This window comes from Flavobacterium lacus (assembly GCF_003268815.1).
Lineage (GTDB): Bacteria > Bacteroidota > Bacteroidia > Flavobacteriales > Flavobacteriaceae > Flavobacterium > Flavobacterium lacus.
Genome location: NZ_QLSV01000001.1, coordinates 173,014 through 230,684, shown reverse-complemented (window position 1 = coordinate 230,684; position 57,671 = coordinate 173,014). Strand labels below are relative to the sequence as shown.

54 protein-coding genes (2 of these 54 only partly in view) are annotated in these 57,671 nt (G+C 34.0%); 26 read left to right on the top strand and 28 right to left on the bottom strand.

The window, feature by feature from the left end; all coding sequences use genetic code 11:
* The 6 genes from B0I10_RS01060 to murA form a co-directional block, all read left to right on the top strand.
* On the top strand, positions 1 to 303 hold the 3' portion of the coding sequence (locus tag B0I10_RS01060; protein ID WP_146740285.1) for an imm11 family protein. Its footprint begins 411 nt before the window's first position; the window shows 303 of its 714 coding nt (coding positions 412-714); the start codon falls outside the window, past its left edge; it ends in the stop codon at positions 301 to 303.
* Positions 290 to 778 carry a hypothetical protein gene (locus B0I10_RS01055; RefSeq protein ID WP_112084630.1) on the top strand — a complete coding sequence of 163 codons (489 nt, stop codon included), beginning with the start codon at positions 290 to 292 and terminating at the stop codon, positions 776 to 778. Before B0I10_RS01060 ends, B0I10_RS01055 begins: the two co-directional genes overlap by 14 nt.
* Before the next feature lie 555 nt (positions 779 to 1,333).
* Complete coding sequence (locus B0I10_RS01050) at positions 1,334 to 1,555, top strand: hypothetical protein (protein WP_112084629.1); 222 nt, start codon at positions 1,334 to 1,336, stop codon at positions 1,553 to 1,555.
* Between the two features lie 281 nt (positions 1,556 to 1,836).
* Positions 1,837 to 2,121, top strand: a complete 285-nt coding sequence (locus tag B0I10_RS01045; RefSeq protein WP_112084628.1) for a DUF493 family protein — start codon at positions 1,837 to 1,839, stop codon at positions 2,119 to 2,121.
* A gap of 11 nt (positions 2,122 to 2,132) precedes the next feature.
* Positions 2,133 to 2,840, top strand: a complete 708-nt coding sequence (locus tag B0I10_RS01040; RefSeq protein WP_112084627.1) for a DUF4290 domain-containing protein — start codon at positions 2,133 to 2,135, stop codon at positions 2,838 to 2,840.
* A 15-nt stretch (positions 2,841 to 2,855) separates the two neighbouring features.
* Positions 2,856 to 4,166, top strand: coding sequence for a UDP-N-acetylglucosamine 1-carboxyvinyltransferase (gene murA, locus B0I10_RS01035; RefSeq protein ID WP_112084626.1), 1,311 nt, complete (start codon positions 2,856 to 2,858; stop codon positions 4,164 to 4,166).
* 56 nt (positions 4,167 to 4,222) lie between these two features.
* Here the strand turns inward: murA and B0I10_RS01030 are convergent, their stop codons facing one another.
* Both B0I10_RS01030 and aroQ read right to left on the bottom strand, forming a co-directional pair.
* Complete coding sequence (locus B0I10_RS01030; RefSeq protein WP_112084625.1) at positions 4,223 to 6,700, bottom strand: DUF5686 and carboxypeptidase regulatory-like domain-containing protein; 2,478 nt, start codon at positions 6,698 to 6,700, stop codon at positions 4,223 to 4,225.
* 48 nt (positions 6,701 to 6,748) lie between these two features.
* The gene (gene aroQ / locus B0I10_RS01025) at positions 6,749 to 7,165 is read right to left on the bottom strand and encodes a type II 3-dehydroquinate dehydratase (protein ID WP_112084624.1); all 417 of its coding nucleotides are present in this window, start codon (positions 7,163 to 7,165) and stop codon (positions 6,749 to 6,751) included.
* A 133-nt stretch (positions 7,166 to 7,298) separates the two neighbouring features.
* Here aroQ and B0I10_RS01020 point away from each other — a divergent pair, with 133 nt between their 5' ends.
* Positions 7,299 to 8,942: a M14 family metallopeptidase gene (locus B0I10_RS01020; protein WP_112084623.1), complete on the top strand. Its 1,644-nt coding sequence runs from the start codon at positions 7,299 to 7,301 to the stop codon at positions 8,940 to 8,942.
* Between the two features lie 7 nt (positions 8,943 to 8,949).
* Complete coding sequence (locus B0I10_RS01015) at positions 8,950 to 10,707, top strand: M14 family metallopeptidase (protein ID WP_112084622.1); 1,758 nt, start codon at positions 8,950 to 8,952, stop codon at positions 10,705 to 10,707.
* A gap of 153 nt (positions 10,708 to 10,860) precedes the next feature.
* Here B0I10_RS01015 and B0I10_RS01010 read toward each other — a convergent pair whose 3' ends face one another.
* Positions 10,861 to 11,403 (bottom strand): porin family protein, encoded by a 543-nt coding sequence (locus B0I10_RS01010; protein ID WP_112084621.1) that lies wholly within the window; start codon positions 11,401 to 11,403, stop codon positions 10,861 to 10,863.
* A gap of 400 nt (positions 11,404 to 11,803) precedes the next feature.
* Here B0I10_RS01010 and B0I10_RS01005 point away from each other — a divergent pair, with 400 nt between their 5' ends.
* From B0I10_RS01005 to xerD, 5 genes are all read left to right on the top strand, one after another.
* Complete coding sequence (locus B0I10_RS01005) at positions 11,804 to 12,076, top strand: TRL-like family protein (RefSeq protein ID WP_112084620.1); 273 nt, start codon at positions 11,804 to 11,806, stop codon at positions 12,074 to 12,076.
* Positions 12,077 to 12,141: 65 nt separating this feature from the next.
* On the top strand, positions 12,142 to 12,630 hold the full coding sequence (locus B0I10_RS01000; RefSeq protein ID WP_112084619.1) for a hypothetical protein: 489 nt from the start codon (positions 12,142 to 12,144) through the stop codon (positions 12,628 to 12,630).
* Entirely contained in the window at positions 12,596 to 13,141 is a 546-nt protein-coding gene (locus tag B0I10_RS00995) for a hypothetical protein (protein WP_112084618.1), read from the top strand. The genes B0I10_RS01000 and B0I10_RS00995 overlap by 35 nt, the downstream gene beginning before the upstream one ends.
* A gap of 152 nt (positions 13,142 to 13,293) precedes the next feature.
* Entirely contained in the window at positions 13,294 to 13,896 is a 603-nt protein-coding gene (locus B0I10_RS00990; RefSeq protein ID WP_112084617.1) for an outer membrane beta-barrel protein, read from the top strand.
* A gap of 74 nt (positions 13,897 to 13,970) precedes the next feature.
* Positions 13,971 to 14,867, top strand: a complete 897-nt coding sequence (xerD, locus tag B0I10_RS00985; protein WP_112084616.1) for a site-specific tyrosine recombinase XerD — start codon at positions 13,971 to 13,973, stop codon at positions 14,865 to 14,867.
* A gap of 131 nt (positions 14,868 to 14,998) precedes the next feature.
* On the opposite strand, the gene rny is transcribed toward xerD, so the two are convergent.
* From rny to B0I10_RS00965, 3 genes are all read right to left on the bottom strand, one after another.
* Positions 14,999 to 16,564 (bottom strand): ribonuclease Y, encoded by a 1,566-nt coding sequence (rny, locus tag B0I10_RS00980; RefSeq protein WP_112084615.1) that lies wholly within the window; start codon positions 16,562 to 16,564, stop codon positions 14,999 to 15,001.
* A 214-nt stretch (positions 16,565 to 16,778) separates the two neighbouring features.
* Complete coding sequence (locus B0I10_RS00970; RefSeq protein ID WP_112084614.1) at positions 16,779 to 17,072, bottom strand: cell division protein ZapA; 294 nt, start codon at positions 17,070 to 17,072, stop codon at positions 16,779 to 16,781.
* Between the two features lie 6 nt (positions 17,073 to 17,078).
* Positions 17,079 to 17,369 carry a hypothetical protein gene (locus tag B0I10_RS00965; protein ID WP_112084613.1) on the bottom strand — a complete coding sequence of 97 codons (291 nt, stop codon included), beginning with the start codon at positions 17,367 to 17,369 and terminating at the stop codon, positions 17,079 to 17,081.
* Between the two features lie 189 nt (positions 17,370 to 17,558).
* Here B0I10_RS00965 and B0I10_RS00960 point away from each other — a divergent pair, with 189 nt between their 5' ends.
* The 3 genes from B0I10_RS00960 to B0I10_RS00950 are packed head-to-tail and all read left to right on the top strand — an operon-like array spanning position 17,559 to position 22,495.
* Positions 17,559 to 19,259 (top strand): M23 family metallopeptidase, encoded by a 1,701-nt coding sequence (locus tag B0I10_RS00960; protein ID WP_112084612.1) that lies wholly within the window; start codon positions 17,559 to 17,561, stop codon positions 19,257 to 19,259.
* Positions 19,260 to 19,268: 9 nt separating this feature from the next.
* A complete protein-coding gene (locus B0I10_RS00955; protein ID WP_112084611.1) occupies positions 19,269 to 21,734 on the top strand; it encodes a TonB-dependent receptor in 2,466 nt (821 codons plus the stop codon).
* Between the two features lie 41 nt (positions 21,735 to 21,775).
* Positions 21,776 to 22,495: a hypothetical protein gene (locus tag B0I10_RS00950; RefSeq protein ID WP_112084610.1), complete on the top strand. Its 720-nt coding sequence runs from the start codon at positions 21,776 to 21,778 to the stop codon at positions 22,493 to 22,495.
* On the opposite strand, the gene B0I10_RS00945 is transcribed toward B0I10_RS00950, so the two are convergent.
* The 7 genes from B0I10_RS00945 to B0I10_RS00920 form a co-directional block, all read right to left on the bottom strand.
* The gene (locus B0I10_RS00945) at positions 22,492 to 23,193 is read right to left on the bottom strand and encodes a DUF2971 domain-containing protein (RefSeq protein ID WP_112084609.1); all 702 of its coding nucleotides are present in this window, start codon (positions 23,191 to 23,193) and stop codon (positions 22,492 to 22,494) included. The two genes, B0I10_RS00950 and B0I10_RS00945, sit on opposite strands and share 4 nt — an antisense overlap.
* A 9-nt stretch (positions 23,194 to 23,202) precedes the next feature.
* Entirely contained in the window at positions 23,203 to 23,394 is a 192-nt protein-coding gene (locus B0I10_RS15555) for a hypothetical protein (protein ID WP_146740284.1), read from the bottom strand.
* Between the two features lie 70 nt (positions 23,395 to 23,464).
* Positions 23,465 to 25,294: an ABC transporter ATP-binding protein gene (locus B0I10_RS00940; protein WP_112084608.1), complete on the bottom strand. Its 1,830-nt coding sequence runs from the start codon at positions 25,292 to 25,294 to the stop codon at positions 23,465 to 23,467.
* On the bottom strand, positions 25,294 to 27,021 hold the full coding sequence (locus B0I10_RS00935; protein WP_112084607.1) for a phospho-sugar mutase: 1,728 nt from the start codon (positions 27,019 to 27,021) through the stop codon (positions 25,294 to 25,296). Before B0I10_RS00935 ends, B0I10_RS00940 begins: the two co-directional genes overlap by 1 nt.
* Positions 27,022 to 27,025: 4 nt before the next feature.
* Entirely contained in the window at positions 27,026 to 27,514 is a 489-nt protein-coding gene (locus B0I10_RS00930; RefSeq protein ID WP_112084606.1) for an ORF6N domain-containing protein, read from the bottom strand.
* A 40-nt stretch (positions 27,515 to 27,554) separates the two neighbouring features.
* Positions 27,555 to 28,514 carry a glycosyltransferase family 2 protein gene (locus tag B0I10_RS00925; RefSeq protein ID WP_112084605.1) on the bottom strand — a complete coding sequence of 320 codons (960 nt, stop codon included), beginning with the start codon at positions 28,512 to 28,514 and terminating at the stop codon, positions 27,555 to 27,557.
* A gap of 46 nt (positions 28,515 to 28,560) precedes the next feature.
* Complete coding sequence (locus tag B0I10_RS00920) at positions 28,561 to 29,073, bottom strand: DUF4199 domain-containing protein (RefSeq protein WP_112084604.1); 513 nt, start codon at positions 29,071 to 29,073, stop codon at positions 28,561 to 28,563.
* A 236-nt stretch (positions 29,074 to 29,309) separates the two neighbouring features.
* On the opposite strand from B0I10_RS00920, the gene B0I10_RS00915 reads away from it, so the two are divergent.
* The gene (locus tag B0I10_RS00915; protein WP_112084757.1) at positions 29,310 to 29,561 is read left to right on the top strand and encodes a type B 50S ribosomal protein L31; all 252 of its coding nucleotides are present in this window, start codon (positions 29,310 to 29,312) and stop codon (positions 29,559 to 29,561) included.
* 70 nt (positions 29,562 to 29,631) lie between these two features.
* Here the strand turns inward: B0I10_RS00915 and B0I10_RS00910 are convergent, their stop codons facing one another.
* The 12 genes from B0I10_RS00910 to nudK form a co-directional block, all read right to left on the bottom strand.
* Positions 29,632 to 31,422: an SPOR domain-containing protein gene (locus B0I10_RS00910; protein WP_112084603.1), complete on the bottom strand. Its 1,791-nt coding sequence runs from the start codon at positions 31,420 to 31,422 to the stop codon at positions 29,632 to 29,634.
* Between the two features lie 137 nt (positions 31,423 to 31,559).
* Positions 31,560 to 32,477 (bottom strand): alpha/beta hydrolase, encoded by a 918-nt coding sequence (locus B0I10_RS00905; RefSeq protein ID WP_112084602.1) that lies wholly within the window; start codon positions 32,475 to 32,477, stop codon positions 31,560 to 31,562.
* A gap of 2 nt (positions 32,478 to 32,479) precedes the next feature.
* Positions 32,480 to 37,546 (bottom strand): T9SS type B sorting domain-containing protein, encoded by a 5,067-nt coding sequence (locus tag B0I10_RS00900; RefSeq protein WP_112084601.1) that lies wholly within the window; start codon positions 37,544 to 37,546, stop codon positions 32,480 to 32,482.
* 33 nt (positions 37,547 to 37,579) lie between these two features.
* Positions 37,580 to 39,871, bottom strand: coding sequence for a choice-of-anchor L domain-containing protein (locus B0I10_RS00895; RefSeq protein ID WP_112084600.1), 2,292 nt, complete (start codon positions 39,869 to 39,871; stop codon positions 37,580 to 37,582).
* Positions 39,872 to 39,887: 16 nt separating this feature from the next.
* Entirely contained in the window at positions 39,888 to 40,727 is an 840-nt protein-coding gene (locus B0I10_RS00890) for an ABC transporter permease (protein ID WP_112084599.1), read from the bottom strand.
* A gap of 63 nt (positions 40,728 to 40,790) precedes the next feature.
* Entirely contained in the window at positions 40,791 to 41,687 is an 897-nt protein-coding gene (locus B0I10_RS00885) for an ABC transporter ATP-binding protein (protein ID WP_112084598.1), read from the bottom strand.
* A 94-nt stretch (positions 41,688 to 41,781) separates the two neighbouring features.
* Positions 41,782 to 42,021 (bottom strand): hypothetical protein, encoded by a 240-nt coding sequence (locus B0I10_RS00880; RefSeq protein WP_112084597.1) that lies wholly within the window; start codon positions 42,019 to 42,021, stop codon positions 41,782 to 41,784.
* A 165-nt stretch (positions 42,022 to 42,186) separates the two neighbouring features.
* Positions 42,187 to 43,245, bottom strand: a complete 1,059-nt coding sequence (locus B0I10_RS00875; RefSeq protein ID WP_112084596.1) for a nucleoid-associated protein — start codon at positions 43,243 to 43,245, stop codon at positions 42,187 to 42,189.
* A gap of 30 nt (positions 43,246 to 43,275) precedes the next feature.
* Positions 43,276 to 43,641, bottom strand: a complete 366-nt coding sequence (locus B0I10_RS00870) for a four helix bundle protein (protein ID WP_112084595.1) — start codon at positions 43,639 to 43,641, stop codon at positions 43,276 to 43,278.
* A 96-nt stretch (positions 43,642 to 43,737) separates the two neighbouring features.
* Positions 43,738 to 44,277 (bottom strand): IS1096 element passenger TnpR family protein, encoded by a 540-nt coding sequence (locus B0I10_RS00865; RefSeq protein ID WP_112084594.1) that lies wholly within the window; start codon positions 44,275 to 44,277, stop codon positions 43,738 to 43,740.
* 369 nt (positions 44,278 to 44,646) lie between these two features.
* A complete protein-coding gene (locus B0I10_RS00860) occupies positions 44,647 to 45,045 on the bottom strand; it encodes a DUF2452 domain-containing protein (protein ID WP_112084756.1) in 399 nt (132 codons plus the stop codon).
* A gap of 205 nt (positions 45,046 to 45,250) precedes the next feature.
* Entirely contained in the window at positions 45,251 to 45,829 is a 579-nt protein-coding gene (gene nudK / locus B0I10_RS00855; RefSeq protein ID WP_112084593.1) for a GDP-mannose pyrophosphatase NudK, read from the bottom strand.
* A 291-nt stretch (positions 45,830 to 46,120) separates the two neighbouring features.
* Between nudK and B0I10_RS00850 the strand changes: the two genes are divergently transcribed.
* The 7 genes from B0I10_RS00850 to B0I10_RS00820 all read left to right on the top strand — a co-directional run bounded on the left by B0I10_RS00850 (position 46,121) and on the right by B0I10_RS00820 (position 52,331).
* Positions 46,121 to 48,274, top strand: a complete 2,154-nt coding sequence (locus B0I10_RS00850) for a TonB-dependent receptor (RefSeq protein WP_112084592.1) — start codon at positions 46,121 to 46,123, stop codon at positions 48,272 to 48,274.
* Positions 48,275 to 48,473: 199 nt separating this feature from the next.
* The gene (locus B0I10_RS00845) at positions 48,474 to 48,878 is read left to right on the top strand and encodes a DUF2141 domain-containing protein (protein WP_181456865.1); all 405 of its coding nucleotides are present in this window, start codon (positions 48,474 to 48,476) and stop codon (positions 48,876 to 48,878) included.
* 4 nt (positions 48,879 to 48,882) lie between these two features.
* On the top strand, positions 48,883 to 49,506 hold the full coding sequence (locus B0I10_RS00840; RefSeq protein ID WP_112084591.1) for a hypothetical protein: 624 nt from the start codon (positions 48,883 to 48,885) through the stop codon (positions 49,504 to 49,506).
* A gap of 5 nt (positions 49,507 to 49,511) precedes the next feature.
* The gene (locus B0I10_RS00835; RefSeq protein ID WP_112084590.1) at positions 49,512 to 50,849 is read left to right on the top strand and encodes a 2TM domain-containing protein; all 1,338 of its coding nucleotides are present in this window, start codon (positions 49,512 to 49,514) and stop codon (positions 50,847 to 50,849) included.
* The gene (locus tag B0I10_RS00830) at positions 50,840 to 51,154 is read left to right on the top strand and encodes a 2TM domain-containing protein (protein WP_245942923.1); all 315 of its coding nucleotides are present in this window, start codon (positions 50,840 to 50,842) and stop codon (positions 51,152 to 51,154) included. Before B0I10_RS00835 ends, B0I10_RS00830 begins: the two co-directional genes overlap by 10 nt.
* Before the next feature lie 20 nt (positions 51,155 to 51,174).
* Positions 51,175 to 51,483 (top strand): 2TM domain-containing protein, encoded by a 309-nt coding sequence (locus tag B0I10_RS00825; RefSeq protein WP_112084589.1) that lies wholly within the window; start codon positions 51,175 to 51,177, stop codon positions 51,481 to 51,483.
* A gap of 92 nt (positions 51,484 to 51,575) precedes the next feature.
* Positions 51,576 to 52,331: a LytR/AlgR family response regulator transcription factor gene (locus tag B0I10_RS00820; RefSeq protein WP_112084588.1), complete on the top strand. Its 756-nt coding sequence runs from the start codon at positions 51,576 to 51,578 to the stop codon at positions 52,329 to 52,331.
* 47 nt (positions 52,332 to 52,378) lie between these two features.
* On the opposite strand, the gene B0I10_RS00815 is transcribed toward B0I10_RS00820, so the two are convergent.
* From B0I10_RS00815 to B0I10_RS00805, 3 genes are all read right to left on the bottom strand, one after another.
* The gene (locus tag B0I10_RS00815) at positions 52,379 to 53,431 is read right to left on the bottom strand and encodes an Omp28-related outer membrane protein (RefSeq protein ID WP_112084587.1); all 1,053 of its coding nucleotides are present in this window, start codon (positions 53,429 to 53,431) and stop codon (positions 52,379 to 52,381) included.
* 4 nt (positions 53,432 to 53,435) lie between these two features.
* Entirely contained in the window at positions 53,436 to 54,143 is a 708-nt protein-coding gene (locus tag B0I10_RS00810; RefSeq protein WP_112084586.1) for a T9SS type A sorting domain-containing protein, read from the bottom strand.
* 90 nt (positions 54,144 to 54,233) lie between these two features.
* Positions 54,234 to 55,949, bottom strand: coding sequence for a T9SS type A sorting domain-containing protein (locus B0I10_RS00805; RefSeq protein WP_112084585.1), 1,716 nt, complete (start codon positions 55,947 to 55,949; stop codon positions 54,234 to 54,236).
* A 233-nt stretch (positions 55,950 to 56,182) separates the two neighbouring features.
* On the opposite strand from B0I10_RS00805, the gene B0I10_RS00800 reads away from it, so the two are divergent.
* Both B0I10_RS00800 and B0I10_RS00795 read left to right on the top strand, forming a co-directional pair.
* Complete coding sequence (locus B0I10_RS00800; protein ID WP_112084584.1) at positions 56,183 to 56,662, top strand: TlpA family protein disulfide reductase; 480 nt, start codon at positions 56,183 to 56,185, stop codon at positions 56,660 to 56,662.
* A 1-nt stretch (position 56,663) separates the two neighbouring features.
* On the top strand, positions 56,664 to 57,671 hold the 5' portion of the coding sequence (locus B0I10_RS00795; protein ID WP_220086184.1) for a DUF6029 family protein. The gene runs 702 nt beyond the window's last position; the window shows 1,008 of its 1,710 coding nt (coding positions 1-1,008); the start codon lies at positions 56,664 to 56,666; its stop codon lies off the right edge, out of view.

Below are 57,671 nucleotides of genomic sequence, written 5' to 3'. Positions count from 1 at the left end.
AAGGAAGGAGGAACAGAGTTAATAACGATTGGAGTAAATACATTAGATGATTTTTTGACTACTGTAAATTATCACAGAGAAAAAATGGAAGTGGTAACCATTAATAGTATTTTTTTAAACGAGAGAGTAAATGAAGATTTTTTTCTCTTAAAAAATGGAGTAAAATATATAGTTTCAGAAAAACTCAAACAAGAAATAGAAGATGCCGGTTGTACCGGCATCGAATTTCAACCTGTAGAATTAAGTTATAACGAATGGACAGCTCCTGGAGGGGAAAGGGAAAAAGTGTATGGAAAAATTTAGTAACTCTCCATTAGAAGATTGGATAAATAGTGATTCGGAACTTCTTGAGCTATTGGAGCATATAGATCTTCAGGCAGGGACAGATATTGAAAGAGCAAAAATGGCTTTTCACAAATTAGCAGAAAAATATAGTTTACCAAAGTACCCAGATGATATTAATGATCGAGAAACCCAACAAGTTGCTGATTTTCATCTTTATAATCCTATCTCAATGTATGAAGTATTAGGAAAAATAAAGTTTGCTGATAAAAACCCTGAAAATATAAAGTCTAATGTGCTTCTGGCTGCTTATTTAATAAAAAATAAACATGAACCTTTAATTGACGATGAATTAGATAAATATTTAGGTGATGATGAATTGATTGGATTTGGCTATAAAGGTGAAGATATTTATGTAGAGATGATACCTATAAAACAGGGCGAAAGTTGGTTTGATTTAGGATGTAAAATGTTTATAGAAACTCCGCTAATTTAAATTAAATAAAAAGAATTATGGATAAAAATTCAGAATATATTGCAGAGACAATTATCGATAAGTATTATGTTTTACATACTATATGGGCATTTATAAATATAGCGTTGTTAGTAATATTAATTTATTTTATAGTAAAGTTATACAGTAAAGTTTTAAAGTACTAAGAAGATAAACTGATTATCAATTTTGTATAGCAGATGTAGGAGAAGATTGGAGACACTGCACTGGCAATTAATTAAACTAACTAAATGAAGAAATTACACAAATTTATTATAGTTACCTTGTTGTTGTTATATTTTGTACTTCATTTTTCAATTGTAGAAAAAGATTATTTTCAATACATTCAGTACACAATGTTCATTATTTTGGTAATCTATGCTTTTTTTGATCTAATGAAGACAAAAAAGATTGATGAAAACATAAGTAAGGAAAATACTATGAGCTTTAAGAGTAAATTTTTTTTTAGATTTCTTTTTTTGTTCTAGTTTTTGTGTAATGACATTTTATCATTTAAAAAATTAAAATATTTAAAGAGATTTGTTAAAAAATTAAAACATGCAGAAAAAATATAAATACTTGTTGTTGTCAATCGGATGTTTCTTGAGTGCATCTATTTTACATATAGTGAATGTTTTTATAGGCTTGACAAAAGGAGAAAGCTCTTTAGCTAAATTTATTGTTGTTCTATTGATTGTTTTGTATATAATTTTCTTTGTTTTATTCTTATTAAACATTAAAAATAAGGTTGAAGAAAGTAAAGAAAGTGAAAATACTTAATTTAAAAATCTAATAGACTATTAAAATACAATGTAACCCTAGTGAATTGCTAGGGTTATTTTTTTTTATTATTGTTCTTATTTAAGTTGCAAGGAGTTAGGTTTAGATTTAGATTTATATTTTTTTTACTTATTTTAAAGTGTATCATGTCTTTTCAAATAATGAAATAAACTCTTTAAGTTAAGTGAATGTTTTATGCAAAGCCCTAAATCATTAAAATTCAAATTCAATTTTATAAAATCTAAAATCAATACTGTATATTTGCCTATAATAAAAATGTTATGGACAAAAAGACGGAAGAATTTTATGAAAGACTAAAAGAAGAATTGCGAACTACTTCAGATTGGCCTTCCATTTATCTCTATAAATTTATTGTACCAACCGATAGTTCAAAAATAATTGCGATAGAAGAAGCGTTTAATAACATGGGTGCAGTGATTAACACCGCACAATCAAAAACCGGAAAATTCACCAGTATTTCCATCAATGTTAGTATGGAAAGCCCGGAACATGTAGTTGCAAAGTACCTGGAAGTTTCTATTGTTGAAGGTATAATTTCGCTTTAAAAAAGACAAAAATGACTTACAATGAAAAAGCACATGAGATTGTGCATGTTTTAGAATATAACGCCGAGCGTCCGCATTTGATGATTCCTGAATACGGGCGTCATTTGCAAAAACTAATCGATCAAGCAACCATTATTGAGGATAGGGAAGAGCGAAATAAAGCCGCTCGATATATTATAAAAGTGATGGGAAGTTTGAACCCACATTTGCGTGATGTGCTGGATTTTCAACATAAACTTTGGGATCAATTATTTATCATGTCTGATTTTAAATTGGATGTTGATAGTCCGTATCCAATTCCAACCCGAGAAGTAATTAACCTCAAGCCGGAGCGATTGGGTTATCCTCAAAAATTTCCGAAGTATCGTTTTTACGGAAATAACATCAAATACATGATTGATGTGGCAAACAGTTGGGAAGAGGGCGAGTTAAAATCTGCGCTTGTTAAAGTCATTGCCAATCACATGAAGAAATCCTATTTAAGTTGGAATAAAGATACCGTTGACGATAAGGCCATCTTTGATCATTTATTTGAACTTTCCGGCGGAAGAATTGATTTACATCAAAGTGCAGAAGAGTTATTGAATACCTCCGATTTAATACGAACCAATAAAAAGGTTTCCAATAAAAATATGCCGCTTATTCAAAAAAATCCGCTGATTAAGAAAAACAACAAGATTATAAAGTCAAAACCGTATAAAAATAACAATCAGAAATAATCGCTAGAAACGAATATGGGAACATTCAAAATAGAAGGCGGGCATCGTCTTAAAGGAGAGATTCATCCGCAAGGAGCAAAAAACGAGGCATTACAAATTTTATGTACGGTATTACTAACCTCTGAAAAGGTTACGATTAATAACATTCCGGATATTTTGGATGTCAATAAATTAATTACACTTTTAGGAAACTTAGGTGTGAAAATGCAAAAAAACGGTCCGGGTTCCATTACGTTTCAAGCCGATGAAGTTAATGTAGGTTATCTTGAAACCGAAGCCTTTAAAAAAGAAGGGGGGTCGTTACGTGGCTCTATTATGATTGTTGGACCGCTGTTGGCTCGTTTCGGAAAAGGATATATCCCAAAACCGGGTGGCGATAAAATTGGAAGAAGACGATTAGATACGCACTTTGAAGGATTCATCAATTTAGGAGCGAAATTCCGTTACAACAGAGAAGATCATTTTTATGGTGTGGAAATCGAAGGTCGTTTGCAAGGAGCATACATGCTTTTGGACGAAGCTTCTGTAACCGGAACAGCTAATATTGTCATGGCTTCTGTTTTGGCGGAAGGAACCACAACCATTTATAATGCTGCTTGTGAACCGTATTTGCAGCAATTGTGTGGTATGCTTAATTCGATGGGAGCAAAAATCACCGGCGTTGGTTCAAATTTATTACACATTGAAGGTGTTGAAAGTTTAGGCGGATGCACACACCGCATTCTTCCCGATATGATTGAAATTGGGAGTTGGATTGGTTTAGCCGCCATGACCCGAAGTGAAATTACTATTAAAAATGTAAGTTGGGATAATTTAGGTGTCATTCCATCTGTTTTTAGAAAATTAGGCATCACGATTGAACGTCGTGGTGATGATATTTATATCCCGGAACACAAAGACGGTTATGAAATTAAGAAAGATATTGATGGTTCTATTTTAACCATAGCCGATGCTCCGTGGCCAGGATTTACACCTGATTTATTGAGTATTGTTCTCGTGGTGGCTACACAAGCCAAAGGTGAAGTATTGATTCACCAAAAAATGTTTGAAAGCCGCTTGTTCTTTGTGGATAAATTAATTGACATGGGGGCAAAAATTATTCTTTGTGATCCGCACCGTGCCATTGTAATCGGACACAATTTTCAATCGCAATTGAAAGCTACTACGATGTCTTCACCTGATATTAGAGCCGGAATTTCGTTGTTGATTGCTGCTTTGGCTGCTAAAGGAACGAGTACCATTCAAAATATTGAACAAATTGATCGCGGTTACGAGCGAATAGACGAACGTTTACGAGCTATTGGTGCAAACGTTGTCAGAATGTAGTATTACAAATAAAAAATAAAAAAAGAGAGTAGTTTTTAATTACTCTCTTTTTTGTTTTAGTCGATAATCTTCAATAATTCAATGCCAAGCATAATTCCATCATTTAAGAAAGTAGTTCCGTTATAGGATCGAATATAATCCAATCGTAGCAATTTAAATTTTCCAAAGCCTAATTTATCTAAACCGATACTAAATTCTTGATAAGGTTTATTTTCCGGTGTGGCTAAATGATGGTAGCCAATAATCATTGTAGATTTCAGTTTATTAAGCAATGGTATTTTGTTCATGATAAAACCATCAAAATTATGCTCAACATGCATTTCCGTATAGCTATCATTTGTGCTATACGAATAATACGGAAGCAAATTAAACATATCCAAATACCGATTATTTGGACTGATGATGATTTGATTTCCATTAAAATGTTTGTAGTCTACAAACGAAATTTCATCTGCATTAAAGAATTTCCCTCCTTTTAAATTGATTGCAAAATTTCCTTTGTTTCCAAGAGTTTGTTCATAAAATATGCGTGCTGCAACAAAATCATAATTATATTTTGATTCATTTCCAGCAAAACCTTTTTCATATCCTAAAAAGAGCGTAGGGTATTTTTCATTTGGAATAATGAATTTTCCATCTGGTCTTGAAAGGTATTTTTGTCCAAAATTGATTCGTGCATTTACATTTGCTTTTACTAAATTGTTTCGCTCAAAACCTGCATTTACATAATCATCCTCGTCTAACGGATTATTTGACATAAAATCAATTTTGTTTTTAATTATCACATAGTCAGTGGTATTAAAAAGAGGATTTCTTTCTGCATATTCCAATGAACCCTGCATGTGAAGTCCGTTCAAAACCTCTTGACTATAAGTGATAGAAGCAAAGTTTTTTTCATACACTTTCATATGATTTTCCTTCAAAAATAAAGAAACAACGGTGTTTGCAAGTTTGCCGATGGGTTCGTTTTGATTAAATTGTGTGACTTCGCTACCACCTTTTACACTTAAAAAACTATTTGTCTTTGCATTTAATCGTGACATAAAATAACCCGATGCCCGAAAACGTTCTTCGGCAAAACCATAATTAAATTTTGTTCCAAAGGTGGTGTATTTTCGATCATCTTTACTTCGTTTAGTATACGACAAGGAAGTTGATAAATTCCAACCTTGCACTGTGTTGTACAAAGGAATTTTAAATAATCCCGCATAATTTAACCGCCAATTTTTTTCTGAATTTTGATATGAATAACCTGTGATTATTTTTTGAATCTTAAATTTATTATTTAAACGATCGATAGAATCTAAATATGGTTTTGAATTTCGGACCAATTGAATGCTGTCTTTTCTACTATAATCATCGCTTTCTTCCTCAGTTAATGGAACCGGTCGCATTTGGTTCCAATAAGTAGAATCCTTTTTGTTGGCATTGTCTTCAAAACTTAAAATTTCTCTTGAAAAAGTTTTAGTGTCAAAGGCTTTTTTAAAGTCATAATTGCTGTAAACGTGCGTAAATTTTCCGGTAAATTTTATGCCAAAAGCTCCCGCTTCAAAATCAAGACTTTGCGAGTTTTTAGACCAAATTTGATTGGTTTCGTTGTAACTAAAATTTTGTTTGAGTTTCATTACATCCAAAAACTCTTCTTTCATTCGGTATCCTTTGATGTCTACATCCACGCCATAAATTGCCCAACTGTCTTCAATGATGTAAATATACCCTTCAAAGACCGGTTCAGAATCTCTTCTGGGAATTACTTTGATTTTATTAATGAGGTTATTTCTTTCATCATAAAAAGTACCTTCCAAACTGTATTTGTAATAGCTAAACGCATTCTCACTAATCGGAGAAATCAAACTGATACTCAATTGAATCGTGTTATCATAAAAATCATACATTGTTGATCTCGCTGTGTTGTAGCTAAAACCATTGTCTCTGCCACTAATTTTTGAAGCGATAATTTTTTCATTTAAGTTATCCGGTTTTTCAAACATGATTTTTGAAACAGTTTCCGATAAATATAAAATTCCGGTTCCTGTTGAATCTAACGCACCATCAAAATCACCAATTTCCTGACCTAGAATTTTTTTAGGAGCGTTTTTCAATCTGAAAATTCCACGTGAATAAAAATCAGCTGTAAATCGGGCTGTTTTCATAGCGTTTTTTTTCTTGTTTGCTATTGCATTTCGAATAATGGGATTGGCCGGATTATCTTTTGAACTTACAACGACTTCATTTAAATTATAATTTTCTTCTATCAATGTCACATCAAACTGAAAAGGAAGCTTAGTAATGTGAAGGATCTGTTTTTGCGTTTTATATCCCAGGTATTGAAAAATGACAGCCACTTTTTCTTGATTTTGAATCGTTAGTTCATAAAAGCCATTTTCGTTTGAAGTCGTTCCAATATAGGTGTTTTCTATATAGATATTAACAAATGGCAGCGGGTTTCCTGCTTCATCTGTTACTTTTCCTTTGATTTGGGCGAGTGAAATCAATGATACTAAATTAAGTATAAGAAGGATACGGTATTTCATGAATAGGATTTACGGGACAAATTAGTTGTAAAAAGTTTGTAGTGAATTTTATTTTAAAAAGGATAGGAGTGCAAGTTCATAACTTTTCAATCCAAAGCCAACAATAATTCCGGCAGCATTGGGTGAAATGTAGGAATGATGTCTAAATTCTTCCCGAGCAAATGTATTGGAAATATGCACTTCTATAACAGGGGTTTCAATCGCCTTTACAGCATCACCAATTCCAATAGAGGTATGGGTGTAGGCAGCAGCATTTAGAATAATTCCATCAAAAGAAAATCCTGTTTCTTGAATTTTGTCAATTAATTCTCCTTCGATGTTGCTTTGATAATAAACCAGTTCCAAATTTGCATATTTATCCTCAAGCGATTTGAAAAAATCTTCAAACGATAGATTGCCATAAATGTCCGGTTCTCTTTTACCCAAGAGATTTAAATTTGGACCATTAATTATTATAATTTTCATAACGAGTGATTTCGAGTAAAAATATCAAAAAAATCAAACCATCAAATCGTAAACTTTAAAACATTAGTTTAATATTAACATTTTGGTAGGTTTGAATCCACTATTTTTAACCTCCTAAATTAAATATCACGACATGAGAAAAAAAATACTAGTTTTCTTCCTCTTCCTTTTCGGATTCAGTCAAGCTCAAAATGGCTACCTTACTTACGAAGATTTATCCAAAAAGCTTAATGAATTACAAACTAAAAGTAAATTTTGTTCTGTAAAATCCATTGGTAAAAGTGCTGAAGGTAAAGACTTATGGCTCCTTACACTTTCAACATCTGAAAAAGCCAAACCAGCACTTTTGATTACTGCCGGAATCGATGGGAAACACCAAGCCGGAACTCAGATTGCTGTTAAATTAATTGAACAATTATTGAATGACAGTAATCTTTCAAAATTGTTAGAAGAAAAAACCTTGTATTTTGTTCCTTCCGTCAGTCCGGATGCGATAGCGGCTTATTTTAATAAAGTAAAATATGAAAAAAGTGGAAATGCCACCCAAACTGACGATGATCGCGATGGAAAAATAGGTGAAGATGGTTTTGAAGATTTGAATAACGATGGTTTGATAACGCAAGTTCGAATTGAAGACGTTACCGGAAGTTATATTGAAAGTCCGGATGATGCACGAATTTTAATTAAAGCCGACCCTTCGAAAAACCAAGTTGGAAAATATAGTCTTATTTCTGAAGGTTTTGATAATGATAAAGACGGCAAATTCAACGAAGATGCCTCAGAAGGTGTCAATATCGATAAGAATTTCACCTTTGATCATCCTGTTTTTGAAAAAGGGGCTGGTGTTTATGTTGCTTCTGAACCTGAAACCAGAGCGTTGTTGGATTTTTTATACCTCAATCAAAACATTTATGGCGTGCTAACATTTGGAATGCACAATAACTTATCGGAAGCACCAAAATTTGATAGCAAATCGGCCAACACCAGAATTATTAAAGGTTGGTTGGAAAATGATGTCAAAGCAGCTGAACACGTTTCAAAATTATATACTGAAAAAGCGGCGATTAAAGACGGACCAAAATTACCCATGACAAAAGGTAACTTTGCTCAAACGGCCTATTATCATGCCGGAAAATTCAGTTTTTCCACACCAGGTTGGTGGATGGATAAAGTAGAAGAGAAAAAAGATTCTACCGATACAAAAACTGACAAACCTAAAAAAGGTGAAAAAACAGAGTTAAACGCTGAAATTGAATTTTTAAAATGGGCAGAAAGAAATCAGTTAAACCCTGTTTTTGTGAATTGGACGAGTATCAAACATCCTGATTTTCCCAATCAAAAAGCTGAAGTAGGCGGATTTGTTCCGTATGTGATGAATAATCCTCCGTCAAAATTTTTGGATGAATCGGTTGCAAAACACAAACTTTTTTTGGTAGAATTAGTGAATGCGATGCCAAAAATTGAAACGACAATTCCTGTGGTAGAAAAATTAGATAGCAATTTATTCCGCATAACTATTAAAGTAGTCAACAAAGGAATGTTGCCTACGTATGCTGAAATTGGTGATAAAATCCGTTTTGTTTCTCGTATGAAAACCGAAATTAAATTAAATGGCAATCAGAAAATGGTTTCCGGAAGAAAATATTTTTTGCGAGATGCACTGCAACCGGATGAAACGGAAGCCTATTCATGGTTAGTTTCCGGGTCCGGAACAGCCACGATTTCAACAGGTTGTGCCACTACTGGAATTAAAGAAATTAAGGTTGAATTGAAATAAGCTACACATGAAAAAATATATACTGACTACTATTTTATGTTTGTTGCTCACAAATGTAAATGCTCAAAAAAATGATATTGCTCCGCAGGATTTAAACGGAATGCGTGCCATTGGTTCACCTGCCAATCCAAAAGTGCGCATGTCTTGGGACCGTTACCACGATTATGCTCAAATTACGCAGTTTGGAAAAGATTTGGTGAAAGCTTATCCCAATTTAGTAAAAATGGAATCCATCGGAAAATCTTTTGAAGGAAGAGACATTTGGTTGTTAACGGTTTCCGATTTCAAAACTGATAAAATTGACACTAAACCCGGTTTCTACATCGATGGTGGAATTCATGCCAATGAGTTGCAAGGGGTAGAGGTTGCCATGTATACGGCTTGGTATTTGGCAGAGAGTTTTCAAACGGTAAAATTCATCAATACTTTGTTAAAAGAAAAAGTATTTTATATTGCTTTGACCATTAGTCCGGATTCACGTGAGAATTTTATTTACAAAGAAAATTCAGCCAATTCTTCCCGTTCCGGTATGCGTCCGTTTGACAATGATGGTGATGGATTAGTCAATGAAGATCAATACAACGATTTAGATGGTGACGGAAATATCGTGATGATGCGAAGAAAATCAAAAACCGGTCGTTATAAAGTTGATCCGAAATATCCTTCTCGAATGTATCAAGTACGTGGCGATGAAATGGGTGAATATGAGTTATTGGGTTATGAAGGCATGGACAACGACGGCGATGGTTTAGTAAATGAAGATCAATTGGGCACTTATGATCCCAATCGCGATTGGGGTTGGAACTGGCAACCGGATTATGTGCAACGCGGAGCACTTTTTTATCCCGGAACGTTGCCGGAAACCCGAGCGGTCAAAAATTTTATTGTGAATCATTCCAACATTGCCGGAGCACAAAGTTATCATAATTATGGTGGGATGTTTCTCCGCGGTCCCGGAGCTGCGGAGGATGATGCGTTATTCAGCAGACAGGATATCGAAGTATACGACAACATCGGTAAATTGGGAGAAAAGATGATTCCGGGTTATAATTATTTTGTGTTGCACAAAGATTTATATACGGTTTATGGGGGTGAAATTGATTTTCTTTCCTTGACACGAGGCATTTTTACGTTTAGTAATGAGTTGATGACTTCCTATAAGTTATTCAATCAAAAAAGTTCATGGAGTCGTTGGGACAATGATGAGTTTAATGAATTTGACAAATATTTATTATTTGGTGATGGTTATGTGGAATGGAAACCTTTTACACACCCGCAATTTGGCGAAATTGAAATTGGTGGAGCCAAAAAGAATTATATCCGAAATCATCCGGGTTTTATGTTGCAGGAAGATGCTCATCGGAACATGGCGTTCACGTTGTACCATGCTTATCAAACACCAAAGTTGGAAATTGTGGATATTAAAACAGAAAAGCTTTCCAGCGGGTTGACTGCTGTAACTGCTACTATAATGAATACGCGAATCATTCCAACCCATTCGTCTATTGATGTAAAAAATAAAATTGAGCGACCGGACTATATTACGTTAAAAGGAGCAACGGTTGTGGCCGGAATGACGGTTCAAAACGAAGATTTGAATTTGTTTACGGAGCAGAAACACAGTCCACAAACTATTGAAATTGATAATATCCGTGGCATGGGAAGCGTTAAAGTTCGTTGGATTGTAAGCGGTAATGCAAATGGAGCAACCGTTGAGGTTTCTAGTGCCAAAGGCGGATTTGTTTCTGATAAAGTAGGGAAGTAGAAAAAAGATAGCCACGAATTTCACTAATTTTCACGAATTAATTTGTGCAAATTAGTGCAATTCGTGGCTAAATTGTTTTTTTTTGTTTGCGTCAAAATTTATAAGTATAGCCTTTTAAACTTTTAACCCTTTAAACTTTTAACCTTTTAAACCTTAAAATCGATAACCCAGCGAAACCTGAATCACTCTGTTTTTAACTTCCGCATCTTTGGTTGTATCTGTTAAACCGGCAACATAGCGTGCTTGAGCAAAAAAGTTTTCGGTAAATTGAAAACCCAAACCACCAACTGCTGCAAAATCAAATGATTCCGATTCAAATTGATCTCCAACATTATCATCAATTAAGAAAGAGAATTGTGGTCCGGCTTCAACGCTTAATTTTTCTGAAATAAGATAAAATTTGGCTAAAACAGGAACGGTAATGTAATTAAAATTAATGTCTTTTACATTTTCTTCATTTACTTTTGCACCTTGCGAAGAGTATAATAGCTCGGGTTGAATGGAAAAGTTTTCGAATACTTTTACTTCCAACAACGCTCCAAAGTGAAAACTGGTGTAAGTATCCAGACCTTCCACACCATCTCCCTCTAGACTAGCAAAGTTGGCTCCGGCCTTTACACCAAACTTGAGCATTTGCGCATTTGATTGGGTAACCCCTAGAATCAAGAAAGCAAGAACAATCATTAATTTTTTCATAATTTTAAGTATTTAGTTGATTATTAATCAAAATTCTATCGTAAAATTACTGTATTTTTCAGTAAATTTTCATTTTATTTTAGTTTTTATTTAATGGTTATCCGGTTGGGTGTCATTCAATTTGATAATAATTTAACCGCTAGTTCACTAGTTTTTAAAAAATTATTCGATTTAATTTGAATTTACATAAAAGATGAACAAATTATCACGTTTACTTTTTATAAAATCCGGGCAACTATTGTAAAACAAACCATGATCATCCAGTACTAAATAATTACCCCGAACGGGTCAGTATTTAATGAAAAAAAACCGTAGATTTCTGATTAAAAAAAAATATTTTTTTAAAATAAAATTTGTTTTTGATATATATTTGCGATTATTAACATAAATACATTTTATAATGAAAAAATTATTGTGCACTTTGGCATTGGGAGGTTTATTGGCATCATGTTCAGTTACAGTTCCTGTTAATGCTACTAGTAATCCAGTAGGTTCAAAAGTTGGTTCTGCTAGTACAACTTCAATTTTTGGTTTGTTTTTTGATGGAGGAGATGCTTCTATTCAAACAGCTGCTAAAAAAGGTGGTATTACAAAAATTTCAACTGTAGATTTTAAATCTACCAATTATTTATTCATCGTTGGGATGTTTGAAACAATTGTAACTGGAGAATAATAATCCAAAAGTTTTTAAAAGAGAGGGATTTTTTCCTCTCTTTTTTATTTTTTAAATTTTATGAAATGAAAAATCTATTTTATTTATTGCTATGTGTTTTTTTACTATTAAGTTGTAAAACCGGTGACACAAAAACGGTTGTTTTTGCATTTGAAGAAAAGTATGAACTTTCTAAGGAGGAGATGAACCAGCCACTAATTCAATCAGTAGTGGATGAATATGAACGTTTTTTGGAATTATCCGATTATAATATTCCTTTAAATAAATACATAACATCACCACAGTACAGCGTTTTTATTGGTGTTGCCATTGAAAATTCGCTGATAGAAACGACGAGCTATTTAAGCAAAAAAGAAAAGTTTACTATCCTGGAAACGAAAGACATTGATAAAATCACGGTAAATCATTTTTCAAGTGATAGTGCCGATGGAATTCGGATTTCTTATACGGAGAAAAAAAAGGGAATGCCTATTATTATTCATATCCTTAGTAAAGATAAAGCAATTATAAAAAAACTATATGATCAAGATTACTTTGTTAAAAAAATCAGTTAACTGCGTTCTTGGTTGTGCTGTTATGCTTTTAATTTCCTGCAAGGTTGGTCCAAAAGCAAATAGCAATAAGGGAGTTCCCAGTGGCAATTCTTCAAAATATACAACCTCTTTCTTTTTAGAAGGTGGCGAATCTCAATATTATGTCAAGCCATTAAAGTATACTTCAACTAGTTCTAAAAAAGTTTATTTGGATTTTGTTTACAAAACAAAATCAGATACACTTGAAAGTGGCTTGATTTATTTGTCTTTATTCCAAGATCAAAAGCTAACGAGTACTGATTTGAAAGAAATTAAGATTGGAAACATTTCGTTAAAGAACCGAAATCATTTATACACGGAGTTTAACAAAGGGAAATATGAGTTACGAGTTAGTTTACCGGTTACCTCAGACGAGCTTAAACAAATACAACCGAATTTAACAATTGAATTAGTGGTAGCGGATGAATTGAATTTATTCTTACCCGATAAAAAAACTATAAAAGTGCTGAATGATGTCATAAAAAATTTCTAGGTTTCATCAATTGGCTGGTAGTTAAATAAAATTTTAAGAATTAAAAGTTGAAATTTTCTTGTTCATAAAATTGTTAATAACTGCATTTTGTCCATCATTTACTTACAAAAAGAGTTCATAATTTTGTGTTATAACTTTAAAACAAGTAAAACATGAAAAAAATTATTTTAACAGTTGCTGCCGTATTCGCAATTAGCTTTGTAAATGCTCAAGAAGGCTCTGACAATCAAGGATTTGCAAAAGGAGATCTTTACATGTCTGGTTCAGTTGGAATTAATTCAACTAAAATGGGAGATATTAAATCTGATGGTTACACATTTTCTCCAGGTGTTGGTTATTTTGTAACTGAAAACATTGCATTAGAAGGTTCTATTTCATTAACTAAACAAACTGTTGGTGTAGAAGTTGAAGGTGAAACTTTTGATATTGAATCTACAGGTTTGGCTTTTGCTGTAGGTGGTAAATATTTTTTCACGCCAGCTGACAAATTCTCTTTCTTTGCAGGTTTAGGAGTAGGTTATGGTGTAAACGAAATTGGAGAAGGTGAAGAAACTGTAGATTTAAAAACTTTTTCAGTTGCTTTAGCTCCGGGCGTTAACTATTTCTTCAATTCTCATTTTGCTGCGCAAGCTTCTATTGGAGTATTGGGTTATTCAAGTTCTAAGTTTGATTTTGAAGGAGCAGAGGCAATGAATACTTTTAATTTGTCTTTGGATTTAACAAATGTTAATTTTTCTTTGATTTACAAATTCTAATTCGTAGAAAATACAATTTTAAACCACGCTTCGGCGTGGTTTTTTTATTCCTTTAAATTGTCGAACTTTGGCGGATGAATTGGCAAACCTATATTAAAAGTTTTCAGTCGTATTTAAAAATTGAACGCAGTTTATCAGCTAATACCATTGCTAACTATTCCTTTGATTTGTTGCGATTGACAAACTATTTAGAGGCGCATGGAATTTCTAAAAATCCAATCACTATTGGTGAAGAAGAAATTCAGCTTTTTATTTATGCGGTTTCCAAAGAAGTCAATCCGCGTTCGCAAGCCCGGATTATTTCGGGTTTAAAAAGTTTTTTTTCCTATTTAATTTTTGAAGATTATCGAACCGATAATCCGATGGAATTGATTGAAACACCCAAAATCGGCAGAAAATTACCCGATACACTTTCTGTCCAAGATATTGATGCGTTGATTGCAGCCATTGACTTGTCCAAAGAGGAAGGCGAACGCAACAAAGCCATGCTGGAAACTTTATACGGTTGTGGATTGCGTGTTTCCGAATTGATCACACTTAAAATTTCCGATTTGTTTTTTGACGAGGGTTTTATCAAAATTACGGGAAAAGGCAATAAACAACGTTTTGTGCCGATTGGAACTACCACACAAAAGTTTATTGAATTGTATAAAAATCATGTTCGCACGCATTTACGAATTCAAAAAGGACATGAAGACACCTTATTTCTCAACCGAAGAGGAAAGCAACTTACCCGAGCCATGATTTTTACTATTATTAAAGACTTAGCGGTAAAAATCAATTTAAATAAAGCAATTAGTCCGCATACGTTTCGACATTCGTTTGCCACGCATCTTTTAGAAAATGGTGCTGATTTGCGTTCCATTCAATTGATGTTGGGACATGAATCGATTACTACTACAGAAGTGTATGTGCATTTAGACCGAAAACATTTAACGCAGATTGTGAATCAGTTTCATCCTAGGAGGTGATATAGGTTTTAGGTAGTAGGTAGTAGGTTGTGTATTGAAAAAAAAAAAATGACCTACATTGCTGTAAGTCATTTCTATAAAATTTGTTTTTTTATTTTCGTAAACGAAAAACAGACAACCGATAACGGTTATTACTTCGCAATATTCACCGCTCTCGTTTCACGAATAACTGTAATCTTCACTTGTCCCGGATAAGTCATTTCCGTTTGAATTTTTTGAGAAACTTCAAAGGAAAGTTTAGCGGCTTGATCATCTGATACTTTTTCGCTTTCTACAATCACCCGCAATTCACGTCCGGCTTGAATAGCATACGCACTTTTCACTCCATTAAATCCAAAAGCAATTGCTTCTAAATCTTTCAAACGTTGAATGTATGAATCTAACACTTGACGTCTTGCACCCGGTCTTGCACCTGATATTGCATCACACACTTGGATAATTGGCGAAATCAAATATTTCATTTCAATTTCATCGTGGTGAGCACCAATGGCGTTGCACACTTCTTCTTTTTCACCGTATTTTTCAGCCCATTGCATCCCTAAGATGGCGTGAGGCAATTCGCTTTCAGCATCCGGCACTTTTCCGATGTCATGCAACAGTCCGGCACGTTTGGCTAATTTTACGTTTAAGCCTAATTCGGCGGCCATGATTCCACACAGTTTGGCTACTTCTCTCGAGTGTTGTAATAAGTTTTGTCCGTACGAAGAACGGTATTTCATTCTACCCACCACTTTAATCAATTCCGGATGTAAACCATGAATTCCTAAATCGATAACGGTTCGTTTACCTACTTCAATGATTTCATCATCAATTTGTTTGGTGGTTTTTGCTACTACTTCTTCAATTCTGGCTGGGTGAATACGACCGTCGGTAACTAATTTATGTAGAGCCAAACGGGCAATTTCTCTTCTCACCGGGTCAAAACAGGAGAGAATAATCGCTTCCGGCGTGTCATCCACAATAATTTCGACACCGGTTGCTGCTTCAAGGGCACGGATATTTCTTCCTTCACGACCAATAATTCTTCCTTTTACATCGTCTGATTCAATGTTGAACACTGAAACGCAATTTTCTACTGCTTCTTCTGTTCCGACACGTTGAATGGTATTGATAATTACTTTCTTCGCTTCTTGTTGAGCAGTTAATTTGGCTTCTTCTAAGGTATCTTGAATGTGAGCCATTGCTTTGGTTTTAGCTTCAGCTTTTAGGCTTTCTACCAATTGTTCTTTGGCATCTTCGGCCGATAAACCGGAAATAACTTCTAGTTGCTCAACTTGACTTTTGTGTAATTTTTCAACTTCAATTTGTTTTTTGTCAAGAATTTCGATTCGGTTATTATAATCTATAATTTTCGCATCAAACTCATCAGCTGATTTTTTTGCTTTGGCTAATTCGCTAGAAACTTGTGATTCTTTGTCACGCACTCTTTTTTCAACTTCAGCAATTTTTTTATCTTTTGATAAAATCTCTTTTTCGTGTTCCGATTTTAATTCTAAAAATTTTTCTTTAGCTTGAAGTAATTTGTCTTTTTTAATGTTTTCGGCCTCTACTTTAGCATCTTTTAGGATGGAAGTGGCTTCTTTTTTTGCATTTTTTATAAGGTTGGAAACGTTGCTTTTTTCAATGAATTTTGCAATTGCAAAACCCGCTGCTATGCCAACTATTCCGGCGATAATAAGTAGTAATGTACTGTCCATTTGTTTGTGTAAGGTTTATATATAAAAAAAGCCTACATTAGATGATTGTATAAACTCGATATGACAAGTTTTGAGCTAACTCACTGTTCAAGGATCCCACTACAAGGTGGGCATGCTATAGTAATGAAGATTTGCTCATTCTAAAATGTTAGTGTTGAGTTTATCAAATAGAAACTAATGTAGGCAGTATCTTAATTAATGTGTAAGAACGTATTTATTTTTCCAGATAGTTGGCCAATAAATCATTTATTTTTTTCAGTCTTTCTAACGATTCCTGATTGTCTTCCGTTTTTTCGATTTGTTTTTGCTCTAATTGTGAGGCAAACTGTAAAGCACACATGGCTAACACATCTTGTTTGTCTCGCACAGCATAGTTTTCTTCAAATTGCTTAATCATTACATCAATTTTTTTGGAAGCACTTCGCAGTCCTTCTTCTTGCGTTGGTTCAACCGTTAACGGATAAACGCGGTCTGCAATTGATATTTTAATTTTAAGCTTTTCGTTCATGCTGTATTAATCAGATAACTGTGCAATACAGTAATCAATTTCACGAATTAATGAATTTATTTTAAGCTTCGTATCTCTTTTGTTTTCGTCACTGCCTAATAATGAATTGGCTATTTTGAGTATTTCATACTGTTTTTTCAACCCTTCCATATCGGCGGCTTGTTTTTGTATAGTTGTGGTAGAATTCTTCAATTCTTGCTTTAATTCCTGAACTGTTGTCTCTAAACTTTGCATTTTGCTAATCAGTTTCGAGAGTCTATTTTCAAGAGAATCAACAATTTCTACCATTTCACTCATAGGAGCATGTATTCATTACACGAGTTACAAAGTTAGTATTCCTAAACGATTAACGCAAATAAAAAAAATAAATTTTGTTTTCATTTTTATTTTTGAGATAAAGTCAAGTAAATCAGTAAAATATTGATTTTTTTTGAATTTGGTTTGAATTTTGTACTACTTTTTTTAAATTAGCAAAAATTCTAAGCCATGAAATACATTCTTTACATCTTATTCTTTGCCTCAATTGCGGTTTTTTCTCAAAATCAATATCCAAAAGAGGATTTTATTCCGCCCTTAGAGATTCCACTTTCACTGTCCGGTACGTTTGGCGAATTACGTTCCAATCATTTTCATTCCGGAATCGATTTCAGAACCCAACAAAAAGAGGGTTTAAATGTCATTGCTGTTGCTGATGGTTACGTTTCCCGTATCAAAATATCTACTTTTGGTTACGGTAAAGCGATTTACATTACGCATCCAAATGGTTATACTTCGGTTTACGGACATTTATTGAAGACATCTTCCAAGATTGATGCTTATTTGAAAAAGCAACATTATGCTTTGGAGAGTTTTGAAATTGATATTTTTCCAAGACCCGAAGATTTGGTTGTAAAACAAGGTGAAATTGTTGCTTTGTCCGGAAATACGGGTGGTTCAGGCGGACCTCATTTACATTTTGAATACCGCGACACCAAAACGGAGAAAATTATAAATCCATTCTTTTTCGGGTTAGATACAAAAGTAAAAGATACCCGAATTCCGGTTATTAATGAAATTGTGGTTTATCCGTTGAGCGAAGACGGTTTGGTCAATCAATCGCAAATTCCAATACAAATTCCGATTTCTCAACAAAAAGACGGAAGTTATTTGGCTACAAAAGTTTTGGCTAAAGGTGAAATTGGCATTGGTGTAAATACTTACGATCAATCGGATAACAATTATGGTAAAAATGGCGTATATAAAATCAGTTCAACGTTAGATGGAAAACCATCGTTTGAAATTACATTTGATACATTTAGTTATGATGAAACCCGATACATCAATGCCTATCTGGATTATCCTCGCTTCAAAAAAATGAATCAGCGTGTACAAAAATTATTCTTAGCCAAAAAATATCCGTTGAGTTTAGTTTCTTCTAATCAAAACAATGGCATTATTAAAGTCGGAAATAATCTTTCTCACAATTATAAATTGGAAGTTTCGGATTATCATGGAAATAAGACTACTGTGACAATTCCGATTCAATATTCAAATCAACCGATTAAAATTCCTAAAAAAGAACAAAAGACCAATTATTTTGTAAAATCTTCCAACGATTACAACTTTACAAAAGACAATATTTCTGTTTTCATTCCGGAAAATACATTTTATGAAGACTTTTATTTGAATTTTGATGTAAAGGATAATGTATTGACCTTACAAGATGATGCCACTCCGGTTCATTCTAATTTGAATATTACTTTTCAAAATGATTCAATACCTTTGGAAGAAAGAGAAAAATATTTTATTGCGACTTTAAAAGGAAAGAAAATCATGTATAATTCTACTAAAATAAAAGAAAAAGTTTTTAGTACATGGACCAGAAATTTAGGTCAATTTCAATTGATAAAAGATACGGTAGCTCCGCAAATTAAATCGGTTAACTTTCAAGAAGGCAAATGGTTGAGTAAGGAAAAAGATCTTCAATTTACAATAACGGATGATCTTTCAGGAATTAAATCGTACAACGGTTATTTGAATGGAAGATGGATTTTGTTTGACTATGATTATAAAAGTGATACAATTGTACACGATTTTTCAGATAACATCGTTATAGAGGGACGAAACGAATTAAAGATTGTGGTTGTGGATAATGTCGGAAATTCTACTATATTTGAATCACATTTTTTTAGAAGTCAAAAACCTTAAATTCATCTTTTGAAAACAAAACAATTTATAGTGGCGTTGGTGCTTTTGTGCATCGGATTTGCTGCCAATGCACAAACAGCCAGAATAAAAGGAATCATTTTAGATAAAAATAACAATCCGGTTGAAGGTGTAAATATCAACTACCAAGATAAAGGAACAACTACCAATGTGAATGGTTTTTATGCCTTAACGATTCCTGCCAACCAAAAAGTCACTCTTGTTTTTACACATGTTTCTCTAAAAAAAGCTACGCTTAGATTGGAATTAAAAACCAATGAAGATTATGAATATAATTTTCAAATGAGTGATGCTGAAGATTTATTGGGAGAAGTGATTGTTACCGCCGGAAATCGGAAAAGGGTAGAAGGTATAACGACTATTGAACCGGCTGTTATCAGAACAATTCCGGGAGCAAATGCCGGTGTTGAGAATATATTAAAGTCATTACCAGGTGTGAATTCCAACAACGAATTAAGTACACAATATTCCGTTCGAGGTGGAAATTATGATGAAAATTTAGTCTACGTCAATGAAATAGAAATTTATCGTCCGTTTTTAATTCGTTCCGGTCAGCAAGAAGGGTTGAGTTTTACCAACACCGATATGGTGCAAAATGTTGACTTTTCTGCCGGAGGATTTCAAGCCAAATACGGCGATAAATTGTCTTCGGTTTTAGATATCACGTACCGCATTCCAACTCGCTATGCAGCCGCGTTAGAAGCTAGTTTTTTAGGTGGAAGTTTAACTGTTGAAGGTGTGAGCAAAAACCAGAAATGGGCCAATATTACCGGAGTTCGTTACCGAGATAACAGTTTGTTGGTGAATAGTCAGGAAACGGAATCTAACTTCAGACCCACGTTTACCGATGTGCAAACCTATTTGACTTTTACACCGAATACAAAATGGCAATTTGGATTTTTAGGAAATGCTTCTCAAAACAAATATAATTTTGAACCGCTCACTCGTCAAACTAATTTTGGAACAATAGATGAGCCAATTGCGTTACAAATTTTTTATGACGGACAAGAAAAAGATCAATATCAAACCTTGTTTGGAGCTTTAAAAACGTCTTACAATATTAATGACAACAATACTTTAAAGTTCATTGGGTCGGCTTACCACACACAAGAGCAAGAACATTTTGATATTTTTGCTGCTTATTTTTTAGGAGAAGTAGACAGTAACATTGGTTCAGAAACCTTTGGCGATGTTCGTTTTAACAGAGGTATCGGAACGCAACTGAATCATGGACGAAATGATTTAGACGCACTCATTATAAATACAGAGATAAAAGGTTTTCATAAATTAAACGAAAATACCATCGAATGGGGCATAAAATACACCAAAGAAGATATTCGTGATCGTCTGGTAGAGTGGGAAGTGATTGATTCTGCGGGATTTTCCATTAATCCACCTCGTGATTTTCCGGTAAACGACCAACCTTATAATCCGTATGTTGGACCGTTAGTTCCTTTTCAAAGTGTTCGAGCTACGAATTTCACTACGATTGATCGATTTTCAGGCTATGCTCAATGGAGTAAAAAATCGAATTTAGGTTCCAGTGAAGTTTGGTATAATGCCGGCGTGCGAATGCATCAATGGCAAGTTTCCGGCGATGATTTAGATGGAAAGAGTCAGCTTGTTTTAAGTCCAAGAGCACAATTTGCCATAAAACCAAAGTGGAATAGAGACATGGTGTTCAGGGCTTCAGGCGGATTATATCATCAGCCGCCATTCTATCGAGAACTTCGTGGATTTGACGGACAAGTTCGACCAAATGTAAAAGCACAGCAATCCACTCATTTTGTTTTGGGGAATGATTACAGTTTTAAAATGTGGGACAGACCATTCAAATTGGTGAGTGAGTTGTATTATAAAAGTTTAACGGATGTCAATACGTATACGTTAGACAACGTTCGTATTCGCTATATTGCTGATAACGAAGCGGAGGCTTATGTGCATGGTTTAGACATGCGTTTAAACGGTGAATTTGTTCCCGGAACCGAATCATGGTTTAGTTTTGGTTATTTAAAAACGGAGGAAAATTATCAAGACAGAGGATTTATTGCTCGACCAACCGATCAACGTTTGAAGTTTGGGGTTTTGTTTCAGGATTATGTTCCGAATATTCCAAGTTTAAAAATGTATTTGAATTTGGTTTACAACACCGGTTTGCCCGGTGGTTCGCCTTCCTATGCCGATCCGTATGATTATCAGTTACGTTTGCGTGATTACCGCAGAGCTGATTTAGGATTTCAGTATGTTTTAACCGAAAAGAATGAGCTTAGAGCAGCTAGTCATTGGTTAAAACGATTTAAAGATTTATCAGTAGGTTTAGAGATATTTAATTTATTTAATAATCAAAATGCTATTACAAACACTTGGGTGCGTGATGTTTATACAAAAACGCAATACGGTGTACCCAATTATATGACTACAAGAGTTTTTAATTTGAAGTTAACAGCGAGGTTATAATCTGATTAAATTTTATATCTTTGAAACATAACATATTTGGTATGCGATTTAATTTTAATTATAGTTTTTTGGTAGTTTTGGTTTTATTCAGTTGCAAGGAGCAAGAAGAAAAACCAAAAGTTATTTATGAAGAGTCTGCAACCAAGGTGGAAGCTAAAGTTGATACGACTCAGATAAGAGTAGCTGATCTTCCTGTGCACATGGAAGGAACTTCCTATTTACTTCATCCGGTGGGTGAGGTGAGGGTTTACGATACTAAATCTAAAATGAGTTACGGTTCATCCAGCACAAGTCGTGTGAGCTATGCTGTTTCTAATTATAATCGTTTTGAAATTACCGGTTTTTTAAAAAACATCTATATTCAGCATATTGATTCAGTGAACTCAAGACCCTTAACAGATAAATTGATGGTTATTCAAACGGCGACGTATTTGAATACGTTTGCTCAAAAAACAAAGAAGCAGGTTTTGGTTTATTCTATTTCGGATATGGATACCAATCGCGATGGTAAATTAGATGCTAATGATATCAAATCACTATATATTAGCGATATTTCCGGAGATAAATTCATTAAAATCACACCTGATTTTCAAGAGTTAATTGATTGGAATTTAATGGAAGTTAAAAACCGTTTGTACTTTAGAACTATCCAAGATACCAATAAAAATGGGGATTTTGATAAGGATGATGCTGTTTTCTATTACTTTGTCGATTTGATGGATGCAGAATGGCAATTAAACGAATACAAACCATTTAATTAAATCAGAATATCACTTTCTAAATCTGATTTTTCAATCGTAAAATTGAATCCGAGTTGTTCCATTAACTGAATAACCAAGTTTTTATACCAGTTTTCGGATTTGGGATGAATGTATATTTTTTCAATTAACTGCTGAATGTCTACATCAATTTTTACACCGTCATTTACGGTAATGTTATTCGGGGTTACATCCGAAATAATCCGAATTTCTCTTTCGTATTGAAAACTTTTTCGTTTGAATAAGAACGGGAAAAATGTATCATCAAACGGGATGTATTCTTTTTTATAATCGATATAATTGACTTCACCAATAAATTGTTCGGTTTTTCTCTCGGGTTTCAACGCTTCCTGCAAACGTTTTACTGTAGATTGAATCGCCAAACCTTCATTGTTTTTAGTAAAAATCTGCCACATGGCAAACGATTCATATTCGTTGATATGCCAACTACTGATGACAATTTTTTCGCGATGCGATTTGTAATAATCTAAAAATTTAGGATTGTTTTCGGCTATTCTTCGAATTTCTTCGTAAGTGGGTTCGCTAAATGTTCCTTCATATTGATCTTCAAATTTATCCGACCGCGACATAAACATTTTTTTTGAAAGTAACAAATCCAAAAATTTAGACAAATCCAAGTATTTCCAAACAATGGTGTCAGGATTTTCGGGAAGTTTTATAGTTGGATTGTGAACGAACATAATGGATTTTTAGATTTTTGGATTGTTGGCCTTATCTTTTTCTTTTGGAAATTTTGTTGAATATTGTCCGGCAGTATAGCCAGCTAAAATTAGAATAAAACTAAATTTCCCAAGCAAGTCCAATTTTTCAAAATGAGCTATTGCATAGAGGAATACAAACGCAATGATCATAAATATGACTGTAAATGTTGTTCTTGTCATTTTATTTTTTGTTAAGATTAATAAATTTCATCAACCCGCAACTCGTCACCCGCAACCTGTAACTTTCAACCTATTCGAACGACTGCATCGTTACCAATTTAGCATACATGCCATTCTTAGTTAACAATTCATCATGTGTTCCTTGCTCAACAATTTCACCTTTTTGCATCACCACAATCAAATCTGCTTTTTGAATGGTAGAAAGACGGTGAGCAATTACGATTGAAGTTCTGTTTTGCATCATATTTTCCAAAGCTACTTGCACGAATTTTTCGCTTTCGGTATCCAAGGCAGAAGTAGCTTCGTCCAAAATCATGATTGGTGGATTTTTCAACACGGCTCGTGCAATCGAAAGACGTTGTTTTTGTCCACCGGATAACTTTCCACCAGCATCACCAATGTTTGTGTTGATTCCATTCGGTAAATCTTTCACAAATTCATAAGCATTGGCAATTTTTAACGCTTCAATGATTTCATCATCCGAAGCATTTTGTTTTCCTAGAAGAATATTGTTTTTGATGGTATCGTTAAATAAGATGGAGTCTTGCGTTACTAATCCCATTAAATCTCTTAAAGAATGCAAAGTCATATCTTTACTATTAATTCCATCAATTTTTACTGTTCCTTCTTTTACATCATAAAAGCGTGTCAGTAAATTAGCAATGGTACTTTTTCCACTTCCGGATTGGCCAACTAAAGCCACAGTTTTTCCTTTGGGAATAGTTAGCGAGAAATTTTTCAAAACAATCTCCTCATCATATTTAAAGTTTATATTTTCTAACGAAATATTGTGTTCAAAGGTTGTCTTGTTGATGGCATCAGGTTTATCAGTAATTGTATTTTCAACTTCCAAGACTTCAAACACACGCTCTGCCGCAGCCAATCCGTTTTTTACAGCATAAGATGCTTTTGAAATTGCTTTTGCAGGCGTTAATATGTTGTAGGCTAATCCTAAATAAACGATGAACAACGCACCATTCAAGGATTGTTCTACTAAAACTAAATTACCACCATACCATAGTAAGATTGCTATTACAACAATCCCCATAAATTCGCTCATGGGTGAAGCTAAATTGTTTTTCTTGCCGATGCTGTTATTTAATCGTAATAATTTGTCGATGGAGTTATTGAAGATGTTTTTAAAATAACCTTCTGCATTATAGCTTTTAACCACTTTTAGTCCGCCCAAACTTTCTTCTACAATTGAAATTAGAAAACCATTTTCTTTTTGGGCATTTTGCGATTTCGATTTTAAACTTTTACCAATTTTAGTAATGATAAATCCTGAAATTGGAATAAAAATAAACACAAAAAGCGTCAGTTTTAAACTGATGTTCATCATCGCTATGATAGCAAACAAAATGGTAAGTGGTTCTTTTACAATTAGTTCTAAAATCATAAAGAACGAGTTTTGCACTTCGTTTACGTCGCCCAACATTCTAGCCATAATGTCTCCTTTTCTTTTTTCTGAATAATAGGAAACAGGAAGTGCAATAATTTTGCTGAACATTTTTTCTCGTAAATCACGAAGCACTCCGTTTTTAACCTTAGTTAAATGCTGAGAGGCCAAATAATTAAAAAGATTTTTAAATAAAAAAGTAGAAATTACTAAAGCAACCGTGAGTAATAAGGAATATTGCGGACCTTCTTCTTCTGATAATTTGGTAACATAGTATTGAAGATATTGTTTTCCGTAAGAACCTAAATTCATAATACCGTTGTACTTTGGCAATTCAATGACACGCTCATTCATTTTAAACAGTACTTCCATTAAGGGAAATAATGCAACAAATGAAAGTGTGCTAAACAAAGCATACAGTACATTAAAAGTTATATTCCAAAAAATATGACCTTTGAATTTTTTAGCAAACGGAATTATTTTTTTTAAATTTTCATCCATTAGTTTAACTGCATTTCTGCCACAATGTTTTTAATTTTTTGATCTAAATCAGCTTCTACTTTTTTGAAATTTTCGATGGAATCCAACGGTTCATTCACACTAAAATAGAATTTAATTTTTGGCTCTGTTCCGCTTGGGCGGGCACAAATTTTGGTTCCGTCTTCCAAATAATAAATCAATACATCCGATTTTGGAATGTGTAACGTTTCGATTTTGTTGGTAAATAAATTCAAAACGGTCGAATTTTGATAATCTTCCACACAAACCACTCGTTGATTATTAATTTCTTTCAATGGATTTTCACGTAAATCAATCATCATTTGTTTGATTTCATTGGCACCTTCAATTCCTTTTTTGGTTAGTGAAATTAAATATTCTTTATAAAATCCGAAATCCACATATAAATTTAAAAGTTCTTGATACAAAGTACTTCCGGCTGCTTTGGCTTGAGCAGCTACTTCGCAAACGAGTAGGGTAGCGGCTACGGCATCTTTATCGCGAACGGCATCGCCTACCATGTAACCAAAACTTTCTTCGCCACCCCCAATGAATTTTTGGTTAGGAAAATCTTTAATCATTTTGGCAATCCATTTGAATCCGGTCAATCCAACTTTGCATTCTACGCCATAACCCGATGCAATTTCTGTCATCATTGGTGTAGAAACAATTGTTGAGCCAATGAATTCATTTCCGGTTATTTTGCCAGCTCTTTTCCATTGTTCCAATAAAAAGGCCGTCATGATCACCATGGTTTGATTGCCGTTGAGCAATGTCATTTTTCCTTCCAAATTTCTTACAGCAATTCCCAATCGGTCGCCATCCGGATCGGTTCCAATGACAATATCCGCATTTATTTTTTCGGCTAAATCAGTTGCCATTAATAAAGCTTCCGGTTCTTCGGGATTTGGTGATTTTACGGTTGGGAAATTACCATCGGGAACTTCTTGTTCTTTCACGATATTCACATCGGTATAACCTGCTTTTGAAAATGTTTCAGGAACTAGTGTAATAGCAGTTCCGTGAAGCGAAGTAAAAACGATTTTTAGATTTTCTTTCGCTTCTTTTGGTGTGTTAAAACTAGCATTTTCAATCGATGATTGGATGAACGCTTGATCTACTTCCGTATCAATATATTCGATTAAATCTTCGTTAGCTGAAAATTTGATTTCGCTGTATTTTAGTTCTTCAATTAATTTGATGATTTCTTCGTCTTGTGGTGGCACTAATTGTCCGCCATCTTGCCAATATACTTTGTATCCGTTGTATTCCGGCGGATTGTGTGATGCGGTTAAAACAATTCCTGCATGACAATTCAAATACTTTAGAGCAAAGGATAAAATAGGAGTAGGGCGTAAAGCCGAAAATAGATACACTTTAATTCCGTTGGCCGAAAAAACATCAGCAACCACTTTGGCTAATGTGTCGCTGTTATGGCGACAATCATAGGCAATTACGACTTTAGTTTGTTCGTTTGGAAACGATTTTAAAATATAATCCGAAAGACCTTGTGTGTTTTTTCCAAGTGTATATTTGTTGATTCTGTTGGTGCCAACGCCCATAATTCCTCGCATTCCGCCGGTACCGAATTCTAGGTTTTTATAGAAACTTTCTTCTAACTCTTTTGGTGAAGAAGTCATCATTTCTTCGATTATTTTGTGCGTTTCATTATCAAAAACTGGTGTTAACCATTCGTTTACTTTGTCTAAGATGTTTTGTGGAATGTTCATATTCTTATTTTTTAAATCCTATTTTATTTCGTTCTTTTGATGAAGTTGAATCTTCTTTATCCATTAAAAAATTTAAAATTTTATAGATGTCAGGAAATTGCTTTTCTATTTCGGTTATTTTATCATTTAATTCTTTGTAATTCAGTGCAAATTGCCTTAGTGAAACAAATGTTCGCATAATGGCAATGTTTATAGCGATGGCTTTATCAGAATTTAAAACGCTTGAAAGCATGGCAACACCTTGTTCTGTAAAGGCAAATGGCATATAACGTATTCCACCTCTTTTTGAGGTCACAAATTGTGACCTCAAACTTTCAAATTCTTCTTTACTAAGTTCAAACATAAAATCAGTTGGGAAACGATTTATATTTCGTTTGACAGCTTGTTTTAGAACTTTTGTTTCGATTTCATACAAATCGGCTAAATGAAAATCGAGCATTACTTTTTGTCCTCTTAACTCGATGATTTGTTGTTGGATAATTTCTAATTTCATGATTTTGGCGTTTATAAATTTTTAATGGCTTTGATTTTTTTTAGTTCATATTTAATTGGTTTGAAATTTTATAATTTTCGTTTGATTCTTTACTTCGTAAAATAATTTCGCCTAAAAATCCGGCTAAAAATAATTGTGTTCCAATGATCATAGTGGTAAGCGAAATATAAAAATACGGACTATTTGCCACTAAATCATAGGGTAAATCATTATACATTCTGTATAATTTTGAAATTCCGATATAACCAGCAGAACCAAATCCGATAATAAACATCAAAACTCCCCAAGCACCAAAAAGATGCATCGGTCGTTTTCCAAATCGAGATAAAAACCAAATGGTGATTAAATCCAGAAATCCGTTAATGAACCTTTCCATTCCGAATTTTGTTTCGCCGTATTTTCTGGCTTGGTGTTTTACTACTTTTTCACCAATTTTAGAAAAACCTGCATTTTTGGCTAAAACGGGAATATAACGGTGCATTTCGCCGGAAACGACAATGTTTTTTACGACAAGATTTTTATAGGCTTTTAAACCGCAGTTGAAATCATTCAATTGAACACCGGAAGTTTTTCGGGCAGCCCAATTAAATAATTTGGAGGGTAAGTTTTTGGAGACGATGGAATCATATCGTTTTTTCTTCCAACCGGAGACTAAATCGAAATTTTCAGTTGAAATCAAATCAAAAAGTTCCGGAATTTCTTCCGGATTGTCTTGTAAATCGGCATCCATCGTGATGACAACATCACCTTGGGCTTTGGCAAATCCGGCATGAAGAGCTTGTGATTTTCCGAAGTTTTTGAGAAAACGAATGGCTTTCACGTTTGGATTTTGATCTGCCAGTGATTCAATTACATTCCATGAATTGTCTGTACTACCATCATCGATAAAGATAATTTCGTAGCTATAGTTGTGACTGTTCATCACCTGAACAATCCAGGAATGTAATTCTGAGAGTGACTCTTCTTCGTTGAGTAGTGGTATAACTACTGATATATCCATAAAGTTTCAATAAGAATGGTCAAAAATACGAAGAAGAATCCAAAGATTATTCTTTTTTCATAGCCAATCCAGCAATAAGTGAAATGATAAAACCTAAAAATAAATTTACAACAATTATTCCGCCGTATAACATAGGCATTACAAATTTTTGTCCCATTTCTCTTCCCTTTTCTAGATCAGCAGAAGAAAGGTTCGGATTTTGTTTGATTGCTTCTGACATTTGAACATCCATCACTTCTTTTGCAAAGTTAGGTTCGATGTAATTAGCAAACACAAAGAAATAGACAATCGAAATAATTCCGGAAACAGCGGCCACACCTAAACCAATTTTTATGGATTGACTTAGGTTTAACAACCCGTTATTATCTTTTTTTAATTGCATAATAGGGTATACAGTCAAGGCTATCATTAAGGCAATACCGAGAACACTCTCCCAGACGTTTCTTTCGAGATGGTTGCCCATGGCATACTTTACAACTGAAATTAGAATTGTTACAATAGCTAAAATAGTACCGTAGAGCAGAATTAAACTTTTAATTGATTGTTTTTGGTTTTCCATTATTTTTAAGTTTAGTTTATCTAAGTTAGTAATTAAATTTCATTAAATGTTACACTCTCCAGCGTAAAAAAACGCATTAAATTATTTTTTTAAAACGTGTTGTCAATTCATTAAAAATGATTAAATTTGCAACCTTAAAATAGTATAAACAAAAAGTTGTGTCTCGTTTATACCTTTTCAATAGAGAGAAGCCGCAAAAAGATGCACAATTATTAAAAGAAAAAGATTTACATAAAATGAAAAAAGGAATTCACCCAGAAAATTACAGATTAGTTGCTTTTAAAGACATGTCTAACGAAGACGTTTTTATTACTAAATCTACTGTTGAAACAAAAGAAACAATTACACACGAAGGAGTTGAATATCCGGTGTTTAAAATGGAGATCTCCAGAACATCTCATCCATTTTACACAGGTAAATCTAAACTTATCGATACAGCAGGTCGTATTGATAAATTCAAAACTAAATATGCCAGCAGAGCTAAATAAGTTCTTGCAACAAAACATAAAAAAATCCCGAGCAATCGGGATTTTTTGTTTTTATAGGTATTTCTATTTTTTATAAAATTGTTCCTGTTGATGTATTGACTAACATAATCCACAATTCATCCTCATAGTTTCCTTCAGCATTGGAGTAGTAAAATTTGATGGCATCCGACCATGTTCCAAATTTTCCAATGTAAACACTTTTTAAATTGGTAGTTGGATTGTATAAAATTTCTGCGTCTATGCCTTTCTTTTTCAATTTTTCTTTAAAACGCTCTGCATTATTTGGTTTGGCAAAAACATTGGCTACCACATAATACCCTTTTGGTTGGTTTGGAATTAAAACATCGGCACCAGGCAAAACAGTAACCCTTTTTTTGAAATCAGTATTGCTAATTTCTGCATTTATTTTTTCACTTTCTTTAATCATATCGCGAATACTGGAAAATGATCTTGCTGGAGAAGGTATTGTTTTTTGCTCTTCCGATTGTGTTGGAGCGGCTTCCGAGACAATTATTTTTTCTTTATTTTCAGTTTTTGGCTCTATTTCTAAAATAGCTTGCTCTAAAATAGAAGGTTTTTCCGGAGCTGCATTTTTATTTTTTACCTCATTAGCTTCTGTATTTTGTGTTTCAGCAAGAACTAAATTAGGATTCGTTCCCCTAAGTTTTTGGCTATCACTTTTTTCTGTTCCTACTATTAAGTTGGATTCAATTTCTTCTACAGGATCTTGTACTTCTACATTAAAAGCACTGAAAAACATAGCATATCGATCACCGGATGATTTTAATTTTAAAGAGACTTTAGAACTATTATTTTGAATAATGCCATTGTTTTGATTGTCTATTGGAATTAAAAAAGTGTCATAACCTAAGGTGTTTAAACTGTTTGGTTTTCTGTTTTCAAAATAGGAGTCGTTAATGACAATCGTACTGTTAAAAAAATTGTCGATGGGTTTTAGGGCATGACTTAGCAAAGTATAATTTTTACTTTCACCGGATTTAATTTCCAGTTGGTCACCTACTAAATTTCTATCGCCTTCTAAAACTGAACCTGCTAGTTTTGCATTTACTTTTCCTTCGGGAAGTGTGCTAAAACCGGAATATAGGATTTCAACCGGTCTAGCAGTTATCCCTACAAAACCATCAAACGAAGTGATGAATTTTCCGGTCTCTGTAGTATCTTCGTACACTAAAAATAATGTCCATCCTCCAGCAACACCGCCACTGATTATACCTTGTGTAGCTCTAATGTTCGCTACGGTATATTCTCCATTTGGGTTTGAAAGTGCTTGAATGTGTTTTGTTACGTCGGCATAAACCGCATAGGGAGCACTTTCTTTGAAATTTTTAACATTCAATCCATCAAAAATAACATCACCATTAATAGCGATATAATTGTTTTGTCCGGGAAGTTTTAGTTTAATTTCGTTAACAGAAGCTCTAGTATTGTCAACTGCCACATAATTCCATTTTTTATCCCTGACTCCTGAATCGTATTTGTAAGTGGCTGACCAATATAAGCCTGCGTATTTGATTTTTTTTGAAGATATATTTTCTAAACTTAATTCGGCAGAACTTGAGCTAAACGTTGATTCATCATCATCAATGTCAATGTAATTCATCTCAAATTGATCATTTAGCTTGGCATTTTCACTTATGTCATTATATGGTTCGGAAGTAAAAGTTCTGCTTTCTTTTCGATTAACAATGTTATTAGAAATAACCGTCATATCTCCTTTTACATACGATTGATAACGAACTTTAAAAGGAACAGCGAGTTGAGAGTAACTGTTTTCACTCAAAAAAAATAAAAGAAAAAAGAGGGCAGCAAATTTTGAGGATACTTTGTGAATAGTTATCATTGTGCGTATAATTAGATGATTTTTTCAATAACTAAATTAAGGAATATTAAACAGTTCTGATAATTTAGGCTGATTTATTTTTTAACATTTATATTTAATAACTTTTTTTAGGTTACATAAGTTCAAAATGAGTTCTCTCAATTTTGTAATAAAAATGTCATTGGAATAGGAAGTCTTTTTTTCCAAGCCTTTTCAGAATGATTTTCTCCTTTAAACTCCTTAGTCATCCAGTTTACTTTGGTAAATCCTTTTGACACCATGATTTCATCAACTTTTGCTTGTAGGGGAGGATACATCGCGTCTAATTCTACTGTACCGTAATCAAAATATATTTTAACGGTTTGTGGTTCAGGTAGTTTTTCTTTTAAGTAGGCGTAAAACGATTCAGGAACCGGATTATTTTCAGCTTCAAATATTCCGGGCCAGTGTGTTGATAAACAGGCAGCTCCGCCAAAAATTTGAGGGTATTCACAAATGGCATATATCGAAATTAGTCCACCCATACTCGAACCGGCAATGAATGTGTTTGCTTTATCTTGCAGGGTAGAATACGTATTGTCAATAAAAGGTTTAAGTTCTTCTACAATGAATTTTAAATAATCGTCGGAAGTTGGTTTGAATTCTTTTGGCTTTCCACTTTTCACATAGGAACGTTCCACTTTTTCTTTGTCTTCTTTTGCTAAACTTTCATATGGTTTTTGAGGAAAATATTCTTGACGTCTATTTTCTTGTGTATTCCAAATGCCTACAACAATAGTGTTTTTTATTTTGCCTTCTCGAATGAGTTTTGTTAAACATTCATCTACACCCCATTCCATTTTATTAAAAGTGATAGTGGAATCAAAAAGCATTTGCCCATCGTGCATGTACAGTACAGCATATTTTTTTTTGGACGAATAATTTTGTGGAAGCCAAACACCAACATTTCTGGGTTGCACATGTGCTGAAGCAAATTTTTCATAAAGCTCTACAATTCCATATTTAGCTGTTATTTTTTGAGCATTAACCATTGAAAAACAAAAATAAAAGAGTGCAAAAAAAATTATTTTTTTCATGTTTATCTTTTTAAAGCAAAATGACCTTTCGCTGTTCTTCCGTCTTCAAATTGAATGGAATACCAATAATCATCTGCAGGAAGAGGACTTCCGTTATACGTTCCATCCCAACCTTCACCAGTTGTGCCAATTTGTTTAATTAGTTTTCCAAATCGGTTAAAAATATAAATCGTTGATTTAAAGTTGTATTTTTCATTTGCCCCCCTAATTTTCCATGTATCATTATATCCATCTCCATTTGGCGTAAAAAACTTAGGCACACCTAAGACCGCTATTTCTTGTTCAACAATTCCGCAACCATTTTGGTCTTTTACATAAACGGTATAAATTCCGGCTATTACGTTTTCAAAAACGTTAGTACTTTGGTATAATCCATTTGCAGAATCCAAACTGTAAACATAATCACCTGAACCACTCACAAGCACAGTAACGGTGTTGTTTTCTACTAAATCAACCACAATAATATCATCAAAAGAGGCTGGTTGCGAATAAACAATTTCAATGATTCGCTCTTGTTCGCAGCCAAAAGAATTTGTGACAATTACTTTGTATACGCCATCTTCATCAACGGTTATTGCATAATTTGTTTCATTAGCAATAATTACATCATTTCGGTACCATTGATAAGTGAAGTCAGAAACATTTCCTTCTTTTAAACCGGCATTAAATGTAATGGCATCGACACCAAAGCAAATAATTTCTTTGAAGCCATCTTCTAATTGAGGTAATGGATTTACAATGAAATTAATGTTAGTTGAAACGCTACAATTTGTATTGGCCGTATTGGTGATAATAGCAGTAATGGTCTGCGTTTTTGTTGTAAATGTTGTTGGTAGTGGATTGATTTCGATCCCATTTTCATCAAAATAGGTCACAATCATTCCAGTTTGACTTCCTAACAAAATGCTGCTAAAAGTAGTGGTGTCAAAGTTGAAAAAACCGTCTTCATCATCGTCGATATCACAGCTTATCTGATCAGGGATTGGATTTGCGATTAAAGGAAGTTTATCGACTACAAAAGTTAAAGATGTTTCTTCCCCACATGGACCGTCCGGGTCTGCAGTAGTTGCATTTGTAACAACAATTTTGATGGTTTGTGAGGCAGTTAAAAAAGGATTTGGTAGCGGACTTGGTAACGCAACATTATTTTCATCAAAATAGGTTATTATAAAATCAGCCGGATTTTGTGCTCCCAATAGATCTGTCACTATCGATGATGTGTCAAAAGGAAATTCACCATCTTGATCATCATCACATTCTATTCTATCAGATAATACATTTAAGGATGGTAATGGTTCTACGGTTAGCTCAATAAATGGTCCTAATCCGTAACAAGCATTGTCTAAAGTGCTTTCCACACGAACCCATATTTGTTGAAAATTAGGAAAATCAGTGTTTCTATAATTACTTATGTTTGTTATTTCCAGCGAATTACCGTTGCTGTCCGTTTCAGCCAATGCATCGGATTCTGTTTTGTAATATTTAATCGTGAATGGAGTGGAAGCGGGTAGTATCCCAACTAAATCAGCTGTAACAGTGCTAAAATCAAAAGTAGAAATACCGTCTCTATCGTCATTTGTAACATCCACAAAATCATCGCATCTGGCAAACGTTCGTAAAAACGTGCTTGGAATTTGAGTGGCCGAAACGAAAACATCAATTTGACCTACTTCATAACAGCCCAATGCATTTTCTACCCGAACCCAAACGATTGAATTTCCCGTGGTATACGCTACAGGGTTTGTAATTTGAAGTGACGCATCGTTATTTTCAGCGGCAATTTGTGTAGTAAAATAGCTAAACGTTTCATCGGTGAAATTTAGCGATAACACGTCATTTTTCTGAAGCAAGTTAACCTCAGAAATACCATCATTGCTATCATCAGTATCACATTGAATGATAGAAACGGGTGAAGTTAAAATAGGCGTCGGATTAATAGTTAAAATAGCCCCTTCAGAAATTAAACCGCAACTGTTGCCATTTCGATTTAAGACTATACGATAGCGATAGGTATTCATTGAATTAGTAGCTCCACTAATTTGTAAAATTTCGGTTGCGGTTCCTGAATAGATTGCATTGTTATTGATGTTGTTCCAATTTGAGCCATTATCTGTGCTCAATTGCCATTGATAACTATCTACCGCAGTTCCCGTATAGGTAATATTTACATTTTGAAAATTACAAGTTGTTTGATTTGACGGTTGTGTTGTAATTTCAATTGGTGCCGCAATACTATAGTTTTGATTTGGCAATGTGTAACCTCCAGCATTCAGTACCAATCCATTTGAGTTAACGGAAATAGGAATGTCGCCTAATAAACCATTTCCATTGACGTCAATGAATCCCGCTTCAATGACATCATTACATAAATCTCCATCGCTATCCAATGCTATATAATTTGCAATTCCATCTACATTGGTATCGGCAACAACATAGTTTATTACACCGCTGTTTGGGTTTGTTTCCAAAGGATTAAATAAACCGTTTGAGCCAAAATTATTGCCATCAATCACACCATTAAAATCAGCGTCCGGAGCATTTGCCCCCGATTCTATCACATCATAAATACCATCGTTATCACTATCTAAATCCACATAATCGGGTATTCCATCAGCATCGGTGTCAATTGGTGTTAATCCAATTCCATATGCATCGCTAATTCCATCATTGTTAAAATCTTCCGGGGTGTAAGCGACAAAGTTTTGACCTTGGGCTTCAATGTTATCAGGAATACCATCGTTGTCACTATCTAAATCTAACGAATCAGGAATTCCATCGCCGTCAGTATCTTTTGGAACACAAGTAGCTACGAATTTGAATGTCGCTTTGGAAGAATTTTCAGAAATATTTTTATGTGTAATAGTAATAAAATCAGCTAAATTCACCCTAAATTTAAACGTTCCGTTTCCAGCAGCAAGTGGAACAGCACTATTTAATCTAAAGCGGATTTGAAAAGAGGAATATTCGGTTACATCACTTTCAAAAATCCCATCATAATTAGTGTCAACCAATAATTGCCCGTCCGGATTTAATAAGGTAATTGTTTTGTTTACTGAAGTTTCAATGATAAATTCTCCCGTAGAGGAAAGTAAGTCAGCATTATTTGCTGTTAAAACATATTCCATTGAAAGGCTTATAGGTTGAGCAAAATCTAATCGATACGATACGGTATTGTCTTTTCCGTTTGCGGGATGGGTCACAAAACCACCTTGATTATTTCCAGTAAGTGGTTGTGCAACTGCAACAGCGGGACCGTCGGTAGAAATTGTTCCGTTGAAAGTAGTTGAATAACTGCCAACTACAATAGTACCTGATGCTGTGTTGCTTAAGTTGAGGTCTTGATTGCCATAAGACTCTGTGCAATTGGTTATGCCATCATTATCTAAATCTAAATCAATATTATCGTTTACACCATCGTTATCACTATCTATCGGACAATCACTCACAGGAATTTCATCTGAAATGAGTGTTATATTACATTCTGAAACTGTTGCAGAAAGATAATATAGTCCGGGTTGTGTGGGCGTATAGTCAGGATTAGTTGCCCCTGCTATTGGATTGCCATTAAAAAACCATTGATAGGTGTCAAAAGGAGAAAGTGAGTTGATGGACAAATTTACATTAGGAATACAGTTTGATGAGCTTACGTCTAATCGCTCAAATGATATCTCCGGTTTAAATGTAAAACCTGAATAATATCCGCCATAGGTGGCTGCATCATTTGAACCAAAATAGGATAAATACAGTTGTTTGTTTGCAAATACGGAAATATTACCTGTAAAACCCGTTAGTTTATAAGTAATATAATTAGTATTTCCAGTTATGGTGAAAGGGCCTTGAACCGATATACCTACCGGTAAATTATTTAATAAATAATTGGTGCCATTTATAATAAATTCTATTTCGGCACCGGTTTCTGTTACAATATTTATACCGCTGTTGGTGGTGTAGGATATATTGCCAATTAAACTGATTAATGGAATATTATCAATGATTTTGGGCGTTTGACAACTTAAGGGTGGAACAAAATACATTTCTTGATTCGCTTGCGAGTTGCCGCCAACACCTTGATAGGCAAATACATTTTTTGACGTATTGACATATAAGTTTCCATCCAAGCTGTAATTACCTCCATCGATTGCGACATATTCTCCGGCATTTAAGGTAAATTCCGGTACCGTATTTCCGTTTAAAAAAACTTCAGTGTCATTTTCATGTGCCACAATCAAGGGTCTTTCAGTGAGGTTTTCTCCAAAACCTCTTACAAAAATATATTCGTTTCCTGTTCTTTCGGCCGACACAATTTGGTCGAATCCTAAGTCTAAATTATTATCGATGTTTCCGTTTGTTCCGGCAAATGAACCACAATTTACAGTAATTGGTTTATCTGAACTAACCAAAGCACCAATCAATCCGTCTCTATTTGCAAAGTTAGGTCCGGTGGTTGCTAGGGTAAATGACTGACCTCTATTTAGCACAATAGCAGGAGGAGAATTTCCAACACCGGCGTTATTAATGAGTTGAACACCCGGTTTTATGTCGCTAAACGAAACAGTTGTGTTATTTTCTGTAGCTAAAATAGAAATAAAGGTAAGGTGATTGTTTGTGTAACCGCTCGGACTTAGTCCGGTATTGACTAAAGCACCAATTCTAAATTGAGTTCCTAATCCGGCTAATCCTTTTGACACTAATCCACCTGCTTGAAAATTTTGTGTTGAAGCAGTTACTCGCACGGCAACATATACTTGGTCTTCGGCTTCCACAATAAACCCTTTATTATTTAAAATAGAGTTAATATTTGCAGGGGTTACATGTAATTGGGAGTTGGTGCCAAATCCAATATTATACACATAGGGATTGTTTCTTGAAACTATTCCGTTAACAATTCCACCTCCCAATACAGTAATAGAAAAGTTTACCGGCGTTGTACTTGGTGAAGAAATGTAAATAAATTGGTTTTGAATGGGTTGAATGTCGGAGCCGCAAATTGGTGGGATGTAATGCGTTTTACTGAATTGTGCAAAACAATTTATCGCAAAGAGCAAGAAGAGTAAGGTAATTTTTTTCATTTTTCTTTTTCAAAGGATAACAAAGATAACGAATTATCTTTTTAGTGCGAAGTGTCCTTTGATGATTCTTCCGTCTTCTAAAAACAACGTAAACCAATAATCTGATGCAGGAAGTGGTGACCCTGAAAAAGTACCATCCCAACCATTACCGTTTGAAGCGATTTGTTTTACTAATTTACCATAGCGGTTGAAAATATAAATCTTTGCTCCTGGCTGATTGAGGTTTTCTATTTTCCAAAAATCATTGATTCCGTCACCATTCGGCGTAAAGAATTTTGGGTAGTCTACTACAAAAATGGATTGCGATACCGAATCACATCCATTTACATCATTAATAACGACAGTATATTCGCCTGCACCAACATTGTTGAAAATCGGACTATCTTGAAAATAACTTCCATCCAATGAAAAAACGTAATTGCCCAAACCAGTATAATTAATTTGAACGGTATTATTATTTCCTAAAAAGTCATTTATTGAGATAGAGGTAATTGTAGCGGGACCGGAAGCCGTAACAACAAATGTTTTTTGAGCTAAACATCCATCAACATTGCTCACTACAACTGTGTAAGTTCCGGGTTGAGAAATTATAATTTCGGGGGTAATTTCACCATTATTCCATACATAACTTTCAAAAATATCACTTACACCGATCGTAATCGATTCATTTTCGCACACAAAAAGTTCTTCGTTTTCAAAATTAGCCGGTTCAAATGTTTTGATGTTTATTGTGATGGGAATAATTCCGAAACAACTCACACCATCTGTAATGCGTGCATAAATGATTTCTTCAAAAGCAGTTATATTCGTGAAAGGTGAAGCTATTTGATTGGTTTGGAGTTGAGCATTTCCTTCTGTTTGATAATAATTCACGATTAATCCTGGGGCAAAATTAGATAAAACCGTCGGCGAAATTTCGGTATTCAAATCGATGGAAGTTATTCCGTCTTGGATGGCATCACTATCACAAACATCAAATGACGGAATCGTTACTGTGCTTGTTGAAGTTGAAAGTGTTACTTCCGAAATTCCAAAACAGCCAAAATTATTTTGTAATCTTGCAAAAATGACTTGATTTACTGTTGTGTTTTGAAAAGCTGAAAAGTTAGTTATTGGGTTTTGAGCATTTTCTGCGTCAACTTGTGTAAGATAATAAAAAGGTGAGCCCACATTTGTGTTTGAACCGATCACACCGCCATTGGCATCGTTTAGATTGAATAAAGCGAAGCCGTCTCCGTCAGCATCACATTGTGTAATGGTTGTGTTACTGGGTATTGGATTGGTGCTGTATTCGATTTCAATTTCACCAAACGACGAACAAGTAGAATTAAAAATAACTTCCACTTTATAACTTCCAAACTCTTCTACTAAAAAAGTGGGGTTGTTTTCACCAACTAACTCAATATTATTTCTAAACCATTTAAATCCAATTGCTGTTGCATTTGTGGCATCTAAAAGTACAGTTTCATCAGGGCAAAGCGGATTTCCAGTGGAAATTAAACGAGGCGTTCCCAAATCAGTTTCAACTGAAAAACTTCCTCCGCCCAAAAAAATGGCCGAATCATATAAATTATTTCCTTGGTCGGCAATTACTAATTTAATATGGTACAAAACGCCGGGAACGACTGAACTTTCTGCGGTTAGAATTCTAGTTTGACCATTAAAATTAGTAGGGTGTTCGTTTCCGTTAAAAGCATCAAAATATTGTTCATTAGCGGGAGGACAAATTGTTCCTGAACCACGAACGGTTGGTATTTTTACCGGTATGTTTGTGCCGGGAACCACCGCAAGATTGGTGTAATCAGATGAACTAGCCTCTTTTAGTAGAAAAGCAAAGCCATCCGAGAAATTACATTGATTTGGGTTGGGATTGGATAAATATTGTTCAGAAGAAAAAATATATTGAAAACTTACTTTGTTTGCAAAGGGTAAAAAATCAAATTCAATCACAGTGGCATTGATGGTATTGTTTTCGTTAATCGCATTTTGCAAATCATTATCACCGGGCCAATTGGTTGGTCCTTCACTTAATAAATTTGTATTAGGACCAACAGCAGAGGCTGCTCTCCCGGTTGAAAGAATGACTCCATCTGCAAATGGAAATGAGCTTCCGTTTGCATTAAAATAACCATAACTATTCCCGTTTGTAAATGCCCAACCGGAAACAGATATGTTAGATACATTGGCACAAGACGAGTTGATAAGAATATTTTCAACCAACTCTTCCACAGTGCGGTTGTCATCTACTTGGATGTATTGTGCATAACTGCTTTGCAAAAAAGCAATCAAAAAAAATAAAAAGAAGGTGTTTTTGGCAAACTTCATAGCGTTTGCAAAGATACTACAAATCTCTTTTCTGTAGAATTTTATAAGACATTAACACAAATATAACAATCCAGCAAAAAACGATGAACATCGAATACCAATGTACACCATAATCTTTTACATTGGGAACACCACCAATGGACTCTTCAATGTTTTTAATTACATTTAATCGCGTAAAAGGTTCTTTTATTAAATTAGACATGGATTCTAAAGGAAGAAATTGAGCAATAGTATCAGCAGTATCAGAATTTTTAAAAATTCGCCATTTCATTAGACCGATTATAATTCCTTCAATGATGTTCCAAACGAATAAAAATCCGATGGCAAACGCCGATCTTTTGACCAATATACCTAGAAATAAACAAAAAGAGAAAAAGGCAGTGAGCTTTAAAAAGTAAGCGAGAATATACTCCAAATCTGAAAAAATAATATCAATTTCATTATAGGAAGAAAAGCTTAATCCCAGTATTAGCGACATAATGAAAACAAAAACAGTGGATGCCAACGCAAACACCAAAACGGTTATGAATTTGGATTGAATGAATTCTTTTTTACTGAAACCATCTATTAAATTTTGTTTTAAGGTGCCGTAACTGTATTCATTTGCCATCATCGAAACGATAACAATCGCAAGAAAAAACTTTAAAATAGCTGCAATATATGTGTAGAAATGCCAAATATAGGGGAAATTAAAAATGCCTTGATCGGCAATTTGCAACTCAAAATTTCCGATGTTGAATTTAATCGAAGCAATTAAGGCGATGAAAGAAAGAATGACAAAATACGAAATCGTTAATATCCGACTCGCTTTGTTTTTCCATATTTTTTTAAATTCTATTTGAAGAAGACGTATCATATAAGGTGATGGGTTATTGGTAATGGGTTATTGGTGATGGGTTATTGGTAATGGGAAATAGGTTTAGTTGTTATTGGTCAATTGCAAAAACTGTTCTTCTAAACTGTGTTTTCTTTTCACTAAATGGTTTAGGTAAATTCCTTTATCCACTAAATATTTATTCATGTCTTTTGCTTCCAAAGCTGATTTTAAATAAACGACCAATTTACCCTCTTCCAATTCCATTTTTTCGATGGAAGGATGATTTTGCAGAGCCGATTCTAATTCGTTTAAATTATCGGATTGAAGTTCAAAAAATCCCTCGTTGGAAATCATTCCGTCCACTTTTCCGGAATATAAAATTTCGCCTTTTCGAAGAACTAAGACGTGACTACAGACTTTTTCCACTTCATCCAACAAGTGCGAAGCCAATAAAATAGTAGTTCCTTGCGAAGCGATGGTTTTGATGATATCGCGAATTTGACGAATTCCTTGCGGATCTAGTCCGTTCGTTGGTTCGTCTAAAATTAAAATTTCGGGGTCGTTGAGTAGGGCGGAAGCTATCGCTAACCGCTGTTTCATTCCCAATGAAAAAGTTCTGAATTTGCTGTCTTTTCGATCTAAAAGTCCAACAACTTCTAGTTTTTCTGCGACTTTAGTATTTGGCGTTCCTTTGATTTTACAGACCAATTCCAAATTTTCTTGAGCTGTCATGTAGGGATAAAAGTTGGGGCGTTCGATGATGGCTCCTACTTTTTTGAGAGCTTCGTGCGTTTCCATCGCACCGCCAAACCATCGGTATTCTCCGGAAGTTTTGTTCACTACATTCAGTACAATTCCTAACGTAGTCGATTTCCCGCTACCATTTGGACCTAAAATTCCGTAAACATTTCCTTTTTTGATTTCAAGCGAGACATTTTTAACCGCATGAACGGGTCCGAATCGTTTGTTCAGATTTTCGATGGTGAGAATAGTTTCCAAGATAAATTGTTTAGTCGTTAGAGATAGGACGACTAAGATAACAATTTGTTACGGATGAGTGTTGAAATCAATTCAAGTTTTGTGAATGCGTAATTTAAATATGGATTTGTCTTCTTCTGAAAATCATATTTAATGTCTCGTTAATATCACGCAATTCGGGTGTTAATGAAATCAAACGACCTCTTGTGTCTTCGGTCATTTGTTTTCCGCAACAGCGGCATTGGTATTCGCTAAAATGATTGGTAATTTTTCTGGTCGAACGGTATTTGTGCCCCAAAACGGAGCAAATCACGGAAGTTGGTGAAACGGAATTGTTGTTTGTGTAGGTTTTCATAACTATGGTATTTAATTTGTGGTTAGCGAAAACTACAAAAACATAGATGAAATGCCAAATAAAGTCGATAAACTGATTAAAATTTAAATTTTATGACATAAAAAGATTACAAATTTTACGACATAAAAAATCCTCAACCGTTTTAACTGATTGAGGATATGTTAATTATGATTTTTGTTCTTTATTAAAATAAACCAAGTAGTAATACATTTGCTTTTCTTCGTCCCAGCCTTTTTCAACAAATTTTTCGGCACTTTCCGGGTTGATGAAATCGAGTTTAATTTGAATATTGGTATCCAAATTAATTACGTTTTTAATTTTCTTTCGAGCATCCGAAACGGCAGCATTGGCAATTGGGAAATTGGTGACATCTTCGATGCTGTATTTTTCACCTTTATCCACTTTATAGCTTTTAAATTCAGGAATTAAATCAGGATTATCCATCACTTCATTCAAGAAATTGGTTTCTTCGAATTCATCATTCTTTGCAAAATAATTCACCGAACGATTCATAAACATCACTTCTTGTTTTTTGTCTTCGGCAGGAAAAACTACATCTTTGGCAAAATCTTGACAGAATTTCAAGTATTTTTTGGTGATGAAATTTTCATCTTGAAAAGCATCTACGCTTAAAAAATGTTCCAACCAATAACGTGCATCATAACGATTGCTGTCCACCGTCAGAATTTTATAACCTTCGTCTTTTTTATAATTGAAAATCAAACAACCTTTGTCTAATTTATTCAAATTGATGCCGTGTTGCAACAACATTTCTAAATTTGTTCCTTTTTCTTCAAATTGTAAAAAGTCGGCTTGCAACTCACTTTTGAATACGCCGATTGCATCCACTTGATTGTTATCAATGGTCAAATGCGTAAAATGCACCACATACACTTCACCATTTTTAATGTGTGGATGATTGGATTGTTCAAACAAATGTTTTGTAATTTTCTTTGAAACATCGTGAACGGTTGACGGATTATCAAAAACTTCCGAAGCCAATTTGAACATATCATTGTATTCTAAATCGACTTCATGAGCAAATTGATAATAATTTTCCTCTTTCTCACGGAAAGATTTTAGGAAAAACTCTTTCAATAATGGCGTGATTTCGTCATTGGTTTGATACGGTTGTTCCGATAAAAAAATAGCTTCGTTACGGCTTTTGTTTCCAACTCGGTGGATGGAAAGGGATTCGATGTGGGCGTTGAAAAGATTTATCATAAGGTTCTAAGGTGCTGAGGCACTAAGGTTCTAAGGTTTGTTTCGGTCTTTAATTTTTTTTATAAAGGCAACTAACATTCGTTCTAATTCTCTTAAATCTTCATATAGAATGTTGAATTCTTGTTCGTTTAAATAGTTAATGTTTTTTGCTATTTCTAGTTGTGTTTGCAACTCGAATAGCGAACTTAAAGCAATATTGAGAAACCTTAAATAATCGTTGTTTCCCTCTCTTCCATAACCTTCAGCAATATTACTCGGAATGGAAATAGAGCTTCTTCTTATTTGAGAGGTTAATCCAAATTGCTCATCTTTAGGAAATAATCTGGTTGATTGGTAAATTTTTGTAACAAAGTTCATGGCTTTTTGCCAAATCAGGAGGTCTTTAAATGTGCTCATAATAAAAAATTGTATGGTTTATAATAGAATTACAAATGAATACAATTTTAGCAACATTTCCAAACCTTAGTTCCTAAGAACCTAAGAACCTTAAAATTAATTCCAGTTTTCTTCAAACCCAAAATCTTCAAAAGAATCATCTCCGCCTTCAAACATATCCAAATCGTCTTCGTCTAATTCGTCTTCAAATTCAGCGAATAAATTGTCGTCATCGGCTTCAAAAGTGGGATCGTTAGCTCCAATTGGCATTAATCCGTGAGAGAATAAAAGTTCAGGATAAGTGGCACCCGCTTGTTTTTCTTCGATGGCGGCTAATTCAACCAAAAAGGTCCACATATTTAGAAAATCATACACATAAATAATTTTGGTTTGCTTTTCGTAGAGCATGTCTTCCAATGACAAGTCGCTCATGATTCGCATTTCACCCGGAACATCGCCTGTATCAAAAAGCGGAATTTCGTCTTCTTGATTCCAATTGTCGTCGCACGTGTAAAAGGAGGCCATCTCGCTTCCATCAAATCCAAAAGCATTTACGATGGCATTGTGTAAATCTTCTAATGTATCTGTGTTTTCGATGGCTAAATCTCTAAAAACATCGTCTTCATTATCAAGTATGATACGTAATTTATAAATCATTTGTTATGAATTTTTAGGGATACAAAAGTAGTTATTATTTACTTTAGAAGAAAAGATGAAATCATTTTGTTGAAAACATTTCTGTCTAAAAAAATCGAATCAACTTGTTTTCGATATCTAATTCGACTTTGAAAAAAAAATTAGTTTGCTGAAAGGAATTATATCGCTGTATTAATTACAATTGTAAAAGAGTAAGCACTTTCTATTTTGAGCGTAGGGTGATGTGGTTAAAAAAAATAACCTGCATGAATTTTGTACCTGTAAATTTATTTCAAGTTGTACACGTCGATTTCATCTTTCGTATTGGTTTACGTTTTGCAAGTAAAAGTACAAACGACTATTTCTTTTAGTAGTAATTAAATACAGTTGTTAAGAAAGATGTATCCATTTTTTATCGCTGTTGAGTTTAAACGTACCAATATGTTCCTTATTCCATTCTTGCGGACCAATTAAAGAAAGAAAATTTGTGCCATCACTATTTCTGTAAAGATGATAAATTTCACCAACAACCGGCTCGAATGAAAATTTGGCACTGTATACTAATTCATTCCATTCAAACTCCTGAACCAACATTTGATATTGAAGTTTTAGTTCATCAAATTTACTTTGAAATTCCTTATTTACATTCGTTATTCCTCTGCTTTTCCATGAAACTAAATCATCAATTCTTATGGCAGGTGCCCCAACATTAGTAGAATAGGGTAGAACATTTGCATTATACCCGTCGGTTTCAGAGTAGACAACATTGTCAGGTCTTTTATCTTCCATTGAAATGATGATTTTACTTATTATTCTTAGTTTGATACATTTATTCAACAGCAAGTATCAAAACCAGTTGCAAATATAAGCATATTTCGTTTAACATTATAAAGATATTGTTAAACAAAATAAAACTATTAAATGAACAATAAATTTGTACTATGTTGTTTGTTTTAAATTATTTGATTTACATCACTTGTTTGCTATATTTTTTCTACAATAAAAATTCACTTTTGGCATGTAGCAACAACATTATTGTCTTCGCATCTTTGATTTCGCCGTTGTAAACCATTTTCATCGCTTCATTAAAATTGATTTCCAACACTTCAATGTATTCGTGTTCAGAAGCTAGCCCGCCACCTTCACTCACTTTCATTTCGGGTTGGTATTCTGCAGTAAAAAAGTATAAAATTTCAGTGACAGCTCCCGGCGACATATAAGCTTCAAATACTTTTTTGACGTCTTGAATGCGGTAACCGGTTTCTTCTTCCGTTTCTCGTTTGATACAATCTTCGGGATTTTTTTCGTCTAATAGGCCGGCACAAACTTCAATCATCATGCCGGTTTCATTTCCGTTTAAAAATGTTGGTAATCGAAATTGACGGGTTAAAATAACGGTTTGTTTTTTTTTGTTATATAATAAAATTGCGGCACCGTTTCCACGGTCATAGACTTCTCTTCGTTGGATTTCAGGTTCGCCGTTTTGGGGAGTAAATTCGTAAGTAACTTTGTTAAGTAAATACCAATTGTCGGAAAGTAATTCGGTTTTGGTGATTTGGATTTTTGGGTTCATTGAGTTTTGTTATCTGGTTTACAAATATCATAAACTTAAACGGAGAAATGAAGTTTTTATTCGATTTGATATAACTAAAAATTTAAACCATTAAGAAGTTAAGGTTCATTAAGTTTGTAACATTTATACACTAAACCTTAATGAAAAAGGCTTAATTTTCTTAACTTCTTAATGGTTAAAAAAAAATATTGTCATAAAACACAATTCATCCTTGATTTTTAACAACTCAGTAACATTCAATTTTAAAACGGTTTGGTTTGAAGCAACTTTGTCTCATCAAAATCAAACGCAATGAAAACTATTATTACTTTTTTACTTTTTATCGTAGCAATTCAAAGCAATGCTCAAACCGAAATTTCAGGTAAAGTTACCGATGAAAAAGGAATGGTTATTCCGGGAGCCAATATTTATTTAGAAGGAACCTACGACGGAGCCTCATCGGATGAAAACGGAGATTTTAAATTTTCAACTTTAGAAACCGGAACGAAAGTAATAGTGGTAAGTTTTCTTTCGTTTGAAACCTTTAAAAAGTCAATTGCGGTAGCCAATTTCAAAAACCAAACCATCAAACTTCGTGAAAGTGTTAATGCCCTAGATGCTGTGATTGTTACCGCAGGAACTTTTGAAGCCGGCGATAAAGCGAGGGTTTCCGTATTAAAACCGCTTGATATTGTTACTACCGCAGGAGCTGCCGGTGATATTATTGCTGCCTTAAATACATTACCAGGAACGCAAACAGTAGGGGAAAGCGGTCGTTTGTTCGTACGCGGTGGTGAAGCAGATGAAACCCAAACGTTTGTAGATGGTTTGCGTGTAGCTCAACCGTATGGAGCAGCAGCAAACAATCTTCCCACTCGAAGTAGATTCTCACCTTTTCTGTTTGACGGTATTTCATTTTCAACGGGCGGTTATAGTGCAGAATATGGAGAAGCTCTATCGAGTGTGTTGACCCTAAGTACGATTGATGAACCGGTGCAAGAACAAACCGATATTTCCTTAATGACCGTTGGTTTAGGCATTGGCAATACGCAAAAATGGAATAAAAATTCGTTGACGTTTAATGCGGCTTACATCAATTTGGAACCCTATCAAAAATTAGTGCCACAGGCTGTCGATTGGAATAAACCTTTTCAATCGTTGGGTGGCGAAATGGTTTATCGGTATCAATTTAGAAATGGCTTATTGAAAGTGTATGGAGCTTTTGAGGTAGCTCGATTAGATATTAACCAAGAAGACATTAACCAATCCGAAAAAGTGCGATTTGATTTAAAAAATGATAATTTTTATGGAAATGCCTCTTACAAAGGAACTTTTGGAGACAATTGGAATCTACACACCGGTTTAAGTTATGGATTAGGTTTAAACAAGATTGGCCTCAATTCAAATCAAATTACAAATAGCGAAAATGCTGTTCATTTAAAAATGAAATTGGGAAAAAAAGTCACCGAACGGATTAAAATTTCAGTCGGAGCCGATTATTTTGTGACCGATTTGGATGAAGATTTCACCGAGCTTCAGGGGGAAACATTCAATGTTGGTTATCAAAATTCGATTGTTGCTGCTTATGCTGAATCGGATATTTTCTTCAGTAAAAAACTAGCAATGAAAGTAGGAGCAAGGGCTTCGCAAACTAGTTTGTTGGATGAATTTCGTCTTTCGCCGAGAGCTTCATTTGCTTATAAAGTTTCTAAAAACGGACAATTTTCGTTTGCTTACGGTGATTTCGTGCAAACGCCAAGAGCTGATTATATCAAATATTCAGGTGATTTTCAATCAGAAAAAGCCAGACATTATATCTTGAATTTTCAACACACTAAAGATGGTCGTTTGTTTCGAGCAGAAGCCTATTATAAAAAATATGATGATTTAGTGAAATTCGAAACACCAGTGGCTCAATTCAATTCTGTTTTCACGAATGAAGGCTCAGGATTCGCCAAAGGAATTGATATTTTTTGGCGAGACAATAAAACCTTCAAAAACACCGATTATTGGGTTTCGTATTCGTACATCGACACGGAACGTGATTATTTAAATTTTCCAAATCAAGTTACCCCAAGTTTTGTAGCGAATCATACCTTATCACTTGTTACAAAACATTGGATAGAAAGTTGGAAATCACAAATCGGATTTTCTTATGTGCTAAATTCAGGTCGTCCGTATAACAATCCTAATGAATTGGAATTTATGGACGGTAAAACGAACGCTTTTCAAAATTTAAGTTTCAATTGGGCTTATTTGCTTTCGCAACAAAAGATTTTGTATTTCTCGGTTTCTAACATCATCGGAACGGATAATGTTTTTGGCTATCAATATGCTAATTCACCGGATATGAATGGTCAATTTCAACGCAGAGCCATTGGTCAACCGGCGGATCGCTTTTTCTTTGTCGGTTTCTTTTGGACGATTAGTGAGAATAAGAAGACGAATCAGTTGGAGAATCTATAGGTTCTGAGGCACTAAGGCTCTAAGGAACTAAGGTTTTTAAATGGTAGTTAACTCAGCAACTTAGTTCCTCAGAACCTAAGTACCTAAAAAACAATTCATCCTCAAAAATCAACAACTCAGTCAAACTCTTTTTTCAAATGATAATTTTCAAACGAAATTTGACTCATTAATAAACGATAAACCTTTAAATTAATACGATATGAAAAAATTACTATTTATGATGATTTTGTGCTTTAGTAGCCATGCATTTGCGCAAAACAAACTAACCGTTCATGTAACAGGATTGAAAAACAATAAAGGGCAAGTTGTTGTTGGTTTGTACCAAGGAGAAAATAATTTTTTACGAAAATTATATTTCGGAAAAATAGTTGCCATTAAAAATCAAGAAGCAATTGTTGAATTTGATCATTTGCCAGCCGGAGAATTTGCTATTTCATTATTTCATGATGAAAATGAAAACGGAAAATTGGAAACAGGATGGTTTGGAATACCGAAAGAAGATTACGCTTGTTCAAACGGAGCAAAAGGATTCATGGGACCACCAAAATATGCAGATGCAAAATTTAAAATTAACGAAAACAAAAAAATAACAATTAAAATCTAATATCATGACAAAAATTATCATTACCATCGTTTTACTTGTGACTTCACAATTATTTTCACAGGGTCAGTTTGAACAAGGTATGGGAAAAGCATTCGCACTTTGGGGAGAGGGAAAAAACACAGAAGCTTCTGCTGTTTTTGAACGAATTGCTTCAGCAGAAAAGGAAAGTTGGTTACCCAATTATTATGTTGCTTTAGTGAACACCACAACCGCTTTTTCTACAAAAGATAAAGATCAAATGAACGCATTGCTCACCAAAGCACAATCGGCATTAGATGTTGAGTTAAGTAAATACCCAAATAACGCAGAATTATTAGTAATGCAAGCCATGATTCATACCGCTTGGATTTCTTTTGACCCGATGACCAATGGCATGAAATTATCAGGAAAAGTAATGGAATTGTACGGAAAAGCAGCGCATATTGAGCCTAATAATCCACGAGTAGTGTTAAGTAAAGCTGAATTTGAAATGGGGTCCGCACGTTTTTTTGGAACAGACATTAAACCAATGTGTTTGGAAATTGATAAATCTATTGAACTTTTTGCTACTTTTAAACCTCAAACTGTTTTTCATCCTAAATGGGGTGTAGACAGAGCACTAGAAGTGGCAAAAACCTGTAAAAAATAACAACAATGCAAAAGTATATCAAAGAATTTCCCAGAGCAACGTTGATTAGCATCAGTATTTTTATTGTCTTAGTTTTTATTCAACTTTTGAACGGAAGAAAAATTAATGTCGATCTAAATTTGCTTGTCAATTTTGGTTATACCATGTTGTATGGATATTCTTTATACTTTGCCAATAGTTTTGTATTCAGTAAGCTAGATGATATTTTCAAGAACAATCGCTTTAATCGCAAAAGAATAGTCATTGGAGGAATACTTTCGTTTGTTGTTTCCATGTTTGTTATCTTTTTAATGCGGATTTTTGAAGATGTGATCATTGAAAAGAAATCATTAAGTGAATTTTTATCCACCGAAAAGCCATCCAATTATATCGTGGCGATGGTGATTACGCTCATAATAACATTAGGAATTCATGCTTTTTATTTTTACAAAGCCTATCAGGAAAATAAAGTCAAAGAGCAGAAAGTCATAGCAGGAACAGCTTCGGCACAGTTTGAGAGTTTAAAAAATCAAATTGACCCGCATTTTTTGTTTAATAGTTTGAATGTTTTGAGTTCATTGATAGAAGAAAATCCGGACAGTGCTCAAAAGTTTACGACTTCCTTGTCTAAAATATACCGCTATGTTTTGGAACAAAAAGATAAGGAGTTGGTTCCGGTTTCAGAAGAATTGGCTTTTGCTAAAACGTATATGAATTTATTGAAAATGCGTTTTGAAAACAGCATCACATTCGAACTACCGGAGGATTTTATTACTGAAGAAGCAAAAGTAGTTCCGTTATCCTTACAATTATTGTTAGAAAATTGCATCAAACACAATGTGGTGAGTGAGAGCAAACCCTTGCATATTAAAATTTACATCGAGAATAACCAATTGGTTGTTGAAAACAATTTGCAAAAGAAAGAGGTGCTATCAGACAGAAAAGGCGTTGGATTACAAAATATAGTTAACCGTTATGCTATTTTAACCCAACGAAAAGTGCTAGTAGAAGAAACAGAAAAAACATTTAAAATACTACTACCTATTTTAACAAAACAAATTTCAATTATGGAAACACAATTAAAATACAATGAAAACACAGCTTATTTGAGAGCTAAAGACCGTGTAGAAAAGCTAAAAGGTTTTTATGGTAACTTAATCTCCTATTGCATAGTTATACCGGTTTTAATTATTGTGAATTTGAATACCTCAAAATTCCAGTGGTTTTGGTTCCCAATGTTAGGCTGGGGATTGGGCTTGACTTTTCATGCCTTGGAGACTTTTGGTTACGGAAAATCTTGGGAAGAAAGAAAAATTCAGGAGATTTTAGACAAGGAAGACAAACAAAAAAATAAATGGAATTAAACGTTGTAAGTATGGAAACGAAAGATGATTACGAAAGATATCAAAAAGCAAGCAAGAAAGTAGAAGAAATCAAAGGATTTTACAGCCATTTGGCCGCCTACATTTTCATTATTTTATTATTAACCTTCGTTAATTTAAACTACTCACCTGAGCATTATTGGTTTTTTTATCCAATGATTGGATGGGGAATTGGGGTGTTGTTTCACGGAATAGGTGTTTTTGGCACCGATACGATTTTTAGTAGTGATTGGGAAAATCGAAAGATTAAACAATTTATGGAAGAGGAAAAAAACAAGAATAAATAGTAATAAAAACCGACTAAATTATGAATACTCAAGACGAAATAAAATACCAAGAAGCTCTTAAACGAGTGAAAAAAATAAAAGGATTTTACACACATGCTACTGTTTATGTAATCATTAATTTGATGATTGTAATTGTAAATTTTCAAAATTTAGAACCCGGAGAATCTTATTTTCAGTACAAAAATTTTACGACACTCTTGTTCTGGGGAATTGGTTTAGTAGCACACGGATTTTCGGTGTTTGTTCCGCAATGGTTTTTAGGAGCTAATTGGGAAGAACGAAAAATCAGAGAATTGATGGATAAAGAAAAAAACAAGAAATGGGAATAGTTACTGTAGTCAGTTTTTAGTCTCAGTTTACACTTGCAGTTTACGGTTTAATTCCTATTGTCATTTACCAATAACCCATTACCATTAATAGCATGAGAATCATCATCATCGAAGACGAAAAACCCGCCGCCCGATTATTGCAACGGAAAGTTGAAAAATTAGGATTGCAAGTTGAAACGCTTTTGCATTCTGTGGAAGAAGCATTGCACTGGTTTGAAAACAATCAGCACCCGGATTTAATTTTTTTAGACATTCAATTATCTGACGGATTATCCTTTGAAATTTTTGAAAAAGTAGAAATCAAAAGTGCTGTCATTTTTACTACCGCTTTTGATGAATATGCTTTGCGTGCTTTCAAGTTAAATAGTATTGATTATTTGCTTAAACCTATTGATGAAGATGAACTTTCAATTGCAATTTCAAAATTCAAAAATCAATTTCAAAAAAATAGTATAAGTTCACTAGATTTTGAGATGATAAAACGAATGCTGGTTAATCCGTTAGAAAAAACGTATAAAAAAAGATTTACCATTAAAATAGGAGAACATCTGAAAATGATTTCTATTGAGGAAGTAGAATGTTTTTATAGTGAAAACAAAGGAACTTATTTGCACACCTTGGACAATCGCGATTATCTTTTAGATTCTACTTTAGAACAATTGGAAACCGAATTAAATCCGAAGGAATTTTTTAGAGTGAGTCGGAAATTCATCATTCCTTTCAAAACAATTAAGGATATTGTGGTGTATAGCAATTCACGATTAAAAGTCATTTTACCAACTTACAAAGCTGATGAGGTCATTGTGAGTCGCGAACGTGTGAATGATTTTAAGGATTGGTTAGAATAAAAAAAGACTGCCAAAATTAGCAGTCTTTGTATGTTGCATATATGTTTTTAAAGCTCTTCAAAATCTTGATTCTCTCCCACGCCCGCTTTTCTCACATTAATACTTTTATTATTTTCATCAACTATAAAAGCAACAAACTCGATATTGTTTAAGTTCGCAATATTACTTGGAACAGGAACAGAAATAGTTTTGGTATAGGTTTGACCAAGACCGGAGTTACTATTTGCAATTGATTCACCCAAAAGAGGCGTTAAACAAGCTCTGAGTACATGGTTGTGCTGAAAATTTGAAATCGTACCCGGACCTGTGTAAAAATTAGTGTAATTAACTTGGTCATAAATTAAACCATTTTCCAAAACATAAATTACAAGTTTAATATTTGAAAAGTTTTTACTAAATTTTACATTGGTTTCCAGATTGAGTGTAGAACCATCAATTGAAGTAGTCATCGCTAAGCCTAATTTTGGATTTTCACCTTGTGTTAGGTTGATCACTTGTGTGATGTTATTCTGTTCCAAAGGTGTCCATCGCGTCATTCTATTTAAAAGTGCCCTCGGATATCCGGAAATGTTAACAATTGCTTCTAGTTCAGATGTGTCGAAATTAAAGGGATCATAGTTAGCATCGGCCGGATTTGAGCTTGAACGATGTATGCCAACTGTCACAATTTTATCAGTTTGTGCATAAGCCAATTCTACAGCATGATTCACTCTTGGACAATTACCACACCATGTTCCGGTATAATCTTCTATTAAAACACGTTTGATAAAATTAGTCTCTGAGCCATCATGAAATCGTATCGTGATGGGAGCAGATTCAACTCCTAGGTATTCTGCTTTTATCATTAAATCACCCGTTTCGGAACCTGTAAAAGTATTACCGTCAATAAGCGTATTATTTACAAAAATTGTAGCTTCTTCGGTTATATTAGTTCCAGAATTAGTAGTGACCGAAAATACAATTGTTTCTCCAATCACTTTAACAGAACTATCAGCTGTTAAACTGATTGATTCTACGGGTTCTAAAATTTTGTACTCGTTACTGCAAGAAAAGCAGCAGAAAAGAGCAACGAAAAAACCTATTAAACCAAATTTATTCATTGATTTAGTTTTTTATTATTTTAATTGAGGAAGTTTTCCCATCAGTTGTTATAAAATTAGCAATGTAAACAGCTGAACTCAATGACGTTAAGTTAACGTTGTGAGCACCTTCTGTAAATTTATACTCATTAATCAACTGGCCATTTAAATTAAAAATCGAAAGGTTTCCGTTTTGCGTTGTATTGAATTTGAAATCACCGCTAATCGTTGTGTTTTCAATATTTATACCAATAGATGATAAATTTTCAAACGAGTTGAGACTTAATAGCGGGTCAAAACGATAAATAAAATTGATTGCATCGTTTTCAAAACCAAGTGCATAAACGGAAAAGTGTAATTCCATTATTTGTCCATTTCCTACATTGAAATTAACAAAATGATCTCCTTGAGAAGGATTACTTTGACCAGGAGCCAAAATGTTTTCATAGTCAGGATATACGCCATTTAAAGAAACACTGTCATAACACGATCCTCCATAACAAAGCTCAAACTGAGTTCCTGTTGTGTTAATTAGATTGGTACATTTTATTTTGACATCAAGGTCTTGATTACTTGTATTTTGTACTCTAAAGTTAAGGTAGTTATTTCCCGGACCATACGTTAAAATTGTTCCGTTAGTGATGGCTGTTCCGTCTGATTTTCTAAAAATAAATTGAGAAAATGCATTGAAAAACACCAAAGAAAATAAAATGGATAATGTGATTTTTTTCATTTTTGAAGTTTTAGTAGTTACAAATCTAATAAAAAAAATAGATTTTTAGGAATAAGGGTGTTAAATGTATTTTCAACACCCTTATTTAATTTATCTAATAATGATTTTATCTGTTTTGGAGAAATTGTCACCAGAGAAATTGATTAAATATAATCCACTTGAAAGTGAGCCTAAGTTTAGCTCTGATTCGCCCGATTCTACTTGGCTAATTAAAACTTGTTTTCCGCTTAAATCTGTTAACGTAATTGTAGCCGATTCAGGTAATGAAACAGTTACCAATCCATTGGTTGGATTTGGATAAAATTTAATTAGTGAAGCATTGAAATTATCGATACTCAAATTGTTATTAACACCAAACTTTCTTGTATCCGAACTTCCAAAGACACCACCATTCATACCTGGAATTAAAACACCGTTTGCTAAAATTTGATATCCACCAAAACCGTATGCAGCACTATTTATCCCATCTCCAAAAGAATCGTTTATTGTAAAAGTGTAACAATCATTTGGCAAAGTTACGTTAACATCTGGCTGGGGGTATGCACCAGCCGCAGCAGCATCTGTATAAGGACCTCCTTGGGCTACATTGACCCCAGCAGCATTTTTTAAATTCCACGTTGTCTCTGTACCATACGCATCTGTTGTGATTTTTATTGTGATGTTTGTTTGGTCTGTTTCAATGGCTTTATTGAAGTTTGTACTACCGCTATTGTCGGCATTATTGTCATCATTCGGGATGCTTACATTTAGAGTGTTGGTCGGATTTAACGAATAATTATAAGCTGGTAATTGAACTACAGTACTAGTTAACGGAGCAAGATTACCTGTCCAATTGAAAGTAGAAATTTCTCCCGAGTTAATGCTATATTCGATCGGTAAACTTGTCAAAGCAGTTTGACTCATGTTTTGAATAGTCACTTTTGGACTTAATGATGTTAAACACTGTGAACTAATTCCTTCGATACTTTTTAACTTTACATCATTAGCAGCTAAACCGGTAAAAGTTGGTTTTGCACCATTACCACTAATAATTCGTTGTTGTGTCTCTGTCACAAATGCAACAAATTCCATTTCACCAATTTCTGCAGGTATGTTATTATAAGCAGCCGGTATCGTATAATTAAATGTTTGCGTATAAAAAGAGCCTGCTGAAGTGGTAGTAATATCAGTACCCCATTGACCGGTGATCATGTGCACTAAACGGTGCATGTGGTTGTAATTATTCCCCATGTTACCGCCTGTTTGTGGTCCAAAAGTATTGTTTTGTAAAAGGGCAATATTTAGTTTGTTAGTACTAACAGGACTATTTCCTGTATAGTAAACTTCTACAGTTACTGTTAACTGTCTAGTTTGAGCATCAATCACACCCTGAACACCAACGTTAACATATGAACTTTGATTCAAAGTTTGATTTGAAGCATTAGACCAGCTTCCTCTGTTCATAGCAGTTGTTCCAGCAACTCCTTGAGACAAACCGGTAAATACAGAGCGATTTACTGTCCCCGCCGGGTAACCGGTTAATCCGGATTGACTTGCAATTGCAGTTCCAAAAGGTGTTCTAAAATCAGGTTGTCCTGCACTTGGTGTAGCAAAATTTCCAGTATGAATGTTAATCAAAAATACATTAGCAGGATTGGCATTTTTAATATTGTTGGCAATTACATGGCCTTGAGGACAAAAAACACAATTTACACCTGTAAATTCCTCTAAGATAACTTTTTTGTTTTCAGGTGTGGTATTAACGAAAGTCTGGCTACTAGCATAACCAAATGTCAGCAAAAGTGCTGAAAGTAATGTTTTTTTCATGGTTTAGTGGTTTGTTAATTAAAATTGTTTAGTGGTTTGTTAATTAATAGTTTAGCTATAGTTTAATAATCTCCAAAAATATACTTTTTTTTAAAAGAATTCACATTTCATTAAATTTTTTTAAACATTTTATTAACTAATAAACTTAAATTGAAAGTATTTTTTTAATATTGTCCTAAATTCGTAAAACAAACAAATACTAACCTAACTACTTTTTTCAAACCACATTTACAATGAAAAATATTTTTTTTATCCTACTTTTTATTTCAAGCTTTTCCCTTCATGCTCAAAAACAAATGCCTAATGTTTCTTTAAAATCAAACGACAACAAACCATTTAATGTTAAAACTGATTTTAATGAAAAAGATAAATTATATGTCTTCACGTTTTGGGCAACTTGGTGTGCCCCTTGTTTAAATGAACTCGATGCCATTAAAGAAAATTATGCCGAGTGGATCAAGGAAGTGAATATGGAAGTTGTTGCTGTTTCGATAGATGACACGCGAACACAAAAAAGAGTCAAACCACTTTTAAATGGAAAGAATTGGCCTTACACCGTTTTGTTAGATACCAATCAAGATTTAAAACGAGCTTTGTCTATTGCCAATGTTCCTTATACGGTGGTTGTGAAAAATCAAAAGATTGTGTATGTACATAATGGATATAGTCAAGGTGCAGAAAAAGAGTTGTTTAACAAATTGAAACAACTTTAAAATGCAATTTAAAAATATAGTCCTAACAGCTTTTTTAGGCTGTTCCGTTTTAACCTTTGCTCAAGTAGATTCTACCGAAGTTAAAAAAGATTACGGGAGAGTTTTTGGTGGATTTGAATCTATCTCGCAATGGTATTTGAATGACAAAGGTCGCGGAATCATTCAACCGGAAGATCCACTTCGTTCCAATAGTTATTTGTTTTTAAATTATCAAATCAAAGGTTGGACAGCCGGTGTTCAAGTGGAAGCGTATGAAAAAAATGCGCTATTAAATTATAATCCTGAGTTTGAAGGAACCAACGTTGCTACTTATTTCATCAACTACAAAACCAATAAATTTGACCTAACGGCAGGTTATTTCTATGAACAATTTGGTAGTGGAATGTTGCTTCGTGCTTGGGAGGACAGACCATTGGGAATTAATACGGCTTTACGTGGCGGAAGAATAATTTACCGCCCTTCTGATAATGTTCGATTGACTGCTTTGTACGGACAGCAACGTACCGGTTTTGATGTATCTAACGGAGGCATATATGGATTTGATTCCGATTTTCAATTAGCACAATTATTAAAATTGGATAAATCAGATTTGTCGTTTGGATTGAGTTATGTAGGGAGGGATGAAGCCATTGATTTATCCATTGAAAATCCAAATTTTGATGAAATTACACATGGAATTTCCGGAAGAGTCAATTATTCTATAAATTCATTTTATTCAAATTTTGAATACAATTACAAATCCAAAGATGCCGTTTTAAACCGAATTAGTAACACATTGGATGAAGATTTAATCAGAGATGGTAATGCGGTTAGTTTAAATTTGGGTTATTCTAAACAAGGTCTGGGTATCGATGCTACCTTACGCAGAACCGAAAATATGACTTTTTTATCCGAAAGAGTTCCAACCGTATCCGGTGAAAATACCAGTTTAAATTTTAATGATAAAGTTTTGAATTTTACACCGGCACTCACCAAACAACACCATTCTAATTTAGCCAATATTTATGTT

Excerpts from the sequence above, each read along its gene's own strand:
- rny (WP_112084615.1), bottom strand. The coding sequence starts at position 16,564 with ATGGACAGTACATTACTACTTATTATCGCCGGAATAGTTGGCATAGCA.
- B0I10_RS00965 (WP_112084613.1), bottom strand. The coding sequence starts at position 17,369 with ATGAGTGAAATGGTAGAAATTGTTGATTCTCTTGAAAATAGACTCTCG.
- B0I10_RS00930 (WP_112084606.1), bottom strand. The coding sequence starts at position 27,514 with ATGAAATTAGAAATTATCCAACAACAAATCATCGAGTTAAGAGGACAA.
- B0I10_RS00820 (WP_112084588.1), top strand. The coding sequence starts at position 51,576 with ATGAGAATCATCATCATCGAAGACGAAAAACCCGCCGCCCGATTATTG.
- B0I10_RS01040 (WP_112084627.1), top strand. The coding sequence starts at position 2,133 with ATGACTTACAATGAAAAAGCACATGAGATTGTGCATGTTTTAGAATAT.
- B0I10_RS01055 (WP_112084630.1), top strand. The coding sequence starts at position 290 with ATGGAAAAATTTAGTAACTCTCCATTAGAAGATTGGATAAATAGTGAT.
- B0I10_RS00950 (WP_112084610.1), top strand. The coding sequence starts at position 21,776 with ATGCGATTTAATTTTAATTATAGTTTTTTGGTAGTTTTGGTTTTATTC.
- B0I10_RS00990 (WP_112084617.1), top strand. The coding sequence starts at position 13,294 with ATGAAAAAAATTATTTTAACAGTTGCTGCCGTATTCGCAATTAGCTTT.
- B0I10_RS01005 (WP_112084620.1), top strand. The coding sequence starts at position 11,804 with ATGAAAAAATTATTGTGCACTTTGGCATTGGGAGGTTTATTGGCATCA.
- B0I10_RS01010 (WP_112084621.1), bottom strand. The coding sequence starts at position 11,403 with ATGAAAAAATTAATGATTGTTCTTGCTTTCTTGATTCTAGGGGTTACC.
- nudK (WP_112084593.1), bottom strand. The coding sequence starts at position 45,829 with ATGAACCCAAAAATCCAAATCACCAAAACCGAATTACTTTCCGACAAT.
- B0I10_RS00810 (WP_112084586.1), bottom strand. The coding sequence starts at position 54,143 with ATGAAAAAAATCACATTATCCATTTTATTTTCTTTGGTGTTTTTCAAT.
- B0I10_RS00880 (WP_112084597.1), bottom strand. The coding sequence starts at position 42,021 with ATGAAAACCTACACAAACAACAATTCCGTTTCACCAACTTCCGTGATT.
- xerD (WP_112084616.1), top strand. The coding sequence starts at position 13,971 with ATGAATTGGCAAACCTATATTAAAAGTTTTCAGTCGTATTTAAAAATT.
- B0I10_RS00825 (WP_112084589.1), top strand. The coding sequence starts at position 51,175 with ATGAATACTCAAGACGAAATAAAATACCAAGAAGCTCTTAAACGAGTG.
- B0I10_RS00865 (WP_112084594.1), bottom strand. The coding sequence starts at position 44,277 with ATGATTTATAAATTACGTATCATACTTGATAATGAAGACGATGTTTTT.
- B0I10_RS01000 (WP_112084619.1), top strand. The coding sequence starts at position 12,142 with ATGAAAAATCTATTTTATTTATTGCTATGTGTTTTTTTACTATTAAGT.
- B0I10_RS00845 (WP_181456865.1), top strand. The coding sequence starts at position 48,474 with ATGAAAAAATTACTATTTATGATGATTTTGTGCTTTAGTAGCCATGCA.
- B0I10_RS00870 (WP_112084595.1), bottom strand. The coding sequence starts at position 43,641 with ATGAGCACATTTAAAGACCTCCTGATTTGGCAAAAAGCCATGAACTTT.
- B0I10_RS00895 (WP_112084600.1), bottom strand. The coding sequence starts at position 39,871 with ATGAAGTTTGCCAAAAACACCTTCTTTTTATTTTTTTTGATTGCTTTT.
- B0I10_RS00915 (WP_112084757.1), top strand. The coding sequence starts at position 29,310 with ATGAAAAAAGGAATTCACCCAGAAAATTACAGATTAGTTGCTTTTAAA.
- B0I10_RS00925 (WP_112084605.1), bottom strand. The coding sequence starts at position 28,514 with ATGGATATATCAGTAGTTATACCACTACTCAACGAAGAAGAGTCACTC.
- B0I10_RS01020 (WP_112084623.1), top strand. The coding sequence starts at position 7,299 with ATGAGAAAAAAAATACTAGTTTTCTTCCTCTTCCTTTTCGGATTCAGT.
- B0I10_RS15555 (WP_146740284.1), bottom strand. The coding sequence starts at position 23,394 with ATGACAAGAACAACATTTACAGTCATATTTATGATCATTGCGTTTGTA.
- B0I10_RS00900 (WP_112084601.1), bottom strand. The coding sequence starts at position 37,546 with ATGAAAAAAATTACCTTACTCTTCTTGCTCTTTGCGATAAATTGTTTT.
- B0I10_RS01045 (WP_112084628.1), top strand. The coding sequence starts at position 1,837 with ATGGACAAAAAGACGGAAGAATTTTATGAAAGACTAAAAGAAGAATTG.
- B0I10_RS00905 (WP_112084602.1), bottom strand. The coding sequence starts at position 32,477 with ATGAAAAAAATAATTTTTTTTGCACTCTTTTATTTTTGTTTTTCAATG.
- B0I10_RS00920 (WP_112084604.1), bottom strand. The coding sequence starts at position 29,073 with ATGGAAAACCAAAAACAATCAATTAAAAGTTTAATTCTGCTCTACGGT.
- B0I10_RS01030 (WP_112084625.1), bottom strand. The coding sequence starts at position 6,700 with ATGAAATACCGTATCCTTCTTATACTTAATTTAGTATCATTGATTTCA.
- murA (WP_112084626.1), top strand. The coding sequence starts at position 2,856 with ATGGGAACATTCAAAATAGAAGGCGGGCATCGTCTTAAAGGAGAGATT.
- B0I10_RS00800 (WP_112084584.1), top strand. The coding sequence starts at position 56,183 with ATGAAAAATATTTTTTTTATCCTACTTTTTATTTCAAGCTTTTCCCTT.
- B0I10_RS00995 (WP_112084618.1), top strand. The coding sequence starts at position 12,596 with ATGATCAAGATTACTTTGTTAAAAAAATCAGTTAACTGCGTTCTTGGT.
- B0I10_RS01015 (WP_112084622.1), top strand. The coding sequence starts at position 8,950 with ATGAAAAAATATATACTGACTACTATTTTATGTTTGTTGCTCACAAAT.
- B0I10_RS00815 (WP_112084587.1), bottom strand. The coding sequence starts at position 53,431 with ATGAATAAATTTGGTTTAATAGGTTTTTTCGTTGCTCTTTTCTGCTGC.
- B0I10_RS00935 (WP_112084607.1), bottom strand. The coding sequence starts at position 27,021 with ATGAACATTCCACAAAACATCTTAGACAAAGTAAACGAATGGTTAACA.
- B0I10_RS01050 (WP_112084629.1), top strand. The coding sequence starts at position 1,334 with ATGCAGAAAAAATATAAATACTTGTTGTTGTCAATCGGATGTTTCTTG.
- B0I10_RS00850 (WP_112084592.1), top strand. The coding sequence starts at position 46,121 with ATGAAAACTATTATTACTTTTTTACTTTTTATCGTAGCAATTCAAAGC.
- B0I10_RS00830 (WP_245942923.1), top strand. The coding sequence starts at position 50,840 with ATGGAATTAAACGTTGTAAGTATGGAAACGAAAGATGATTACGAAAGA.
- B0I10_RS00970 (WP_112084614.1), bottom strand. The coding sequence starts at position 17,072 with ATGAACGAAAAGCTTAAAATTAAAATATCAATTGCAGACCGCGTTTAT.
- B0I10_RS00835 (WP_112084590.1), top strand. The coding sequence starts at position 49,512 with ATGCAAAAGTATATCAAAGAATTTCCCAGAGCAACGTTGATTAGCATC.
- B0I10_RS00945 (WP_112084609.1), bottom strand. The coding sequence starts at position 23,193 with ATGTTCGTTCACAATCCAACTATAAAACTTCCCGAAAATCCTGACACC.
- B0I10_RS00940 (WP_112084608.1), bottom strand. The coding sequence starts at position 25,294 with ATGGATGAAAATTTAAAAAAAATAATTCCGTTTGCTAAAAAATTCAAA.
- B0I10_RS00875 (WP_112084596.1), bottom strand. The coding sequence starts at position 43,245 with ATGATAAATCTTTTCAACGCCCACATCGAATCCCTTTCCATCCACCGA.
- B0I10_RS00910 (WP_112084603.1), bottom strand. The coding sequence starts at position 31,422 with ATGATAACTATTCACAAAGTATCCTCAAAATTTGCTGCCCTCTTTTTT.
- B0I10_RS00960 (WP_112084612.1), top strand. The coding sequence starts at position 17,559 with ATGAAATACATTCTTTACATCTTATTCTTTGCCTCAATTGCGGTTTTT.
- aroQ (WP_112084624.1), bottom strand. The coding sequence starts at position 7,165 with ATGAAAATTATAATAATTAATGGTCCAAATTTAAATCTCTTGGGTAAA.
- B0I10_RS00890 (WP_112084599.1), bottom strand. The coding sequence starts at position 40,727 with ATGATACGTCTTCTTCAAATAGAATTTAAAAAAATATGGAAAAACAAA.
- B0I10_RS00805 (WP_112084585.1), bottom strand. The coding sequence starts at position 55,949 with ATGAAAAAAACATTACTTTCAGCACTTTTGCTGACATTTGGTTATGCT.
- B0I10_RS00840 (WP_112084591.1), top strand. The coding sequence starts at position 48,883 with ATGACAAAAATTATCATTACCATCGTTTTACTTGTGACTTCACAATTA.
- B0I10_RS00860 (WP_112084756.1), bottom strand. The coding sequence starts at position 45,045 with ATGGAAGATAAAAGACCTGACAATGTTGTCTACTCTGAAACCGACGGG.